55 protein-coding genes, 1 tRNA gene and 2 pseudogenes are annotated in these 55645 nt (G+C 70.5%); 30 read left to right on the top strand and 28 right to left on the bottom strand.

Annotation, left to right across the window (positions count from 1 at the left end; genetic code table 11):
* Nucleotides 1–22 precede the first annotated feature (22 nt).
* Both AC07FT_RS34555 and AC07FT_RS34550 read right to left on the bottom strand, forming a co-directional pair.
* On the bottom strand, nt 23–2542 hold the full coding sequence (locus AC07FT_RS34555; RefSeq protein WP_479180057.1) for an NACHT domain-containing protein: 2520 nt from the start codon (nt 2540–2542) through the stop codon (nt 23–25).
* Between the two features lie 218 nt (nt 2543–2760).
* On the bottom strand, nt 2761–4581 hold the full coding sequence (locus AC07FT_RS34550; protein WP_479180056.1) for a bifunctional metallophosphatase/5'-nucleotidase: 1821 nt from the start codon (nt 4579–4581) through the stop codon (nt 2761–2763).
* 232 nt (nt 4582–4813) lie between these two features.
* Between AC07FT_RS34550 and mshD the strand changes: the two genes are divergently transcribed.
* From mshD to AC07FT_RS34530, 4 genes are all read left to right on the top strand, one after another.
* Nucleotides 4814–5746 (top strand): mycothiol synthase, encoded by a 933-nt coding sequence (gene mshD / locus AC07FT_RS34545; RefSeq protein ID WP_471191091.1) that lies wholly within the window; start codon nt 4814–4816, stop codon nt 5744–5746.
* A gap of 450 nt (nt 5747–6196) precedes the next feature.
* Nucleotides 6197–8446, top strand: a complete 2250-nt coding sequence (locus AC07FT_RS34540) for an RNA degradosome polyphosphate kinase (protein WP_479180054.1) — start codon at nt 6197–6199, stop codon at nt 8444–8446.
* 16 nt (nt 8447–8462) lie between these two features.
* Nucleotides 8463–9998 (top strand): CHAD domain-containing protein, encoded by a 1536-nt coding sequence (locus AC07FT_RS34535; protein WP_479180067.1) that lies wholly within the window; start codon nt 8463–8465, stop codon nt 9996–9998.
* A 70-nt stretch (nt 9999–10068) separates the two neighbouring features.
* Nucleotides 10069–10530, top strand: coding sequence for an NUDIX hydrolase (locus AC07FT_RS34530; RefSeq protein WP_479180053.1), 462 nt, complete (start codon nt 10069–10071; stop codon nt 10528–10530).
* Nucleotides 10531–10556: 26 nt separating this feature from the next.
* Here the strand turns inward: AC07FT_RS34530 and AC07FT_RS34525 are convergent, their stop codons facing one another.
* Nucleotides 10557–11366: a class I SAM-dependent methyltransferase gene (locus tag AC07FT_RS34525; RefSeq protein ID WP_479180051.1), complete on the bottom strand. Its 810-nt coding sequence runs from the start codon at nt 11364–11366 to the stop codon at nt 10557–10559.
* A 173-nt stretch (nt 11367–11539) separates the two neighbouring features.
* Here AC07FT_RS34525 and mshA point away from each other — a divergent pair, with 173 nt between their 5' ends.
* From mshA to AC07FT_RS34500, 5 genes are all read left to right on the top strand, one after another.
* Nucleotides 11540–12901: a D-inositol-3-phosphate glycosyltransferase gene (mshA, locus tag AC07FT_RS34520; RefSeq protein WP_479180050.1), complete on the top strand. Its 1362-nt coding sequence runs from the start codon at nt 11540–11542 to the stop codon at nt 12899–12901.
* Nucleotides 12894–13415 carry a type III secretion system chaperone family protein gene (locus AC07FT_RS34515; protein ID WP_471191076.1) on the top strand — a complete coding sequence of 174 codons (522 nt, stop codon included), beginning with the start codon at nt 12894–12896 and terminating at the stop codon, nt 13413–13415. The genes mshA and AC07FT_RS34515 overlap by 8 nt, the downstream gene beginning before the upstream one ends.
* 126 nt (nt 13416–13541) lie before the next feature.
* Nucleotides 13542–13811 (top strand): hypothetical protein, encoded by a 270-nt coding sequence (locus AC07FT_RS34510; RefSeq protein ID WP_471191073.1) that lies wholly within the window; start codon nt 13542–13544, stop codon nt 13809–13811.
* The gene (locus AC07FT_RS34505; RefSeq protein WP_479180049.1) at nt 13808–14536 is read left to right on the top strand and encodes an RNA polymerase sigma factor; all 729 of its coding nucleotides are present in this window, start codon (nt 13808–13810) and stop codon (nt 14534–14536) included. Before AC07FT_RS34510 ends, AC07FT_RS34505 begins: the two co-directional genes overlap by 4 nt.
* The gene (locus AC07FT_RS34500; protein ID WP_479180047.1) at nt 14533–16515 is read left to right on the top strand and encodes a M48 family metallopeptidase; all 1983 of its coding nucleotides are present in this window, start codon (nt 14533–14535) and stop codon (nt 16513–16515) included. Before AC07FT_RS34505 ends, AC07FT_RS34500 begins: the two co-directional genes overlap by 4 nt.
* Nucleotides 16516–16548: 33 nt before the next feature.
* Here AC07FT_RS34500 and AC07FT_RS34495 read toward each other — a convergent pair whose 3' ends face one another.
* Nucleotides 16549–17898 carry an MDR family MFS transporter gene (locus tag AC07FT_RS34495; RefSeq protein WP_479180046.1) on the bottom strand — a complete coding sequence of 450 codons (1350 nt, stop codon included), beginning with the start codon at nt 17896–17898 and terminating at the stop codon, nt 16549–16551.
* 148 nt (nt 17899–18046) lie between these two features.
* On the opposite strand from AC07FT_RS34495, the gene AC07FT_RS34490 reads away from it, so the two are divergent.
* Nucleotides 18047–18808 (top strand): phosphoglyceromutase, encoded by a 762-nt coding sequence (locus tag AC07FT_RS34490; protein ID WP_479180044.1) that lies wholly within the window; start codon nt 18047–18049, stop codon nt 18806–18808.
* A 93-nt stretch (nt 18809–18901) separates the two neighbouring features.
* Here AC07FT_RS34490 and AC07FT_RS34485 read toward each other — a convergent pair whose 3' ends face one another.
* From AC07FT_RS34485 to AC07FT_RS34475, 3 genes are all read right to left on the bottom strand, one after another.
* Complete coding sequence (locus AC07FT_RS34485) at nt 18902–19339, bottom strand: hypothetical protein (protein WP_479180043.1); 438 nt, start codon at nt 19337–19339, stop codon at nt 18902–18904.
* A gap of 224 nt (nt 19340–19563) precedes the next feature.
* On the bottom strand, nt 19564–20343 hold the full coding sequence (locus AC07FT_RS34480) for a GntR family transcriptional regulator (protein ID WP_479180042.1): 780 nt from the start codon (nt 20341–20343) through the stop codon (nt 19564–19566).
* Entirely contained in the window at nt 20340–20882 is a 543-nt protein-coding gene (locus tag AC07FT_RS34475; RefSeq protein ID WP_479180040.1) for a UTRA domain-containing protein, read from the bottom strand. Before AC07FT_RS34475 ends, AC07FT_RS34480 begins: the two co-directional genes overlap by 4 nt.
* Nucleotides 20883–21044: 162 nt before the next feature.
* Between AC07FT_RS34475 and AC07FT_RS34470 the strand changes: the two genes are divergently transcribed.
* The 5 genes and pseudogenes from AC07FT_RS34470 to AC07FT_RS34450 all read left to right on the top strand — a co-directional run bounded on the left by AC07FT_RS34470 (nt 21045) and on the right by AC07FT_RS34450 (nt 23278).
* Complete coding sequence (locus tag AC07FT_RS34470; RefSeq protein WP_479180066.1) at nt 21045–21458, top strand: ATP-binding protein; 414 nt, start codon at nt 21045–21047, stop codon at nt 21456–21458.
* An 88-nt stretch (nt 21459–21546) separates the two neighbouring features.
* A pseudogene (locus tag AC07FT_RS34465) lies at nt 21547–22060 on the top strand (NUDIX domain-containing protein).
* 104 nt (nt 22061–22164) lie between these two features.
* The gene (locus AC07FT_RS34460) at nt 22165–22581 is read left to right on the top strand and encodes an SANT/Myb-like DNA-binding domain-containing protein (protein WP_479180039.1); all 417 of its coding nucleotides are present in this window, start codon (nt 22165–22167) and stop codon (nt 22579–22581) included.
* A 59-nt stretch (nt 22582–22640) separates the two neighbouring features.
* A complete protein-coding gene (locus AC07FT_RS34455) occupies nt 22641–22994 on the top strand; it encodes a VOC family protein (RefSeq protein WP_479180038.1) in 354 nt (117 codons plus the stop codon).
* Between the two features lie 95 nt (nt 22995–23089).
* A complete protein-coding gene (locus AC07FT_RS34450) occupies nt 23090–23278 on the top strand; it encodes a hypothetical protein (protein ID WP_431771807.1) in 189 nt (62 codons plus the stop codon).
* Nucleotides 23279–23295: 17 nt separating this feature from the next.
* Here AC07FT_RS34450 and AC07FT_RS34445 read toward each other — a convergent pair whose 3' ends face one another.
* Nucleotides 23296–23835 carry a hypothetical protein gene (locus tag AC07FT_RS34445; protein ID WP_479180036.1) on the bottom strand — a complete coding sequence of 180 codons (540 nt, stop codon included), beginning with the start codon at nt 23833–23835 and terminating at the stop codon, nt 23296–23298.
* A gap of 216 nt (nt 23836–24051) precedes the next feature.
* On the opposite strand from AC07FT_RS34445, the gene AC07FT_RS34440 reads away from it, so the two are divergent.
* Nucleotides 24052–26178: a restriction endonuclease gene (locus AC07FT_RS34440; protein ID WP_479180035.1), complete on the top strand. Its 2127-nt coding sequence runs from the start codon at nt 24052–24054 to the stop codon at nt 26176–26178.
* Between the two features lie 899 nt (nt 26179–27077).
* On the opposite strand, the gene phoU is transcribed toward AC07FT_RS34440, so the two are convergent.
* Nucleotides 27078–27758, bottom strand: coding sequence for a phosphate signaling complex protein PhoU (gene phoU / locus AC07FT_RS34435; RefSeq protein WP_471191047.1), 681 nt, complete (start codon nt 27756–27758; stop codon nt 27078–27080).
* A gap of 411 nt (nt 27759–28169) precedes the next feature.
* Between phoU and phoR the strand changes: the two genes are divergently transcribed.
* Together phoR and phoP are read left to right on the top strand one after the other, a co-directional pair.
* Complete coding sequence (phoR, locus tag AC07FT_RS34430) at nt 28170–29456, top strand: two-component system sensor histidine kinase PhoR (protein ID WP_479180034.1); 1287 nt, start codon at nt 28170–28172, stop codon at nt 29454–29456.
* Nucleotides 29453–30133 carry a two-component system response regulator PhoP gene (gene phoP, locus AC07FT_RS34425; protein WP_176182212.1) on the top strand — a complete coding sequence of 227 codons (681 nt, stop codon included), beginning with the start codon at nt 29453–29455 and terminating at the stop codon, nt 30131–30133. The genes phoR and phoP overlap by 4 nt, the downstream gene beginning before the upstream one ends.
* 104 nt (nt 30134–30237) lie before the next feature.
* On the opposite strand, the gene AC07FT_RS34420 is transcribed toward phoP, so the two are convergent.
* Nucleotides 30238–30957 (bottom strand): DUF461 domain-containing protein, encoded by a 720-nt coding sequence (locus AC07FT_RS34420; RefSeq protein ID WP_479180032.1) that lies wholly within the window; start codon nt 30955–30957, stop codon nt 30238–30240.
* A 534-nt stretch (nt 30958–31491) separates the two neighbouring features.
* On the opposite strand from AC07FT_RS34420, the gene AC07FT_RS34415 reads away from it, so the two are divergent.
* The 8 genes from AC07FT_RS34415 to AC07FT_RS34380 all read left to right on the top strand — a co-directional run bounded on the left by AC07FT_RS34415 (nt 31492) and on the right by AC07FT_RS34380 (nt 39851).
* On the top strand, nt 31492–31974 hold the full coding sequence (locus AC07FT_RS34415) for a CarD family transcriptional regulator (protein WP_009716930.1): 483 nt from the start codon (nt 31492–31494) through the stop codon (nt 31972–31974).
* Nucleotides 31975–32320: 346 nt separating this feature from the next.
* Nucleotides 32321–33106 (top strand): 2-C-methyl-D-erythritol 4-phosphate cytidylyltransferase, encoded by a 786-nt coding sequence (gene ispD, locus AC07FT_RS34410; protein ID WP_479180031.1) that lies wholly within the window; start codon nt 32321–32323, stop codon nt 33104–33106.
* Nucleotides 33096–33632, top strand: coding sequence for a 2-C-methyl-D-erythritol 2,4-cyclodiphosphate synthase (gene ispF, locus AC07FT_RS34405; RefSeq protein ID WP_479180030.1), 537 nt, complete (start codon nt 33096–33098; stop codon nt 33630–33632). The genes ispD and ispF overlap by 11 nt, the downstream gene beginning before the upstream one ends.
* A 113-nt stretch (nt 33633–33745) precedes the next feature.
* Nucleotides 33746–34150, top strand: a complete 405-nt coding sequence (locus AC07FT_RS34400; protein WP_254739678.1) for a PPOX class F420-dependent oxidoreductase — start codon at nt 33746–33748, stop codon at nt 34148–34150.
* 88 nt (nt 34151–34238) lie between these two features.
* On the top strand, nt 34239–35639 hold the full coding sequence (gene cysS / locus AC07FT_RS34395; RefSeq protein ID WP_479180029.1) for a cysteine--tRNA ligase: 1401 nt from the start codon (nt 34239–34241) through the stop codon (nt 35637–35639).
* Nucleotides 35640–35779: 140 nt separating this feature from the next.
* Entirely contained in the window at nt 35780–36733 is a 954-nt protein-coding gene (gene rlmB, locus AC07FT_RS34390) for a 23S rRNA (guanosine(2251)-2'-O)-methyltransferase RlmB (protein ID WP_471191029.1), read from the top strand.
* Nucleotides 36734–37443: 710 nt separating this feature from the next.
* Complete coding sequence (locus AC07FT_RS34385; RefSeq protein WP_479180065.1) at nt 37444–39018, top strand: DoxX family protein; 1575 nt, start codon at nt 37444–37446, stop codon at nt 39016–39018.
* Nucleotides 39019–39233: 215 nt separating this feature from the next.
* Complete coding sequence (locus AC07FT_RS34380) at nt 39234–39851, top strand: TetR/AcrR family transcriptional regulator (protein ID WP_471191023.1); 618 nt, start codon at nt 39234–39236, stop codon at nt 39849–39851.
* A gap of 42 nt (nt 39852–39893) precedes the next feature.
* Here AC07FT_RS34380 and AC07FT_RS34375 read toward each other — a convergent pair whose 3' ends face one another.
* The 3 genes from AC07FT_RS34375 to AC07FT_RS34365 all read right to left on the bottom strand — a co-directional run bounded on the left by AC07FT_RS34375 (nt 39894) and on the right by AC07FT_RS34365 (nt 42592).
* Nucleotides 39894–40697: a nucleotidyltransferase family protein gene (locus AC07FT_RS34375; protein WP_471191020.1), complete on the bottom strand. Its 804-nt coding sequence runs from the start codon at nt 40695–40697 to the stop codon at nt 39894–39896.
* A gap of 59 nt (nt 40698–40756) precedes the next feature.
* Entirely contained in the window at nt 40757–41176 is a 420-nt protein-coding gene (locus AC07FT_RS34370) for a hypothetical protein (RefSeq protein ID WP_254739667.1), read from the bottom strand.
* Nucleotides 41177–41455: 279 nt separating this feature from the next.
* Entirely contained in the window at nt 41456–42592 is a 1137-nt protein-coding gene (locus AC07FT_RS34365) for an ABC transporter ATP-binding protein (RefSeq protein WP_479180028.1), read from the bottom strand.
* Between the two features lie 174 nt (nt 42593–42766).
* On the opposite strand from AC07FT_RS34365, the gene AC07FT_RS34360 reads away from it, so the two are divergent.
* Nucleotides 42767–42839: transfer RNA gene (locus AC07FT_RS34360), tRNA-Thr, on the top strand.
* Between the two features lie 91 nt (nt 42840–42930).
* Here AC07FT_RS34360 and AC07FT_RS34355 read toward each other — a convergent pair.
* The 11 genes from AC07FT_RS34355 to AC07FT_RS34305 all read right to left on the bottom strand — a co-directional run bounded on the left by AC07FT_RS34355 (nt 42931) and on the right by AC07FT_RS34305 (nt 50013).
* The gene (locus AC07FT_RS34355) at nt 42931–44061 is read right to left on the bottom strand and encodes a tyrosine-type recombinase/integrase (RefSeq protein ID WP_479180027.1); all 1131 of its coding nucleotides are present in this window, start codon (nt 44059–44061) and stop codon (nt 42931–42933) included.
* Entirely contained in the window at nt 44061–44243 is a 183-nt protein-coding gene (locus AC07FT_RS34350; protein ID WP_479180026.1) for a helix-turn-helix domain-containing protein, read from the bottom strand. Before AC07FT_RS34350 ends, AC07FT_RS34355 begins: the two co-directional genes overlap by 1 nt.
* Nucleotides 44236–45528 carry a replication initiator gene (locus AC07FT_RS34345; RefSeq protein ID WP_479180064.1) on the bottom strand — a complete coding sequence of 431 codons (1293 nt, stop codon included), beginning with the start codon at nt 45526–45528 and terminating at the stop codon, nt 44236–44238. The genes AC07FT_RS34350 and AC07FT_RS34345 overlap by 8 nt, the downstream gene beginning before the upstream one ends.
* A 164-nt stretch (nt 45529–45692) precedes the next feature.
* Nucleotides 45693–45977, bottom strand: a complete 285-nt coding sequence (locus AC07FT_RS34340; protein WP_479180025.1) for a hypothetical protein — start codon at nt 45975–45977, stop codon at nt 45693–45695.
* Nucleotides 45978–46001: 24 nt separating this feature from the next.
* Nucleotides 46002–46196, bottom strand: coding sequence for a hypothetical protein (locus AC07FT_RS34335; RefSeq protein ID WP_478771926.1), 195 nt, complete (start codon nt 46194–46196; stop codon nt 46002–46004).
* Nucleotides 46197–46209: 13 nt separating this feature from the next.
* Entirely contained in the window at nt 46210–46395 is a 186-nt protein-coding gene (locus AC07FT_RS34330) for a mobile element transfer protein (protein WP_479180024.1), read from the bottom strand.
* Nucleotides 46396–46407: 12 nt separating this feature from the next.
* Complete coding sequence (locus AC07FT_RS34325; RefSeq protein WP_479180022.1) at nt 46408–47004, bottom strand: DUF2637 domain-containing protein; 597 nt, start codon at nt 47002–47004, stop codon at nt 46408–46410.
* 23 nt (nt 47005–47027) lie between these two features.
* A complete protein-coding gene (locus AC07FT_RS34320) occupies nt 47028–47237 on the bottom strand; it encodes a hypothetical protein (protein ID WP_479180021.1) in 210 nt (69 codons plus the stop codon).
* A gap of 80 nt (nt 47238–47317) precedes the next feature.
* Nucleotides 47318–48685 (bottom strand): FtsK/SpoIIIE domain-containing protein, encoded by a 1368-nt coding sequence (locus tag AC07FT_RS34315; RefSeq protein WP_479180020.1) that lies wholly within the window; start codon nt 48683–48685, stop codon nt 47318–47320.
* 5 nt (nt 48686–48690) lie between these two features.
* Nucleotides 48691–49041 (bottom strand): SCO3933 family regulatory protein, encoded by a 351-nt coding sequence (locus AC07FT_RS34310; RefSeq protein ID WP_479180063.1) that lies wholly within the window; start codon nt 49039–49041, stop codon nt 48691–48693.
* Between the two features lie 186 nt (nt 49042–49227).
* On the bottom strand, nt 49228–50013 hold the full coding sequence (locus AC07FT_RS34305; RefSeq protein WP_479180061.1) for a GntR family transcriptional regulator: 786 nt from the start codon (nt 50011–50013) through the stop codon (nt 49228–49230).
* Nucleotides 50014–50099: 86 nt separating this feature from the next.
* Between AC07FT_RS34305 and AC07FT_RS34300 the strand changes: the two genes are divergently transcribed.
* The 3 genes from AC07FT_RS34300 to AC07FT_RS34290 are packed head-to-tail and all read left to right on the top strand — an operon-like array spanning nt 50100 to nt 51283.
* The gene (locus tag AC07FT_RS34300; protein ID WP_479180018.1) at nt 50100–50531 is read left to right on the top strand and encodes an NUDIX hydrolase; all 432 of its coding nucleotides are present in this window, start codon (nt 50100–50102) and stop codon (nt 50529–50531) included.
* Between the two features lie 45 nt (nt 50532–50576).
* Complete coding sequence (locus tag AC07FT_RS34295) at nt 50577–50996, top strand: ATP-binding protein (RefSeq protein WP_479180017.1); 420 nt, start codon at nt 50577–50579, stop codon at nt 50994–50996.
* Nucleotides 50993–51283: a hypothetical protein gene (locus AC07FT_RS34290; protein ID WP_479180016.1), complete on the top strand. Its 291-nt coding sequence runs from the start codon at nt 50993–50995 to the stop codon at nt 51281–51283. The genes AC07FT_RS34295 and AC07FT_RS34290 overlap by 4 nt, the downstream gene beginning before the upstream one ends.
* Before the next feature lie 406 nt (nt 51284–51689).
* Here AC07FT_RS34290 and AC07FT_RS34285 read toward each other — a convergent pair whose 3' ends face one another.
* From AC07FT_RS34285 to AC07FT_RS34270, 4 genes and pseudogenes are all read right to left on the bottom strand, one after another.
* Nucleotides 51690–53843 carry a DNA methyltransferase gene (locus AC07FT_RS34285; RefSeq protein WP_479180014.1) on the bottom strand — a complete coding sequence of 718 codons (2154 nt, stop codon included), beginning with the start codon at nt 53841–53843 and terminating at the stop codon, nt 51690–51692.
* Nucleotides 53815–54579, bottom strand: a complete 765-nt coding sequence (locus AC07FT_RS34280) for a hypothetical protein (protein WP_479180013.1) — start codon at nt 54577–54579, stop codon at nt 53815–53817. The genes AC07FT_RS34285 and AC07FT_RS34280 overlap by 29 nt, the downstream gene beginning before the upstream one ends.
* Before the next feature lie 398 nt (nt 54580–54977).
* Nucleotides 54978–55061 (bottom strand): annotated as a pseudogene (locus AC07FT_RS34275) (GntR family transcriptional regulator); the annotation flags it as partial.
* A gap of 203 nt (nt 55062–55264) precedes the next feature.
* Nucleotides 55265–55645, bottom strand: a 381-nt coding sequence (locus AC07FT_RS34270; RefSeq protein WP_471190995.1) for a DNA-directed RNA polymerase subunit alpha C-terminal domain-containing protein, incomplete at its 5' end; no start/stop codon positions are given.

Below are 55645 nucleotides of genomic sequence, written 5' to 3'. Positions count from 1 at the left end.
GGGCCGTTTCCGGCCCGGGGTCTCAGTTGCCCGTCACGATGACCTGGACGCCCTCGGGGACCCCGGTGACCGCCGCGTTGCGGGGGCTCAGCCGCAGGGTGTGCAGCCGGGGGAAGGCGGCCAGCCAGCCCAGGTCCAGATCGTCCCCCAGGTCGTAGGAGAGCCACAGCTCGGTGAGCCGGTCGGCGACCAGGCCCCCGGTGAGCTGCTCCGGGCTGAAGGCCCCGGAGATCTGGACGCACGGGCGTCCGCCGAGTCTGTGCAGCGCGCCCAGCTCGGCCGCGTCGGACACCGGAAAGTCGAGTTCGCGTTCATCGAGATGCGCGATGATTTCCTCCGCGTAGCGGTCGGTGTCATAGCGCCGCCAGGCCCGTGCGAGCTGTGAACGCACCGCCCAGGACGTCCGGCCGCGCAGCCGGGTCAGATAGTCGATGGCGCGGTCGTCGGCTATCGAGGTGGCGGTCACGGCCAGCCGGTGGGCTTCCTCATCGGATACGCCGGTGGGATCGGGCAGCATTTCCAGTGCGATAGGGCCGATCCAGCCCAGTGCGCGCGCCGCCTCCAGAGAGGTCGGGCGGACCAGGTCCCGGGTATAGCGGTGCACCCGGGAACGCACCGTGGGGTCCAGCTCCGTCGCGTGTTCCAGACAAGCGGCCGCCAGCAGTTTGCGATGGCGGGCATGGACCGGGCGGGAGTCCTTTCGGGCGGCCAGCAGTCCTTCCAGGAGGTAAGCGCATTCATCGGGACGGGCGAGGGCGACCGACATTCTGATCACTTCTTCCCAGTCGTCCAGGTGGGCGTGGTCGATCAGGAAGTCGAAATCGTGCCGTTCCACCACCGCCCGCGCACTCAGATAGTCCTGGAAGGTGCGGTGGACGAAATCGACCGACCCCGGTGTGGGCTCGCGCAATAGTCCGGTGCGGTGGAGCAGATGCCGGTAGATCTCCTCCGGGCCGCCCTGCCGTGCGGCATGGGGAATGGCGGGGAGGTGCTGGGCGAAGGTCTCGAGTGCCACGGTCCGGTCCATTTCGGACCGTCCGTTGACCAGCATCCAGTGCGCCAGCTTCTGGAGCAGCCGGATCTTCGGTTCCTGGGGGAGGTCGATTCCGTCCGGCGGCACCATGGCGCGCTCACGGTCACGGCGTTCCAGCAGCATGGAAAGGGCCGCGTCATAGAGGGCTTTGCGGCCGCGTGGCAGATAGCCGCGGCGGTCCCGGTGCAGGGCACAGATCAGTCCGCACATCAGTGGATTGGTCGCCAGTCGCCCCAGATCACGTGTTATCCGCACCGCGTCCAGCAGCGTTTCCTCATACGAGCCCAGCCGGTCCAGATCGGTGCCGTCCTCGCGCGCCGCGGCGTGCCAGCGCTGGATGAAAGCGGTAACCCCCTCAGGGCTGAGCGGGGCCAGCTTCAGTTCCGTGAACCGTTCGGAGGCCAGCCAGTTCTCGCGGACGGCCGAGGGGCGGGAGGTCACCAGCCAGATGTTGCCCGGATAGCGCGCCGGGAGTTCGCGCAGCGCCTGCCGGAGCTGTTCGCGGTCGTCCTCGGGCGCCTCGTCGATCCCGTCCACCAGCAGCAGCCCGCGGCCCGCGGACAGCACCCGCTCGGCCCAGCCGTCGGGCTGGGCGTCGACCCGGGGGTGGCGGACGGCGGAGAGGAAGCGGTCGGGTGGCGGGAAGCCGCCCTGTCGGAACCGGCGCACCGGCAGGACGAACGGCACCCGACCGCGCAGCCGGGACAGCTGGCCGGGCAGTCGGCCGCGGGCCACGGAGACCGCGAGCCACTGCACCAGCGTGGTCTTGCCGGAGCCCGCCACGCCCCACAGCAGCACCCGGTCGCGCCCGGCGAGCGCCTGTTCCGCGGGGGCGGTGGGGCCCGCGTCGGTCTCGGTCTCCAGGCTGAGGTAGGCGGCGTCCAGCGGCCAGGTGTCGGGGGAGTGGGCCAGATCGATGCCGTAGATCGTCAGGTGGTCATGGGCGGCGATGATCGCGCGGGCGTAGACCTCCTCGAAGGCGGCGTCCGCGTCGGCCGCCCGTTCGGCCAGGCCGCGGGCGACGAACGCCGAGCGCTGGACCAGGAAGCGCAGGATCCGGTCGCAGACCGCGTACAGGACGGCGGTGTGCAGCCGGGCGGCGGCGGGCGGCAGTTCGCGTCCGGCGTCCGGGGCGGCGACCGCCAGGTGCCGGGCGAACGCCTCGGGGCCCAGCCGCACCGCCCGTACGTCGTCCATGTCGACGGTGCCGAGCGCGTGCAGACTGCGGGCGAGCGCGTCGGTGAGGGCACTTTCCCCCGCGCCGTCGCCGTCGTCCCGCGCACCGGCGGGAGCGGTGTCCCGCAGCGCCTCGGCGACCAGTGCGGCGGCGATCCGGGTGAGATCGCGCTCGGTGAGCGTCCGCCGGTCGCCCTGGAAGGAGACCAGGGCCGATATCCGGACCGGCCGGTCGGCCGGTGGCGCACCGGGCCCCCCGGCCGCGAAGAGCTGGGTGATCAGCGGTACGACGACGTCGGGCGCGAGTCGGACGCTGTTGGCTGCGGGATCCATCGGGCCCCGGTCCCCCCGTGGCGGTGTCGGCCGTTGCGAAGCCTCCAGAGTAGGCCGGGGCGGGGGTCCGGCGTGGGGGGTTCGCAGGGCGGGCGGAGGCATGGGGGGCCGGATGTGTGCGCCCACACGGGGGTTTCGGCGGGGCCGGCCACGAGGGAGCCCCGGAGACGACGAAGGCCCGGCCCCCGCCGTCCGGGGGCCGGGCCGTCGCGCCGGGACTACTTCTTGACGGTGATGCGGTCCGCGGCCGGCGGGGCCAGCGGGGAGGACGCCGAGGAGTGGGCGCCCAGGTAGGAGGTGAAGGCCTCCAGGTCGGAGGCGCCGACCAGCTTGTTCTTGCCCTCCTTGAACGCCGGGAAGCCGTCGCCGCCGCCCGCGAGGAACTCGTTCATCGCCACCCGGTAGGTCTTGGCCGGGTCGATCGGCTCACCGTTGAGCTTCACCGAGTCGGTGACGATCCGGTCCTTGCCGGACTTGGTGAGGTCCAGGGTGTAGGTGAAGCCCTTGGACACCTGGAGGATCTTCGGGTTGCTCTCGTTGGGGCCGCTGACCTGCTGCTGGAGCCCGCTGATCAGTTGGGCACCGGTCAGGTCGATCACGTTCATCATGTTGGTGAAGGGCTGCACGGTGAACGCCTCGCCGTAGGTGACGACCCCGTCCCCCTCACTGCCCGACGCCTTGTACGCCAGGTCCGAGCGGATGCCGCCGGGGTTCATCAGCGAGAGCTGCGCACCGCCCTTGTCGGCCGGGGAGAGCGCCTCCAGCTGGGCGTCGGTGATGACGTCGCCGAGCGGGGTCTCGTACGCGGTCGAACCGCGTCCGGGGATCTCCGCCGAGACGTAGCCCACCGGCTTGTCGGCGATCGGCGCGGCCAGCTTGTTCCAGCGCCCGATCAGCGAGGTCATGTCCGCGGCCTTGGGCTGCTCGCGGTTGACCACGTGGTTGGCCGAGTCGGCGCCCTTCACGGACGTCCGGACGATGTCACCGGTGCGCCGGTCGTAGGTGAGCGTGGTGTCCGTGTAGAGCCGTCCGAAGGAGGCGGCCGAGGTCACGGTGCGCGGGGTGCCGGACGGGTCCGGGACGGTGCAGGCGTACGCCTGGTGGGTGTGGCCGGTGACCAGCGCGTCCACCTTCGGGCTGAGGTGCTTGGCGATGTCCACGATCGGGCCGGAGACGCCGTTGCCCGCGCCCGGGCTGTCGCAGTCGTAGTTGTACGACGAGGAGGCGGGCATCCCGCCCTCGTGGATGAGCGCGACGATCGACTTCACGCCCTTGCGGTACAGCTCCTTGGCGTACTTGTTGACCGTCTTGACCTCGTCGTGGAACTTCAGGCCCTTGACGCCCTCGGCGGTGACGATGTCCGGGGTGCCCTCCAGGGTGACCCCGATGAAGCCGATCTTGACGCCCTTGTGCTTCCAGACCGTGTAGGGCTTCAGCAGCGGCTTGCCGGTCTTCTCGTCGGTGACGTTGGCAGCCAGGTACGGGAAGTCGGCGCCCTTGAACTTCTTGCCCTCCTCGAAGCAGCCGTCCTTGGGGTGACAGCCGCCCTTCTGCATCCGCTTGAGCTCGGCGCGGCCCTCGTCGAACTCGTGGTTGCCGACCGAGGTGACGTCCAGGTCCAGCTTGTTGAGCGCCTCGATGGTCGGCTCGTCGTGGAAGAGGCCGGACATCAGCGGGCTGGCGCCGATCATGTCGCCACCGGCCGCGGTGACCGAGTAGGGGTGGCCCGCGCGGGCCTTGCGCAGCGAGCTGGCGAGGTATTCGACCCCACCCGCGGGGACGGACCTGGTGGTGCCGTCCGCCTGGGTCTCGGTCACGGTGCCCGAGGAGCCCTGCGGCGGCTCCAGGTTGCCGTGCAGATCATTGAAGGACAGCAGCTGGACATCGACGGTGCGGTCCTGCCGGTGGCCCGGCGCCGCCGTGGTGTCGGCGCCCGCCGGGGTGTTCACGGCGGACAGGACCCCGGCCGTGGCCGCGAGGACCGCGACTCCCGTTGCCAACCGGCGGGCCGTCCCGCCCCGTTGAGGTCGTGCTGCCATGTCGTCCCCTTTTACGCGTGGTGGTCTGACCCGTGGAGCGGGCATTCGCGCAGATGTGCCCGTGGTGGTCGGTGGCCCGAAGCATACGGTCAACGCGCGTAGCGGGGCAGGGGGATGAGGTTACGAGCTGGTTGCGCAAGGGAGGACACCAGCCGGTGGTTCGCCCATTGGGAGGAAATGTCCCCTCTCGGGGAACGCCGGTGCGCGGTGGCCGAGTCGTAGGCTCGGCACCATGAATGACGTGGTGAACGAGACGGCCGGCGCCCGGCGCATCGAGGTCCTCGAGGAGCTCGCGCCCGCTGTGGTCCAGGACGTGCTGCGCCTGATCGCGGAATCCGCGCGCACCGACGGTCAGCAGGCCGTGTCCGAACAGGGGCGGCTGCAACTGCGGGGACAGCGGCCGGGGGTACGGCATCTGGTGCTGCGCGAACCGAGCGGTGAGCTGGTCGGTTACGCACAGCTGGAGGACACCGACCCGGTGGAGGCCCCGGCCGCCGAACTGGTCGTCCACCCGGGTCACCGGGGCCAGGGGCACGGCCGGGCCCTGGGGGTGACGCTGCTGAAGGAGTCCGGCAAGCGGCTGCGGGTGTGGGCGCACGGCGGCCACGCCTCCGCCCGCCACCTCGCCCAGGTGCTGGGGCTGACCCTGTTCCGCGAGCTGCGTCAGATGCGGCGGCCCCTGGGGTCGGCCGCGGAGCCGGGCATCGACGAGCCGGTGCTGCCGGACGGGATCACCGTACGGACCTTCCGGCCCGGTGAGGACGACGCCGCCTGGCTGGCGGCCAACGCGGCGGCCTTCGCCCACCACCCCGAGCAGGGCTCACTCACCCAGCGTGACCTGGACGACCGCATGGGGGAGGTGTGGTTCGACCCGCGCGGCTTCTTCCTCGCCGAACGCGAGGGCGAGATCGTCGGCTTCCACTGGACCAAGGTGCACGGCGAGGAGGGACTGGGCGAGGTCTATGTGGTGGGCGTCCGGCCGGACGCCCAGGGCGGCGGCCTCGGCCGCGCGCTGACCGCGATCGGTCTGCGGCACCTGGCGGCGGAGGGGCTGCCCACGGCGATGCTGTACGTCGACGCCGACAACGGTGCGGCCGTCTCGGTCTACGACCGGATGGGCTTCGTGACCCACGAGACGGATCTGATGTACCGCACGGAGACCTGACCCGGGCCGGACCCCGCCGCTCGGCCCGGCACGGGCCGAGCCCTCCCCGGGCGTCGGATGAGACTCGCATGCCCCGGGGCCGGGCTCCGTGAGCCCTGTGAGCCCCGGCGGGGGGAGGGCGCCCGCGCCGGGGGCGGGACGCCTGTGGGGCACCCCCGGGCCGCGGCGCGCCTCCTGCGGTCGGGAGACCCCCGTGGCGCGTGCCCCGGGAGGGACCCCGCGCGTCGGCGACGGCCGCGGGCCGGGCCCCGGGGCCGCTGCCGGGGGACGCCTGGGGGTCGGGTCGCGATTTCCTCCGCGCCATGTCTTCGTTACCGACGATTCAACCTCGGTTGCGAGCATCACGGAATGCAGTCCGCTGTACCGCATTCGTCGAACCGGAGGCTCCGTGCCGCAGTCGCACACGCGTCCGCCACGCCGTCTTCCGTCCCGGCGCGGAACAATGAGGTCATGAGCCACTCCAGCGGTCAGGCCCCGGTCCACCCGCAGCCTCAGTCCCAGCCCTCGGTCGGTTCCATCGCGGCCCACCGGCCGCACGCCGTCGCCGTTCCGCCGGTGCGGTCGCTCGACCCCGACATCGACGCCGATCCGGACACCTACGAGGAGGGCTCCGGCCCGGACGGGGAGAGCGGGGAGCTGCCCCAGGGCCGGTTCCTGGACCGCGAGCGCAGCTGGCTGGCGTTCAACGAGCGGGTGCTGGAGCTCGGCGAGGACCCTGCCACCCCGCTGCTGGAGCGGGCCAACTTCCTGGCGATCTTCGCGAGCAACCTCGACGAGTTCTTCATGGTCCGGGTCGCGGGCCTGAAGCGGCGCATCGCCACCGGGGTGGCCACCCGTTCCGCCTCCGGGCTCCAGCCCCGCGAGGTGCTGGACCAGATCTGGACCCGGTCCCGTGAGCTCATGGCCCGGCACGCCGCCTGCTACCAGCACGATGTCGCCCCGGCACTGGCCGAGGAGGGCATCCATCTGATCCGCTGGCCGGATCTCACGGAGAAGGAGCAGTCCCGGCTGTTCACGCTCTTCCGGCAGCAGATCTTCCCCGTGCTGACCCCGCTGGCCGTGGACCCCGCGCACCCCTTCCCGTACATCTCGGGGCTCTCGCTCAATCTGGCCGTCGTGGTGCGCAACCCGGTCAGCGGCCATGATCACTTCGCACGTGTGAAGGTTCCCCCGCTGCTCTCGCGGTTCCTGGAGGCGTCGCCGCAGCGCTATGTGCCGCTGGAGGACGTCATAGCGGCGCACCTGGAGGAGCTGTTCCCGGGGATGGAGGTGCTCGCGCACCATATGTTCCGGGTCACCCGCAACGAGGACCTGGAGGTCGAGGAGGACGACGCGGAGAACCTGCTCCAGGCGCTGGAGAAGGAGCTGCTGCGCCGCCGCTTCGGTCCCCCGGTGCGGCTGGAGGTCGAGGAGTCCATCGACCCGTACGTGCTGGACCTGCTGGTGCGCGAGCTGAAGATCTCCGACGCGGAGGTCTATCCGCTGCCCGGTCCGCTCGACCTCACCGCGCTCTTCGGCATAGCGGCGCTGGACCGGCTGGAGCTGAAGTACCCCAAGTTCGTGGCGGGCACCCACCGGGACCTGGCCGAGGTCGAATCGGCGTCGGCGCCCGACATCTTCGCCGCGCTGCGCGAGCGGGACGTGCTGCTGCACCACCCGTACGACTCCTTCTCCACCTCCGTCCAGGCGTTCCTGGAACAGGCCGCGGCCGATCCGGACGTCCTCGCGATCAAGCAGACGCTCTACCGCACCTCCGGCAAGTCGCCGATCGTCGACGCGCTGATCGACGCGGCCGAGTCCGGCAAGCAGGTGCTGGTGCTGGTCGAGATCAAGGCCCGGTTCGACGAGCAGGCCAACATCAAGTGGGCCCGCAAGCTGGAGGAGGCGGGCTGCCACGTCGTCTACGGCCTGGTGGGGCTGAAGACCCACTGCAAGCTGTCGCTGGTGGTCCGTCAGGAGGGCGACACCCTGCGCCGCTACTCCCACGTCGGCACCGGCAACTACCACCCCAAGACGGCGCGGCTGTACGAGGACCTGGGGCTGCTCACGGCCGACGCCAAGGTGGGCGCCGATCTGTCCGACCTGTTCAACCGGTTGAGCGGCTACTCCCGCCGGGAGACCTACCGGCGGCTGCTGGTCGCCCCCAAGTCGCTGCGCGACGGGCTGATCACCCGTATCAACAAGGAGGTCACCCACCACCGGGCGGGCCGTCCCGCCTCCGTGCGGATCAAGGTCAACTCGATGGTGGACGAGGCCGTGATCGACGCCCTGTACCGGGCCGCGCGGGCCGGGGTGCCGGTCGACGTCTGGGTACGCGGGATCTGCGCGCTGCGGCCCGGTGTGCCGGGGCTCTCGGAGAACATCCGGGTCCGCTCCGTCCTGGGGCGCTTCCTGGAGCATTCACGGGTATTCGCGTTCGGGAACGGCGGAGAGCCGGAGGTGTGGCTCGGCAGCGCCGACATGATGCACCGCAATCTGGACCGCCGGATAGAGGCGCTGGTGCGCGTCACCGACCCCGCCCACCGGGCGTCGCTCAACCGTCTGCTGGAGAGCGGGATGTCCGACTCCACCGCCTCCTGGCATCTGGGCCCGGACGGCGAGTGGACCCGGCACGCCGTGGACGCGGATGGACATCCGCTGCGGAACGTACAGGAAATGCTCATAGACGCCCGGAGGCGACGGCGTGGTTCAACGACATGACCTGCCGCTGTTCGGGATGACGGGTGCCGGACAGTCGCCCGGCGGCCCGGAAGGCTCAGCGCCCCCCGGACGGCCCGCGGCACCAGGGGGGCCAGGGGGGTACGAGACGGCGGAGCGCGTCGCGGCGCCGGGCCCGGACCCGCACCCCGTTCCGGCCGCGCCCCCGCCCACGGCCGGGGAGGTGCTCGCGTCCTATCTGAACGCGCAGGCCGGGGACTTCCTGCGGAGTCTGCGGATGCACCGGGAGAGCGGTTCCGACGTCGAGGCAGCTGCGGAGGCCGCCCGGCAGCTGCGCCGGGCCGCCCGCCGGATCAGCGGCGCGCTGTCCGTCTACCGTCCGCTCACCGACATCGTCTGGTCCGATGAGCTCCGCGCCGAGCTGGCCTGGCTGTCCGGCTCGCTGGCCCTGGAGCACGCGTACACCGAGCGGCTGTCCCGGCTCCGTGGCGCGCTCCAGCGCCTCTCGGGCGCCGGCGGTCCGCCGGACCGGCCCCCGGCGGAGGCGCGGGCGCAGGCAGCGGCGGCGACGGCGGCATCGGGGACGGTGGGCGCGGTGGGGGCGGCATCCACCGGGAGCACGGCCGCTGCCGCCCGGCCCGCACGGGCCGCCCGCCGTACGGTCTCCCTCGCCACCGGCGGCCCGGACATGGCGCCGCCCGCCCCGCGCGGCGGCCCGGCGGACGGTACGGCCCCGGCGGAGACGGCCGGAGAGACTTCCCCACACACCACCGACGCACCGGGTGCCACAGGCGCACCGGCCACCGCCCCCCAGCGGGCCGGTGGCGGCGCGGACGGGGGCCGCGGCGCCGGGCTGACCGTGGGGGCGGCCCGCGCCGGGGCCCTGCTGGAGCGCCAGCTCACGCTGGCCCGGACCCGGGCCCACACCGCCGCCCTCCAGGCGCTCGGCTCCTCCCGCTTCCACGCGGTCGCCGACACCGTGGCGCTGCTCGCCTCCGAGGTCCCACTGGAGGAGTCCGCCGCCGCGCACCCCGCCGAGCAGACGCTGACCCCGCTGGCCGAACTGGCGCACCGGCGGCTGGCCGAGGCCGTCGAGGCGCTGCCGCTGGGCCGCGCCGGACATCCGTACAACGCCGAGGCCCTGGTCCACGGGCTCGCCGCGACCCCCGCCGCGGACGCCCCGCCCGCCAGCGAACAGCAGGACGCGCCCTGGCACCAGGTGCGCCGGCTGCTGCGGATGCGCCGCTACGCGCTGGAGGTGCTGGAGATGGCGGAGCCGCCGCGGGTGGCGCCATGGGTGACCGGGGCGCCGGACGAGGAGCCCTGGACGGCCGGAGGCGCGGCCGGGCCGGTGAACGCTCCGGCGGAGCTCCCGCCGTCCGTACGGCTGCTGGCCGCCGCGCGGGCGCTGGAGCGCCACCGGGACGCGTCCGAGGCGGCCGCCGCCGCGGCGGCCGCGGCCCGCACCCCGCGGATCGCCCCGGCCACGGCGTACGCGCTCGGGGTGCTGCACGCCGATCAGCGGCATGAGGTGGAGGCGGCCCGGTTCGCCTTCGGCCGGATCTGGCGGCACATGGCGGCCGGGCCGGCCTGAGGACCACGCGCGGCCGAGGCGCGGAAGGACACCGGAGGACACGAACGGAGACCGGGGAGGCGGGATGCGGATGACGCGGCGGAATGACCGGGGCCCGGCCGGGGGCGGCGCGGGGCCGCCCACCGCACCCGTCCTCGCGGCGGGCTGTGTGCTGTGGCGGCGGGCCCCGCACGGCGGGCGGCTGGAGGTCGCCCTGGTCCATCGACCCCGCTATGACGACTGGTCGCATCCGAAAGGCAAGCTCAAGCGCGGTGAGGACGCGCTGTGCGGCGCGGTGCGGGAGGTCGCGGAGGAGACCGGGATGGGCTGTGCCCCGGGCGCCCCGCTGCCCACCCTCCGCTACGTGGCCAAGGGCCGTCCCAAGGAGGTCCGCTACTGGGCGGCGGAGGCCGTCCACGACGAGCCCTTCGTCCCCAACCGCGAGGTCGACCGGCTGGTCTGGCTGCCGCCCTCGGCGGCGCGGCTGCGGTTGACGTATGAACACGACCGCGGGCTGATCGACGCGCTGCTGGACACGGTGCCGCGGTCGTGAGGCCGGGGCCGTAGGGACAGCGGCCGTCAGGGCCGGGGCGCCAGCGCGTCCCAGCGGACCGTGAGCTCGCCCTGCCGCCAGCGCCGGGGCCCGTCCACCAGCGGCCAGCCCGCGGCGCGGAGCGTCTGGGCGCTGCGTATCCAGCGCTGACGGGCGCTGAGCGACGCGTACGGGGCCGCCGCCGCCCAGGCGCGGTCGAAGTCGCGCAGGAAGGTGTGCACGGGCTCGCCCGGCACATTGCGGTGGATGAGTGCCTTCGGCAGCCGTTCGGCCAGGTCGGAGGGGCGTTCCAGAGAGCCGAGCCGGGCGGCGAAGGTCACCGTGCGGGGGCCGTCCGGGGTGAGCGCGACCCAGACGTGCCGCCGTCCGATCTTGTCGCAGGTCCCCTCCACCAGCAGTCCGCCCGGGGCCAGCCGGGCGCACAGCCGCCGCCACACCTCGGTGACCTCGGCCTCCTCGTACTGCCGCAGCACATTGGCGGCCCGGATGAGCGAGGGCCGGGCGCCGTCCGGCAGCGGTACCTCGAAGCCGCCGTGGGCGAAGGCCAGCCCCTCGCGTTCGTACGGCCGCGCTGCGGCCACCCGGGCCGGGTCGATCTCCACCCCGACCACCCGGGCGCCGGGCCGGACCGTGCGCAGCCGGGTGAGCAGCTCGACCGCGGTCCAGGGCGCGGCCCCGTAGCCGAGGTCGACCGCGACGGGAGCCTCGGCGCGGCGCAGCACGGGGGCGTGGGCGGCGGCGATCCAGCGGTCCATGCGGCGCAGCCGGTTCGGGTTGGTGGTCCCACGGGTCGCCGAACCGATGGGGCGGGTCGGTGGCGGTACGCGGGCGGGCATGGCCAGAGCTTATGGGGTGACCCGGGAGCGGCGGCCGTCCGGCCGCACGGTCACGCGGCGCGTCCGTCCCACGCCTGGAACGTCACGCTTTGGCAAAGCGGAAATGGGAACGAGGCATTCCGGTGTTGAGGGTTCGGAGGGGCACCTCGCCCCCGGGTAGGAGGTATCGCGCGGTGAGCCAGCACGCGTCCCGCCTCGGCGGTCTGCGAGGCCGATCCCCAGTGCCGTTCGGCGGCCATCCGCACGCGCGCTTCCGGCGCGTACTGCGGCGGCCCCGGCGGATCGCGATGCTCAGCGTGCACACCTCGCCCCTGCACCAGCCCGGGACCGGCGACGCGGGCGGGATGAACGTCTACATCGTCGAGCTGGCCCGGCGGCTGGCCGCCCTCGACATCGAGGTGGAGATCTTCACCCGGGCCACCACCGGCGGGCTGGAGCCCTCCGTCGAGCTCACACCCGGGGTGCTGGTGCGGCACGTGGCCGCGGGCCCGTACGAGGGGCTGGCCAAGGAGGACCTCCCGGCGCAGCTGTGCGCGTTCACCCACGGGGTGATGCAGCAGTGGGCGGGCCACCGCCCCGGCTACTACGACCTGGTCCACTCGCACTACTGGCTCTCCGGACACGTCGGCTGGCTGGCCGCCGAGCGCTGGGGCGTCCCTCTGGTACACGCCATGCACACCATGGCCAAGGTCAAGAACGCCTCCCTCGCGGCCGGTGACACCCCCGAACCCGCGGCCCGCGTCATCGGCGAGCAGCAGATCGTCAGCGCCGCCGACCGGCTGATCGCCAACACCGCCGAGGAGGCGGACGAGCTGGTGCGCCACTACGAGGCGGCGCGCGAGCGGCTGGCGATCGTGCACCCCGGGGTCAACCTGGAGCGCTTCCGCCCGGCGGACGGCCGGGCGGCCGCCCGCGCCCGCCTCGGACTGCCGCCCGACGCGCTGATACCGCTCTTCGCCGGGCGGATACAGCCGCTGAAGGCCCCCGACATCCTGCTGCACGCGGTGGCCCGCCTCCTGGAGGAGGACCCCTCGCTGCGCGAGCGGATGGTGGTGCCGGTGGTCGGCGGGCCGAGCGGCAGCGGGCTCACCAAACCGGAGCGGCTGCACAAACTGGCGGCGCGGCTGGGGATCTGCGATGTGGTGCGGTTCCAGCCGCCGGTCGCCCAGGACGAGCTGGCCGACTGGTACCGGGCGGCCTCGGTACTGGTCATGCCGTCGTACAGCGAGTCGTTCGGACTGGTGGCGGTCGAGGCGCAGGCGTGCGGCACCCCGGTGGTGGCCGCCTCGGTGGGCGGGCTGCCGGTGGCCGTGCGCGACGGCGTCAGCGGCACCCTGGTCGACGGTCATGACCCGGCCGACTACGCCCGCGCGCTGCGGCCGTTCGCGGACGAGGCGGGACGTGCGGACCGGATGGGCGCGGCCGCGGCCCGGCACGCGCGGTCCTTCGGCTGGGACACGGCCGCCGCCGCGACCGCGGAGGTCTACATGGAGGCGATGCGCGAACGGCGTCGCCTACGATCGGCCCATGGGTGACGCCAACACCAACGCCGACGGCGCCGCGAGCGCCGGGACCGTGATCGAGCGGACGCTGCGCGACGCCGAGCTGGAGTGGGAGAGTCCGTCCGAGGGGACGTACGTCGTCACGCTCCCGGGCACCCGCAAGCTGTCGACCACCTGCTCGCTCCGGGTCGGCAAACACTCCCTCTCGATCAACGCCTTCGTCATCCGGCACCCGGACGAGAACCACGATGCCGTCCACCGCTGGCTGCTGGAGCGCAACACCCGTCTGTACGGCGTGAGTTACGCCATCGACTCGATGGGCGACATCTATCTGGTCGGACGGCTGCCGCTGGCCGCCGTCACCCCCGACGAGCTGGACCGGCTGCTCGGCACCGTCCTGGAGAACGCGGACGGCAGCTTCAACACCCTGCTGGAGATGGGCTTCGCCACCGCGATCCGCAAGGAGTACGCCTGGCGTACGGCGCGCGGTGAGTCCACCCGGAACCTTGAGGCGTTCGCCCATCTGACGCGCGACGCGGCGGGCTGACCCCCCACCGCTGCCACCCGCCGCGGGATTCCCCGGAAGTCGCGGTGAAGAAAACCGTTCTCCGAGGGCTCTTCATGGTGAACCGGCTCCAGCCGGGAACCATGAAGGGGAGACACAACGGTGCTCATGGACAATCCGTGGCTCACGGTGGCAACGGTCGTGACGGTGGGGGTGCTGCGGCTGATGGGGGACGTCATTCGCTGGCTTGCGGCGCGTTCGGGGGAACGGATCCGGGCGCGCATGGTGGTGGAGCTGGTACGCGGGTCGGGGCCGGGCACGGTGCTCACCGACCACCGGGCGGACGGTGCGGCGCTGACCGTCCGCCGCCCCGGGGAGGCCGAGTGCGGCCGGGGCGGTCCGGGCGGCGCCGACGCGCGGGACGGGGGCCGGGTATGAGCGGCCTGGCCGGGGAGCGCGGGCGGCCCGCCTCCGGCGAGCGGCCCGCCCTCGGCGGGACGCCCGCGTCCGACGGGGTATCGGAGTCCGACGAGGAGTTCGATGCCTTCTGCGCCCGCACCCATCGCGCGCTCATGGCCACCGCGCTGATGCGGTTCGGCGTCGACCGGCAGGGCGTCGAGGACGCCCTCCAGGAGGCGTATATCGAGGCCCTGAAGCGCTGGCCCGCGGTGCGGTCCTGCCCCTCCCCGGAGGGCTGGATCCTCACCACCATGCGGCGCAAGCTGGCACGGGACGGGAAGCGCTGGCGGTACCGCTGGAAGCCGGTCGAGCTGGTCGTCCCGGCCTCGCCCGCCGCCACCGTGGAGGAGACCTCCGAGGCGCTGGCCACGCTGCGCGCCATCACCACGCTGCCGCCACGGCAGCGCGAGGTGATCGTCATGGCCACCTCGGGCATGAGCTACCAGGAGATATCCATCGAACTCGGGATCAGCCGACGGGGCGTGGGCAGCAATCTGCACAAGGCCCGCAACCGGCTCACCCTGCTGCTGGACGTCCGGCCCGGGACCGACCGCGAGGGCGAGCGGCTGCTGAGCCTCAGCCCGCGCGACCCGCTGTGCGCGCTGCTGTCGGCCGCCACCGCGTGGCTGCTGGACGGACTGCGCGCGGAGGAGCGGGGACGCGGGGACGGTCCGCGCGACGGACGCCGCCGGGCGGAGCGGTGATCGCCGCCGCCCGGGCCCTGCTGGCGGTGGCCCTGCTCGCGGGGTTCTACGGGCTGGTCGTGGTGTTGGTGCTGCTGTGGGTGGGCTTCCTGGTCCTGGCGTTATGGGGCTCCACACAGCCGACCGCGACCACCCCGCCGACCAACGTCATCCTGCTCTGCGCGGCGTTCGCCCCGGCGATCGCCGGGATGGTGTGGGCGGTGATCCGTACCGCCCGCCCCGCCGGACCGCCCGCGGGCACGGTGTGGGTCAGCAGGCGCGGTGCACCGGAGTTATGGGCCGTGGTCGAGGAACTGGCCCTCGCGGTGGGCACCCGGCGGCCGGACCACATCCGGCTCACCACCGAGGTCAACGCCTCCGTCACCGAGGACGCCTCGTTCCTGGGCCTGGTGCCCGGCTCCCGCACCCTCTACCTCGGACTGCCCCTGCTGGCCGGGCTGCCGCCCGACCGGTTGCGCGCCGTCCTCGCCCATGAGCTGGGCCACTTCTCCCGTCGCCACAACCGTTTCGGCGCCCTCGCCCAGCGCGGTACGGCCGGACTCGAGGCCGCCCGGCAGGCGATCCGGGACGCCTCGTCCGCCAACGACCTGGTCCGGCTGTACGCGGGCGGACCGCTCGGACTGGTCGGGCTCTACGCCCGGGTCTTCCGCCGGCTCACCCGGCCGGTCCGGCGGCGGCAGGAGCTGGAGGCGGACCGCGAGGCCGCCCGGGTGGCCGGTGCGGACGCGGTGGCCGACGCGCTGCGCTCCACGGCCGTACTGGAGCGGCTGTGGCCGGAGTTCGTCGTGGAGTTCCTGGTCCCGATGCGCCGGGCGCGCGGCTGTGTCCCGGACGATCCGTTCCGGATCTTCTCGCGGATGGTCGAGGCCCCCGAACTGCGGGAGCTGAGGGCCGAGGTGCTGGACGAGGCGGTCCGGCGGCCCGCGGACCCCGACGATCCGCATCCGGATCTGGCCACCCGGCTGCGGCGGCTGCGCACCCTGCCCGCGGACCCGGACGTGGCCGCGGGCCGCGCCGACCGGCCGCCGGCTCCGGCCGCCCCGGCCGTACCCGCCCGTTACGCCGCCGAGCTGGGCCGGTCGCTGTGTCCCGGGGCGGCGGCGACGATTCCGTGGCGCGACTGGCTCGCGCTGCTGGCCGCCCAGCGCGCGACCCGGATCCTGACACCGCTGGCGGACGCGGTGCGTACGGTCGAGCGGGAGGAGGCGGACGGGGAACGGACCGGTCCGCTGACCATCCACCGGGTGCTGCGGCTGGTGGACAGCGGCCGCCGGATGCCGCTGGCCCGCGCCCTCAACGCCCGTCTCGAACCCGCCGAGTCGGCGGGGCGGGAGCCGCTGGAACCGCTGGCCGCCGCCCTGTCCGTGCTGATCGGGGCGCAGTTGGTGGCGGGCGGTACCGCGTACTGGGCGATGCACTGGACGGGACCGGGCACCCTCGTCCCGCCCGACGGCCTCGCACCCGAGACGATCCACTCCTGGGCCGAGACGGCCGTCCATATGCCCGGCCGGACCCAGCGGTTGGGACTGCACCTGGCCGCGCTGGGCGTGGCGGAACGGGCTCCGCTGCCGGACCGGGCCGAGGCGAAGGCGTCCCCGGGCGCGCCCCGGGACGAGGTGCGCAACGTCAGCATCACCCCCGGGGTGCCGGAGCCCGCGCGCCGGCGCATCGGCGCGGTGCGGGCGCTGGCGCTCACGGTGCTGCTGGGGGTGACGGGGCTGGCGTATCTGTTGTGGAGCGGCCGGGACGAACCCTCGTACTACCGGCCGCCGGTGAACAGCTGGACGCAGACGCCGGGCGCGGTGCCGACGTACGGGCTGCCGTCCGGACCGGGCCTGCCGACAGGACTCCCCACGGCGCTGCCGACGGGGCCGCTCCTGCCGACGGGGCTGCGGCCGCCGATCACGGGCCGTCCGCTGCCGTCGCCGCCACGGCCGAGTATCGACGTCGGATCGCTCCTGCCGCGCCGGACGCCGTAGCCCGCGGTCGTGGTCCGTCCATCCGTCCGTCCGTCAGCCGACGGTGTCGGCGTCCCGGGCGACCGGCGCGTCCTTCCCGGCGCCGTCCTTCACGACGTCCTTCACGACCCGCTCCGGGTCCGGTTCCAGGCTCATGGCGACGGTGTCCCGGTGGCCGTCCTCCACCGGCCGGGCGCGCAGCGTACGTCCCAGCGCCGCGTATCCGGCGGCGGCGATCAGGCCGACCACCGCGCTGGCCGTCCACAGCGTGTCCGCGCCGAAGCGGTCGATGACCGCGCCGCCGATCAGCGGTCCGGTGAGCGAGGCGAGGGACCAGGACAGCACGTACATCCCCTGGTAGCGCCCGCGGCCGTGAGTGGGGGAGAGCCGGGCCACCAGGCCCATCTGGGTGGGAGAGTTGATGATCTCGCCGAGCGTCCAGACGGCGACGGCCAGTGCGTAGACGCCCACCGATCCGGCGAAGGCGGTGAGCCCGAAACCGCATCCGGTGAGCAGTGCGGAGACGATGAGCAGCGGCGCCGGATCGCGGTGTTCGATGAAGCGCGTCACCGGGATCTGCACGGCCACGATCAGCACACCGTTGGTCGCGATGGCCAGACCGAAGTCGGAGCTGGACAGCCCGTCCTCGCCCATCGCCACCGGCAGGGCCACGAAGCCCTGGAGGAAGAGACTGGCCAGCAGGTACGACAGGGCGACCACGGCCATGAACCGCCGGTCGCGCAGCACCGTGCCGAGCCCGGTCGCCCGCTCGTCCCCGGCGGACCCCTCGGCGTCCCGCTCCGGCCGGGACTCCGGCAGCCTGGCGAAGACGATGACGGCGCAGAGCAGTGTCATCACGGCGTCGGTCAGGAACAGAGTGAGATAGCCGTGCTTGGCGATCAGTCCGGCGGCCATCGCCGAGAAGGCGAAGCCGAGGTTGATCGCCCAGTAGTTGAGCGCGAAGGCCCGGACCCGGTCCCCGGGCGCCACGATGTCGGCCATCATCGCCTGCACCGCGGGCCGGGACGCGTTGCTCGTCATGCCCACCAGGCAGGCCACGACGGCGATGGCGGCCGGGTGCTCGACGAAGCCGAGCACGGCGACCGTGACCGCCGTCGAGAGCTGTGACACCAGCAGCGTGGGCCGCCGCCCCAGCCGGTCGGTCAGCACCCCGGCGACCACGGCCGACACCGCCCCGCCCAGTCCGTACAGCGCCCCCACCAGACCGGCGAAGGTCGCCGAGTAGCCGCGCTCTACAGTCAGGTACATGGCAAGGAAGGTGGCGACAAAACCTCCCAGCCGGTTCACCAGCGTGGAGACCCACAGCCACCAGAACGCCCGGGGCAGCCCCGAGACGGTCTCCTTCGCTGCCTGCCGCAGCCGGACGACGGACTTCGGCGACATCGGCGACCCCCCGCATACCCGCAATGTAAGTATCGGATCCAGCAAGCGCACCTTACCGATCTCATCGGAGCACCGCTACTGAATTCACAACCGGAACGAAATGGTCCGCCCCTCGGCCGCCTCAGACGGGTCCAGTAGGCTCGAGCGCATGGCCGACGCACCGTACAAGCTGATCCTCCTCCGCCACGGCGAGAGCGAGTGGAACGCGAAGAACCTGTTCACCGGCTGGGTGGACGTCAACCTCAATGAGAAGGGCGAGAAGGAGGCAGTCCGCGGCGGTGAGCTGCTGAAGGACGCCGGCCTGCTGCCCGACGTGGTCCACACGTCCCTCCAGAAGCGCGCCATCCGCACCGCGCAGCTCGCCCTGGAAGCGGCCGACCGCCACTGGATTCCGGTCCACCGCAGCTGGCGCCTCAACGAGCGCCACTACGGCGCGCTCCAGGGCAAGGACAAGGCCCAGACCCTCGCCGAGTACGGTGAGGAGCAGTTCATGCTCTGGCGCCGCTCCTTCGACACCCCGCCGCCCCCGCTGCCGGTCGACGCCGAGTACTCCCAGTTCTCCGACCCGCGCTACGCCACGCTCCCGCCGGAGCTGCGCCCGCAGACGGAGTGCCTGAAGGACGTCGTCGTCCGCATGCTCCCGTACTGGTTCGACGGCATCGTCCCCGACCTCCTCACCGGCCGCACCGTCCTGGTCGCCGCCCACGGCAACTCCCTGCGCGCCCTGGTCAAGCACCTCGACGGCATCTCCGACGCGGACATCGCGGGCCTGAACATCCCCACCGGCATCCCGCTCTCCTACGAGCTCGACGCCGACTTCCGCCCCCTCACCCCGGGCGGCACCTACCTCGACCCGGACGCCGCGAAGGCGGCCATCGAGGCGGTCAAGAACCAGGGCAAGAAGAAGTAAGCCTCACGATCACGCCCCCGACCTGCGCTTACGGCGCGGATCGGGGGCGTTTTCACGGCGTCTGGGCCGCTGGGTCACTGACCGGGAACGAGATCAGCCCTTGATCTCGAAGGGGGACGACTGCACGGTGCCGTTCGATCCGTGGATGGTCATCCGCATCATCATGGGCATGCCCTCGGGCACGTTCACCGTCACGCACTTGGTGTAGCCCGCGGTGTGCCCCTTGGTGCTCGCCGTGTGGCCTTCACCGGTGGTGCCCACGATGTACCGCCCGTCACCCCAGTTGTCCCGGACGCACAGCGTGTCTCCCTTGGTGCCGCCCGAGCCGGGATCGGCCTGCCACGTGACGGAACCGAGCATCCTGCTGTCCTTCCACGCGTCGATCGTGGCGTCGAGGTCGCCGACGGCGGGGCGGTCGTAGTTGAAGTCCACGGCGGCCGCCGCGGCGGGAGAAGCCGACAGGCCGACCACACCGGCAACGCTGATCGTCGTTGCCGCTGCCAGGCTGGAGAGAGCCTTCTTCAGTCGCATCAGGTGGTGCACCTTCATATCGCTTGGAGCAGACCGCCCCGCCGGAGTCGGCGGGGCGGAACTGCGGAGTGAACTTCGCGCTTCGGTGATGTCGCGGATCGCCGGAGCACCCTCCCAGTGTTGTCCCGGCCGGACCCACGGGCGATAGCACAGCGTTCACACTCCAGTTGGCTGTCCGTCCACTCCCCGGACCACGACTTTCCTCGGCGAGTGGGCCATTCCCCTTACGACGGTGTGAACTCGTACTGGAGCTCGTAGAGATGGCCCGCCTTGGCCATGACCGTGGCTTCGATGGGGCGGTCGCCGTCGCTGTAGACGACGCGCAGGGTCCGCAGCACCGGCAGGTTCCCGGTGAGGCCGAGCACGGTGTACTGCTCCTGGGTGGGGACACGTGCGGACACTTTGTCGACGCTGAGACGCGGTGGATGACCCAGCTCCGCCAGGAGGGCCGGGGTGCCGCCCTTGATCTTGCGGCGGTGCATCATCGCGGTGCCGCGGGCCAGGTCAAGCGGGTAGTAGGACGTGACGAGTTCCACGGGTTCGTCGTCCATGAGCAGCACCTGTGCCCGCATCAGGGCGGTGCCGGCGGCGGGGAGCCGCAGGGCTTCGGCGACGTCCGCGGGTGGGCGGGTCTCGGTGACGTCGAGGAGGCGGCTGCTGCCGCGCGCCTGGTGACCGGCGGCCTCGGTGATCCAGCGATAGGGTTCGCCGGGCGCGGCCGGAGCCATGTAGGAGGCGGGGCGCATGGTGCGTTGGCGGTGCTCGCGTACGGTGACGGCGGCTCCGGCGCGGCCGACCGCGAGGCCCTCGTCCTTCAGCAGTTGCAGAGCTTTCTGCACGGTGGCGTTGGATGCGGTGAAGCGTTCCTTGAGCTGGGCGGTCGAGGGCAGGTTGGTGCCGGGAGGCAGGTCGCCGCACATGATCTCGTCCCGGAGGTCGGCGGCGATCCGCTCATGCAGCGACCGGCGGTCGGACGCGTCCTGTTCAGCCTTCGGCACGGTCATCCCATCCTGAGTTCGTAGCGCAGGCGTTGGCGGTCGGCGGGCATCGTGATCAGGTCGGCCTGGATCGGCCGCTCGCTCCCGTCCAGGACGACGCGTTCCAGGCACAGGATCGGGGTGTCCTCTGCGATCCGCAGCAGGTCCCGTTCCTGCTCGTCCGCCATCCGCGCGGTGACATCCTCCTGCACCCGGAGCCCCACGTGGCCCAGTTCGGCGAGCAGACGCACGGCGCCGCCGCGGATTTTGGCCGTGCCCGCGAGTGCGGTTCCCGCGGCGATGCGGGCGGGGTAGTAGGAGTCGGTCAGCTCGCAGGGCTGGTCGTCGAGGTACATGATCCGCCGCCGCACGACGACCACGTCCCCCTGGTCCACGCCGAGAAGGCGGGCCACGACGGCCGATGCCGGGACTTCGCCCGCGTGCACGATCCGCTGTGTCCCGCGTCGGCCGCCCGCAGCCGCCTCCGCGCCCCATGTGTCGCCCTGGCCTCCCGGGGCCGCTTGCAGATAGGGCATCGAGGTGCTGATCCACGCGCCGCTGACCACTGGGCCCCTCCCTTGGTGCCTGATCGGCCTCCGCCCGCCTTGCCGCTTTACACAGTAAGCGAACTGGTGGCCACCACTGGAGACTACCTTGCCGCCTTTCGCGAAAGGCAATAAGGTGAGCCGAACTTGCAGACAGCTCTGAGGTGGTGACTCACCGTGCTTCTGACGCGGCAGCAGTTGTTCCCACGGCGCAAGCCCTCCATCCGCGCAACTCGCCTGTTCGTGGCCCACACCCTCACCGAGTGGAGCCACATCGACCGATTGGACGACATCCGGTTATGCGTATCGGAGATCGCCACGAATGCTCTCCTCCACGGCGTACCGCCCGGCCGCTTCTTCGCCGTTCACATCACGGCCGACCAGGAACAGGTGCGCATCGAGGTCCGCGACTCCGGCCCCGGCCAACCCATCGTCCAAACGCCCCGCGCGGGCGACGAGCACGGCCGTGGTCTGCTGCTCGTCGGCGAACTCTCCGACGCATGGGGAAGCATCGACCATGCGGTGGGCAAGACGGTGTGGTTCACGGTCAAGTCGGCCCCCGTGGGCGGTTATGAGAAACCTGCCGACACGAACTGATCGCCGCCGATCCGACCCGCTGCGACGAAGCCAGGCGCGCCAGAATGCTGTTGCTCGCCGACATCCAGCCGCCCAGCAAGGCGCCCCCATGAGGCCCACTCCCGCAGACCCCGCCGCCTGGAACGCCTATCTCGCCGAGGGCAACGCCACCCAGGCCCGCAAACGCGTCGCCGCCGATGTCCTCCTCCGCGACCCGGACGGCCGTGTTCTGCTGGTGAAACCCACCTACAAGCCTGGGTGGGACCTCCCCGGCGGTATGTCCGAGGCCAACGAAGCCCCCGACGAAACGGCGCGGCGTGAAATCAAGGAAGAGCTGGGGCTCGACCTCATACGGCTGCGCCCACTCGTCATCGACTGGGTACCACCCCATGGCCCCTGGGACGATCAGAGCGCCTTCATCTTCGACGGCGGAACCCTCACCCACGACCAAGCCGCATCCGTACGCCCCCATGACGACGAGCTGTCGGAGCTGCGATTCGCTTCTCCCGCGCAGGTCGCCGATGTCCTGCGAGGCCGTCTGAGGAGCAGGTTCGAAGCCGCGATCCATACGACCCGCGGAAGGCGCGCCCCGGTATCTGCGTGACGGCGTGCCCCTCGTTTAGGTGCCCAGCCAGCGCGCGTGCCCCGCCCGGCGCCGCGCCGCGTACGTCGGGTAAGGGCGAGAAACGATCTTCCGTGTATGCAACGGCCGCGCCAGGATGGCCTCATGGGGGAATCCACCGTGCGCACAGCGTTCCGTCTGACGTTCACCGACTACCACCAGGACCCGAACGACAGCGACGTCCTTCGACGAGCGGTCACTGTCCAAGCCGACCGGATCACGTTCGACGACAGTCACCTGAACCTCTGGCTCGCAGGCACCCACGTCGGAGAGTTTCCGTTGGACATCATCGAGTCCGTCTGCCCCCAGGGCGAGCCCGGCAGGAGGCGAGAGTCACCGGAAGAGCTGCGTGCTCGCTATCCGCAGATGGGCCATTCTTGGTCCCCGGAGGACGACGCTCGCCTCCTTGCGCTCTACCAGCAGGGGGAGCGTGACTTCGACACTCTCGGGAAGCAGTTCGGCCGAAAGCCCGGCGCCATCCGATCGCGGCTGGCCAAGCTCGGCTTGGAAAGCCTCGCTTGACGGGCCCCAGGCACGTCACGTGCCTGTTTCGGAAGCCCCGGTGTGCCTAGACTTCGCGGATGACCTTGGAATGGGAACAGGTAATCGTTCACTCGGTGGATCCGACGGCCCTGGGGCAGTGGTGGGCCACGGCGCTCGGCTGGGTGGTCGTTCACGCCGATGATGACGAGTTCGAGATCCGCCCGGCGCCGGATCGCACACCAGGGTTGGACTTCGTCCGGATCGAGGAGGCCAAGAAGACCAAGAGCCGGCTGCATCTGGACTTCAGGCCGGATGACCAGGCCGCCGAGGTGGCCCGGCTCGAGGCTCATGGCGCGAAGCGTGTCGACATCGGTCAGGGCGAACAGTCGTGGGTTGTCATGGAGGACCCCGAGGGCAATGAGTTCTGCATCCTTGGCCAGCGACAGCAGTAAAGCGTGCCGGCCGGCTGTCGGATATTGCCTTTAACGGCCGGCCCCGCCTCCGTATCGTCTGCAACGGTATGAGCCGTACGGGGAAGCGGGGGTCTGTGGGCAGAAGGCGTTACGTTGCCAGAGGGGTGCCGGGCGGCTACCGCATCTGGGACAACCATGGCCGTCGATGGTGGGGCGATTTCTATGAGTTGTGCCCCGACGATCTCCTGACCGAGCTCAACGGCCGGGCGGACCAGGCTCGGATCATCGCGCTGATGAAGCGCTACCGGGCGCTGAAGCGATAGGCCGGGCTCCGGCTGCCTTACGCCGTGCTCGGCGGCGACAGCACGTCGCCCGCGCCGCGGATGAAATCGCCCTCCAGGGCATTGAGTTCGTCTCTGAGCTCACGCATCAGATCCCAGAATTCGCGGCCACGACCGGGGTCTTCCCCCAAGAGCCCCGCGTAATAGACGATATTGTCCGAGATCACTTCCGCGGCGTCCTGCGCTTGCCGGGCGAGGTCCGCCATCCGGTGGGGCCCCGCCACGGCCACCAGCGCCACCGCCGCGCGCATTTCGCGGGTCGCGGTCAGGCATGCCTCCACCGCGTCATCGGTCTCATCCGCCTGAGGCTGGTGGTCCACTTCCACCGTCGCGTGATCACTTGCCCGCCCCATGGCGTCGAGGCGGGTCAGGAAGGTCGCATAGGCGTCGTTCCGGGCCTGGCGCTGCCAGTGCCGGTGTTCGGTGACCGCCTGCTGGTGGACCTGCTGTCGTGCGGCCCGGGCCGCGATCAGGGCCCCGATGGCCGTTCCCCCGACACCCGCGATGGCAGCGATGATCGCCGCGGCTCCTTGATCCACGGTGAGTACTGTGCAGGCAGGGAAGCCGTCGGCGCCAGCGCGCTCCCGCCCTTCGCCTCGTGCTTCGCAACGCCCCCCTGCGGGCATCCAGGTTGTTATCTGCCCGTGCATGGGCGAACCAGTGGTTGAGCACTAAAGTTGTCTCATTCGTGAGGAACATGGGGTCAGGGGTTCGATGCGGGGGCATCGGGACTCTGGGGGGAGGGCCTGGAGAGCATGAGTCGTCGCTCGAGCGGGTTGGTCGGGGTCTGGGCCGAGGCCCAGCGGCAGCAGCAGCGCCAGATGGAGGCGCGGGCCAGGGAGCAGCGGGAGCGGGAACGTCAGGAGCGGGCCTGGCAGCGGGAATTAGCACGCAGTCAGCGCGAGCAGAAGGCCGCCTACCGGCAGCAGCGGGAGGCCGAGGCGCGGCGGCGCACGGAGGAACTGGAGTCGCGGGTCGAGGCGTTGCGGGGGCTGCTGGTCGCCGGGTGCCGGGCACCAGCGTTCCGGGCCTCGGCGCTCACCCGCCCCGAGCGGATCGAGCCGTTCGCCCCGGGTGCCCTGGCCACGCCGGTGCCGATGCCGGATCCGAACCAGTACCCGTACCAGCCGCAGGGCGGTTGGGGGTTCGGCGCGAACCGGCGCGCCCAGGCGCAGGCGGAGGCGCGTTCCCGGTTCGAGCGGGACTGGCAGGCGGCGCAGGCCGCGGAGGCCCAGCGGCAGCGGCAGTTGGAGGCGTACCGGCAGCAGTACGAGCAGTGGGCCGACGATCAGCTGAGCGCGATACGCCGCCACAACAACGGCATCACCGAGATGACCTCGGGACTGCGCGACGGCGATTCAGGCGCCGCCGTGGAGTACTTCTCCGCCGCGCTCTACGCGTCCTCCGCCTGGCCGGAGGGGCTGCCACGCCAGGTGTCCGCGGGGTACGACTCCGGGGCCCGGCAGCTGGTCCTCGACTGGGAGCTGCCCAAGTACGACGTCGTCCCGGAGACGAAGTCCGTGCGGTACATGCCCACCGCGGACCAGGACAAGGAGACGGCCCGCCCGGCGGCCCAGCGCCGCGCGCTCTACCGGGACATGCTCGCCCAGTGCGTGCTGCTGGTACTGCGCGACCTGTTCGCGGCGGACGAGTTCGGCGCGCTGGAGTCGGTCGCGCTGAACGGGTTCGTGGATGACCACGACCCCGCGACCGGCCGGCGCGAACACATCTTCCTGGCCACCGTGATGGCCTCGCGCACCGCCTTCGACGCGCTGCACCTGGAGCAGGTCAACCCCGTCGACTGCCTGGTGGACGGGCTCCGCGGCCGGCTGTCGGCCCGCCCCGACCAGCGCGCGGCGGTACGGCCCGGCCGGGTGCCCGGTGACGTCGGCAACGGCGTCGTCACGCACGGCGGGGACGAGGAGCCGGATCTGTACGAGATGGATCCGGTCGCCTTCGAGTCGCTGGTCGCGGAGCTCTTCAGGGCCATGGGCATGCAGGCCGTCACCACCCAGCGTTCGAACGACGGCGGAGTGGACGTCGACGCGCTCGACCCGGCCCCGATCCGGGGCGGCAAGATCGTCGTGCAGGTGAAGCGCTACCGCAACACCGTGCCGCCGACCGCCGTCCGGGATCTGTACGGGACGGTCCAGGACGCCGGTGCCAACAAGGGCGTCCTGGTCACCACGTCCCGCTTCGGCCCCGGCTCGCACGCCTTCGCCCACGGCAAGCCGCTGGAGCTGGTGTCGGGCGGTGAACTGGTCGATCTGCTCCAGCGCCACGGGCTGCGCGGACGGCTCGGCGCCGGTGGCACCGCGGCCACCGCGGCCACCGCCCCACCGCCGGGACCGGCCACCGTGGCCGACGCGGGCGGTGGCGACGGGGCGGACGACAACGGTGACCACAACGTGCTCGGCATGTCCTGGGCGGGCGGGGTGGCCGTGGATGTGTGCGCACTGGTCTGCCACGGCAACCGGGTGCTGAGCGATGAACACTTCGTCTTCTTCAACAACCCCCGGACACCGGACGGTACGGTGCGCACGCTGCCCGCGGCCGCACCGGACAAGGCCGCGATCCGGGTGTCCTTCGACGCGCTGCCGGAGGGTGCCGACCGGCTCGTGATCGTCGCCGCGGTCGATCCGGACGCCGATCCCGCGGCCGATCTGTCCGGCTTCACCGAGGCGCACATCCGGTTGCTGGACCCCGCGCGGACCGAGCTCGGACGACTGGAGGTCTCCGAGGGGCGCCGCGGCGAAACCGCCCTGGTGCTCGGCTCGTTCCGCCGCCGCGCCAGCGGCGACTGGGACTTCGTCATCGGCGGCAAGGGATACGAGGGCGGTCTGGAGGAACTGGTCCAGGCATACGGCATCGAGGTCGCCTAGCGGTACGGGATCGCCTGACGGCCCGCAGCCGAGGCGGCCCGTGCCCGCCGAAGCGTCACCCGGCCGCCGGGTGGCGCACCGCCGCCTGAGCGGCAGCCGGTCGTCCGGCGGTACACGCTGGTCAAGCGGCATACGGTCGCCGGGTGGCGCACGTTGTCCGAGCGGTCGCCAGCTGCCCTGGCTGCCCGTTCGCCCGGCGGCGCACCGCCGCCCAGCGGCATCCGGCAGAAGCCGCGTACATCAGCCGCGCCCCCGCGCATGAACCCACGCGGGGCCGCGCGGGAAAGGGGCCCGGGACCGCCTCGCGGTCCCGGGCCCCTTCGCGCGCGCGTCCTCCTCAACACCTCCCCCCCCCGTCCGGTACCGCCAACCCGCCCCCCCCACCCCACCCCCAACTCCCACCCCCCACCATCCCGGGCGGCTACGGAAAAACCCCACGCCCCCCCCCCCCCCCCCCCCAAACCAACCGGGGGGGGGCGGGGGGGGAGACCCCCCCCCCCCCCCCCCCCCCCCCCGGGCCCCTTCACGCGCGCGTCAGCCGCAGCACCCACCGCACTGGCAGGGCCCGCCGGACTGGCAGCCGCAGCCGCAGCCCGAGCTGCAACCGCAGGCGGCGAGCGGGGGGTGCGCCGGGCGCCGGTCGGCCGGCGGGCGGGTGGTGGCTGGGGTGGTCGTGGGGCTGGGCTTGGCGAGGTCCGCCATGTGTCGCCTCCTCGAGAAGGGTCACCTGCTGCTCATGGTGCCGATCCGCCGTCCGTGCGCAGGGGCGCACGGACGGCGCGCGGAGGCATACGGCCGAGGCGGCGTCACGCCCCGGTTTTCGCGCCCCGGTGTGACACACCGGTGTCACGCCCTCGTGTCACGCCACGGCGTCACGCCCGGGCGTCACCCCCCCCGTGTCACGCCCCTTCGACGGGGTCCTGCTGCTGGACGATCTCGTCCGCGTGCTCACCGGTGACCAGGTAGACGACACGCTTGGCGACCGAGACCGCGTGGTCCGCGAACCGCTCGTAGTAGCGGCCCAGCAGGGTCACGTCGACGGCGGTCTCGATGCCGTGCTTCCAGCGGTCGTCCATCAGGTGCTGGAAGAGGGTGCGGTGGAGCATGTCCATCGCGTCGTCGTCCTGCTCCAGCTGGAGCGCGAGGTCGACGTCCTTGGTGATGATGACCTCGCCCGCCTTCGCCATCAGCCGCTGGGCGAGCTGGCCCATCTCCAGGATGGTGGCGTGCAGGTCGCGGGGGACGGCCGTGGCCGGGAAGCGCAGCCGGGCCAGCTTGGCGACGTGCTGGGCGAGGTCGCCGGAGCGCTCCAGGTCGGCGCTCATCCGCAGACTGGTGACGACGATGCGCAGATCGGTGGCGACCGGCTGCTGCCGGGCCAGCAGGGCTATCGCGCGGTTCTCCAGTTCGCGCTGGAGATCGTCGACCTTCTCGTCGGCGGCGATGACGGTCTCCGCCAGCTTGAGATCCGCGTCCAGCATGGCGGTGGTGGCACGGCCGATGGCCGAACCGACCAGCCGGGCCATGTCGACCAGGCCCTCCCCGATCGAATCCAGCTCCTCGTGGTACGCGTCCCGCATCACTGACCTTCTCTCACTGACTTCGCTGACGGATCTCTGCTGACGGATCTCTGTTGATCTCCAGAGATCTCGGTCATCTCCGTGGATCGGTTCTCGTCGGTTCTCATCGGTTGTCACATAGATCTGATCGATCTCCGGCCGGTCCCCGACCGGTCGGCGTGGACTCGCGCCCGCGCCCCACACTCCCACGTTCCGTCCGGAACGCGTCGTGCTCCGGCATCGGGGGTGAACCACGTCCGACCCCTCGGTGAACTCTCGGCAACATGCCCCCCGCCGGGCCGTGCCCGGCCCCCTCGGCGGACGGCCGGGGGTGAACCGGCGCCGACCCCATGGTGAACTCTGGGCAACGTCTGTTCGAGGGGACCGCTGCGGGGCTGTGGAGGGGGCCGGTGCCCCGCATAACCTGGATACATGAACGTGAACGCGGCGATCGCCGCAGTGGCGGCGCTCGCCGGGCTCTGCACCGGTGTGATCGCCGTGCTGGCGTTCCGCTGGAGCGAGCGCGAGCAGGCGAAGCCCACGCGCTCCTCCCTGCACACCGATGCCGTGCTGCCGCCCGGTGTGGACACCGTGCTGTCGGTCCTGCGCTCCTCGGCCGTCGTCCTCGACGAGGCGGACGCCGTCGTGAAGGCCAGCTCGGCCGCGTACGCGCTGGGCCTGGTGCGCGGCGGCAAACTGGCCGTCGAGCCCATGCTGGCGATGGCCCGTGACACCCGGCGGGACGGTGAGATCCGCCAGATCGAGCTGGACCTCGCGCGGCGCGGCACCGGCCGCGGCGGCGACGCCCTCGCGGTGTCGGCCAGAGTGGCCCCGCTCGGCTCCCGGCTGGTGCTGCTGCTGGTGGAGGACCTCACCGAGGCCCGGCGGATCGAAGCGGTCCGGCGCGACTTCGTGGCCAATGTCAGCCATGAGCTCAAGACCCCGGTCGGCGCGCTGTCGCTGCTCTCCGAGGCCGTGATGGACGCCTCGGACGACCCCGAGGCGGTCACCCGCTTCGCCGGGCGGATGCAGGTCGAGGCGACCCGGCTGACCAGTCTGGTCCAGGAGCTGATCGATCTCTCCCGGGTGCAGAACGACGACCCGCTGGAGGACGCCGAGCCGGTCCGGGTCGACGAGCTGGTCGCCGAGGCCATCGACCGCTGCCGCCACCAGGCGGGCACCAAGCACATCACCATGGCCACCGGTGGTGCCGCCGAACTGCATGTGTGGGGCAACCGCGGCCAGCTGGCCGCCGCGCTCGGCAACCTCGTCGAGAACGCGGTGAACTACAGCCCGGCCCGCACCCGCGTCGGCATCGCCGCCCGCAGGATCCCCGCCACCGGGGGCGACCTGATCGAGATCGCCGTCACCGACCAGGGCATCGGCATCTCCGAGAAGGACCGGGAGCGGATCTTCGAGCGGTTCTACCGCGTCGACCCGGCCCGTTCGCGGCAGACCGGCGGGACCGGGCTCGGCCTGGCCATCGTCAAGCACGTGGCCGCCTCGCACGGCGGGGAGGTCACGGTGTGGAGCGCCGAGGGACAGGGCTCCACCTTCACCCTGAGACTCCCGGAAGCCGGTGCGGCGAGGGACCGGGACCGCTCGTCGAGCGAGTCGTACGAGACCGGGGCCGACCTCGATGGCGAGGAAGCGGACCAGGACCGGCCGTACGAGACCTTCTCCAACGAACCACTTTCAGCCCCGGAGGTCCTTCCGTGACCCGAGTTCTGGTCGTCGAGGACGAGGAATCGTTCAGCGACGCGCTGTCGTACATGCTCCGCAAGGAGGGATTCGAGGTCGCGATCGCGGCTACGGGCCCGGAGGGGCTCGACGAGTTCGAGCGGAACGGCGCCGATCTGGTGCTGCTCGACCTGATGCTGCCGGGGCTGCCCGGTACCGAGGTGTGCCGTCAGCTGCGCGGCCGCTCCAATGTCCCGGTGATCATGGTGACCGCCAAGGACAGTGAGATCGACAAGGTCGTCGGGCTGGAGATAGGAGCCGACGACTACGTCACCAAGCCTTTCTCCTCGCGCGAGCTGGTGGCCCGGATCAGAGCCGTGCTGCGCCGCCGCGGCGAGCCCGAGGAGGTCACCCCCGCGGCCCTGGAGGCCGGACCGGTCCGGATGGACGTGGACCGGCACGTGGTCACGGTGGACGGCGGCAAGGTGGACCTCCCGCTGAAGGAGTTCGACCTGCTGGAGATGTTGCTGCGGAACGCGGGCCGGGTGCTGACCCGGATGCAGCTGATCGACCGTGTCTGGGGGGCGGACTACGTGGGCGACACCAAGACGCTGGACGTCCATGTGAAGCGGCTGCGGGCCAAGATCGAGCCGGACCCGGGCACCCCGCGGTACCTGGTCACGGTGCGGGGTCTGGGCTACAAGTTCGAGCCGTAGGCCGGACCGCGGCCCAGGCGGCCGTTGGCGTACGGCTGAGGGCACAGCGAGAGGGCCCCGGGAGCGTTGAGGCTCCCGGGGCCCTCTCCGCGCTCACGACGTGCTCAGTGGGCGCCGTTGGGCGTCGGCTCACCGGGCGCGATGTTGTCGTGGCCCGGCTGGCTGGTCTGGTCCTCACCGCCGGGCTTGGTGGTGCCACCGGGCTTGGTGGCCGAACCGGACGGGTGCTCACCGGGCTCGGTGGTGGCCGAACCGGACGGGGTGCCCGTCGGCGTGCCGGTCGGCTTGCCCGGGGTGGCGGTCGGCACCTCGGGCGGGCCCCACTCCTCGAAGTAGCTGCGCGCCGGGACGACGAACGCGGTGATCGGGACGTCGCCGGTGCGGCTGAGGTCGAACACGACGCGCTCGGCGTTGCCGTCCTGGGCGGCCTCCCGTCCGTTGGCGATGACCGCGGAGGGGTTGCCCTTGCCGCCGAGGATCACCGAGCCACCGGCCGGGACCACGATCGGGCCGGAGCCCTTCTTCGCCGGGGCGAGCTTCACCCGGGCACTGGTGCCGGGGAGGGTGATGGCCTTGAGGGTCTCGTTGCGGGCACCTTCGTTGAAGATCTTGCCGGTGACGACGGCGGGGCCCTTGGCCTTGGCGTCGGGCTGGGTCACCACATTGACGTTCTGGATCTTGATGGTGCCGACGGAGGTCGCGGCGTTGTCCGGCTTGATCTCCTGCGTCTGCGCGTTGTTCCCGGCCGCGCAGGCGGAGAGCGGGGCGACCGAGACCACGATGGCGGCGGCGGCGAGGGCGCCGCGTCGAAGGCTGCTGCTCACGGCGGCGGCATCTCCTAGGACGAGTAAAAGTTGGATCAGCGGGCTTAGGTTACCGATGCGCCCACTTGGGGCCGCACCCGACCCGCCTCCTGAGCGCGACGCCGGTCCGCGGGCTCCTTCCGGAGCCGCGCTGAATATCGGTTCGGTGGCCCGGCCGGGAGATTATCGGTAAGGAATCCGTGGATGTCCTGGAATTGATCACGGGAGTGATCCGGTCCGCTGGTGATCAATTCGTGAATCAGGGCCGGATCTGACGCCTGCCGGCCCGAACGGAGTAGCGGAAGTCCATCGACTGGACTCCGGCAAAACGGGACGTACGGCCGCTCGGGGCACCTTCTCGGGACAGGTGACGCGCGGGTTTCAGTCCGCCCGTACAGCGGCTCCCACCTGCGAATACCCGGTTCCGTCTACCTCCCGCAGCACGTTCCGGGCGCTGTTGTCAAGCCCCGAGATATGCCCTGACCTGCGAAAACGCCATTCAGAACAAGGCGTTCCCGTGTTACCCTGGATAGCCACGGAAGGGGTACCTGTCACATGACGTTCAAGGTTGGCGACACCGTGGTCTATCCCCATCACGGGGCCGCGCTGATCGAGGCCATCGAAACTCGCCAGATCAAAGGCGTGGACAAGACCTACTTGGTGCTGAAGGTCGCTCAGGGTGACCTGACGGTTCGTGTGCCGGCGGACAATGCGGAGTTCGTCGGTGTGCGTGATGTGGTTGGCCAGGACGGGCTGGACCGGGTCTTCGAGGTGCTCCGCGCACCCTACGCCGAAGAGCCGACGAACTGGTCCCGTCGCTACAAGGCAAATCTCGAGAAGCTCGCCTCCGGCGATGTGATCAAGGTCGCCGAGGTGGTGCGCGACCTGTGGCGCCGAGAGCGTGAGCGCGGACTCTCCGCCGGTGAGAAGCGCATGCTCGCCAAGGCCCGCCAGATCCTGGTGAGCGAGCTGGCCCTCGCCGAGAGCACCAATGAGGACAAGGCCGAGGCCCTGCTTGATGAGGTTCTCGCGTCCTGACACATCAATGCCGCGGTGCCCGAGTGACTCAGACTTGATGTTCTAAGCCGTCTGTCGCCGGGCGCTGCGGCATGTGTGCATACCGGGACCCTGGGGTCCCGGTCCGCTGCACCGTGTGCCGGGCCGTTGTCTGCCGGTCGGTCTCTTCCGGTGTCGCTCTGTGCCGGTGTTGCGCTGTGCTGGTGCCGCGGTGCGGAGGAACCGCCCCGCGGCGGTTGTGAAGGTGTGCCGGGCCCTGGGCACTGGCTCGACCAGTCGTCACGGAAGGGTCTGGTCAAGGCATCGCGCCCGGCACGCTGTGGCCATACCCATTTCGGTCGAGGAAGCAAACCTGAACGCCAACTCAATGTCCGTAACCATGAGTCCCGGCGGCTCCGGCGCGCCCGAGCGCCCCGCCCGCACCGCCGCTGTGATCCCGGCCGCGGGCCGTGGCGTGCGGCTGGGCCCCGGAGCGCCCAAGGCGCTCCGGCCCCTGAGCGGTACGCCGATGCTGGTTCACGCCGTCCGCGCGATGGCCGGATCCCGCTCCGTCTCCCTGGTGGTCGTCGTGGCCCCGCCGGACGGTGCCGACGAGGTCCAGCGGCTGCTGGACGCCTATCCGCTGACCGGCCGCGGCGCCGATGTGGTCGTCGTCCCCGGCGGGGAGACCCGTCAGGAGTCGGTGCGCCTCGGCCTGGCCGCGGTACCCGAGGACGTGGCCACCGTGCTGGTCCACGACGCCGCCCGGCCGCTGGTCCCGGTGGACACGGTGGACGCGGTCATCGCCGCTGTACGGGACGGGGCGCCCGCCGTCGTCCCGGCGCTGCCGCTGGCCGACACCGTCAAGCAGGTCGAGCCGCGCACCGGTGAGCGGGCCGGTGAGCCCGAGCCGGTCGTCGGCACCCCCGAGCGCGCCCGGCTGCGCGCCGTCCAGACCCCGCAGGGCTTCGACCGCGCGACGCTGGCCGAGGCCCACGAGAAGATCGTCCTGGAGGGCGACGGGGCGACGGACGACGCGGGCATGGTCGAGCGGCTCGGCGTCGAGGTCGTGGTCGTGCCCGGCCACGAGGAGGCGTTCAAGGTGACCCGCCCGCTGGACCTGGTGCTGGCGGAGGCGGTTCTCGCGCGCAGGAGGGCCAACGATGGCTTCTGAGACCCCCCGGCCGTCCACGGCGGGACTGCCCCTGGTGGGCATCGGCACCGATGTGCACGCCTTCGAGCGGGGCCGCGAGCTGTGGTGCGCGGGTCTGCTGTGGGAGGGCGAGGAGTACGGCCTGGCCGGGCACTCCGACGGTGACGTGGCCGCCCACGCCGCCTGTGACGCGCTCTTCTCCGCCGCCGGCCTCGGCGACCTCGGCGCCCACTTCGGCACCGACCGCCCCGAGTGGTCCGGTGCCGCCGGGGTCACGCTGCTCGCCGAGGCGGCCCGGATCGTACGGGCGGCCGGGTTCGGGATCGGCAATGTGGCGATCCAGGTGATCGGTGTCCGCCCCAAGATCGGCAAGCGCCGGGACGAAGCGGTCAAGGCGCTGTCGGCCGCGGTCGGTGCCCCCGTCTCGGTGTCCGGCACCACGACCGACGGCCTCGGGCTGACCGGCCGGGCCGAGGGGCTGGCGGCGGTCGCCACCGCGCTGGTGGTCCGTACGGGCCCTGTTCCCGGAGACGGTGCTGACCTTTGACGGTGCGTTGGGTACGTACGGAAGCGGGTACCCGCGACCCGCTTCCGTCCGTGCTCCGTCAGCCCAGCCCACCGTGAACGACCCTCGTGAGGGTCGTGAGGGAAGGATCCGCCGTGGCCACCGCACTCTCCGAGAGCCTCAAGCAGCTCCTCGACAGCCCCGTCTTCATCGTCGTCGGCACCGTCCAGCCCGACGGCAGCTCCCAGCTGTCACCGGTCTGGGTGAAGCGTGACGGGGACGAGCTGCTGTTCTCGACCACCATGGGGCGGCGGAAGCAGAAGAACATCGACCGGGACCCGCGGGTCTCGGTCCTGGTCCAGCCCGCCGACGCCCCGTACACCTACGCGGAGATCCGCGGCACCGCCGCGTACACCACCGCGGGCGGCAAAGAGCTGATCGACGAACTGTCGGTGAAGTACACGGGCAAGCCCTACGCCGAGTTCAACCCGGCGTCCGGGCAGGACGCCGAGCGGATCGTGGTGCGGATCACGCCCCGCAAGATCGTCGGCAGCCTCTGAGCCGACCCGGGCGTCCCAAGTGTCACGCTTCTGTGTCCCTGGGCGGATCGGGCGCAAGGCACTCCCGCCTTCCCACTACCCTTGATGCGTGACTATTCGCCTGTACGACACCAGCGCCCGGCAGATCCGTGACTTCATCCCGCTCACGCCGGGCTGCGTCTCGATCTACCTGTGTGGCGCGACCGTGCAGGCCGCTCCGCACATCGGTCACGTCCGGTCCAATCTGAACTTCGACATCATGCGCCGCTGGTTCCTGCACCGCGGCTACGACGTCACGTTCATCCGGAACGTCACGGACATCGACGACAAGATCATCGCCAAGTCGGTCGAGCAGGGCCGTCCGTGGTGGGCGATCGGCTACGAGAACGAGCGCGCCTTCAACAGCGCCTATGACGCCCTCGGCTGCCTGCCCGCCACCTACGAGCCGCGGGCCACCGGGCACGTCCCCGAGATGGTCGAGATGATGCGGACCCTGATCGACCGGGGTCACGCCTATGTCGCCGAGGGCAACGTCTACTTCGACGTGCGCTCGTTCCCCGAGTACCTCCGGCTCTCCAACCAGGACCTGGACGGGCTGCGCCAGCCCTCCGGCGAGGGCGAGACCGGTAAGCGCGACCAGCGCGACTTCGCCATGTGGAAGTCGGCCAAGCCCGGCGAGCCCAGCTGGGAGACGCCCTGGGGCCGCGGCCGTCCGGGCTGGCACCTGGAGTGCTCGGCGATGGCCCACAAGTACCTCGGCCGGGCCTTCGACATCCACGGCGGCGGTATCGACCTGATCTTCCCGCACCATGAGAACGAGATCGCGCAGGCCAAGGCGTTCGGCGACGACTTCGCCGCGTACTGGGCGCACAACGCGTGGGTGACCATGAGCGGCGAGAAGATGAGCAAGTCGCTCGGCAACTCGGTGCTGGTCTCCGAGATGGTCAAGCGCTGGCGCCCCATCGTGCTCCGCTACTACCTGGGCACCCCGCACTACCGGTCCATGATCGAGTACAGCGAGGAGGCCCTGCGCGAGGCCGAGTCCGCGTTCGCGCGGATCGAGGGCTTCATCCAGCGGGTGACGGAGAAGGCGGGGAAGGCGGTCGCTCCCGCGTCCGAGGTGCCGCCCGCCTTCGCCGAGGCGATGGACGACGACCTCGGGGTGCCGCAGGCGCTCGCCGTCGTCCACACCACCGTCCGGCAGGGCAACTCCGCCCTGACCGCGGACGACAAGGAGTCGGCCGTCGCACGGCTGGCCGAGGTGCGGGCCATGCTGGGCGTCCTGGGTCTTGACCCGCTCGATGAGCGCTGGTCGGGCGGCTCGGACCGCGGCGAGGATCTGCACGGTGTGGTCGACTCGCTGGTCCGGCTGGTCCTGGAGCAGCGGCAGGCCGCACGGACCCGCAAGGACTACGCGACGGCGGACGCGATCCGCGATCAGCTCCAGCAGTCGGGGCTGGTGATCGAGGACACCCCGTCGGGGCCGCGGTGGGAGCTGGGCAACCGCTGAGGCGCCGCCCGCGCCCCGCATCCGCCCGTTCCTGACCTCCCACTTTGTGCCGCCCGGTGCGCCGGGCGGCACACTGATGACCGTACATACGTTTCCCGCTTGCCGCGCAGCGCTGAGCAGTGAAGAGATAGGTGACATTCATGGCCGGCAACAGCCAGCGCAGGAACCGACGCACCTCGAACAAGAAGGGCGCGACGGTCGGCAGCGGCGGCAAGCGGCGCCGGGCGCTCGAGGGCAAGGGCCCCACCCCGCCCGCCGAGATGCGCAAGGGCCATGCCAAGCAGCGCATCGCCAACGCCCGCGCCCGCAAGGCCACGGGACGCCCGACCCAGCGCCGGGGCGGCGGCAAGGGCACCAATGAACTGGTGGTGGGCCGTAACCCGGTGGTCGAGGCGCTGCGCGAGGGCGTTCCGGCGACCACGCTCTACGTCCAGCAGTTCATCGACAGCGACGACCGGGTGCGCGAGGCGCTGAAGCTGGCCGGGGACCGCGGCGGCATCCACCTGATGGAGGCCCCCCGCCCCGAGCTGGACCGGATGACCAACGGGCTGAACCACCAGGGCCTGGTGCTCCAGGTCCCGGCGTACGAGTACGCCCACCCCGAGGACCTGAGCGCCGCCGCCTTCGACGACGGCGAGGACCCGCTGATCGTCGCGCTCGACGGGGTCACCGACCCGCGGAACCTGGGTGCCGTGGTGCGTTCGGTCTCCGCCTTCGGCGGCCATGGTGTGGTGGTGCCGGAGCGGCGTGCGGCCGGGATGACCGCGGGTGCCTGGAAGACCTCCGCGGGCACCGCCGCCCGCACCCCCGTGGCCCGCGCCACCAACCTCACCCGCGCCCTGGAGTCCTACCAGAAGGCCGGGCTGACGGTGATCGGCCTGGCCGCCGACGGCGAGGTCGAGCTCCAGGACCTGGAGGTGCTGGACGGCCCGGTCGTGATCGTCGTCGGCAGCGAGGGCAAGGGCCTGTCGCGGCTGGTCGGCGAGACCTGTGACGTACGCGTCCGGATCCCGATGCCGGGCGGTGCGGAGTCCCTGAACGCCGGTGTCGCGGCGGGCGTGGTCCTCTACGAGGTGACCCGCCGCCGCGGATAGCCCGACGGCCGCGGGGACGCAGCCGGGCGCGCGCCCGTGCGACCGGCGGGCGGCTTCCCGCGAGCCCGGCCGCCGGTGCGCGCGGGCTCGGCCACGCCCCGGCCGGCCGGTCCCGTCCTGCGCCCCGGGCAGGCTGCCGGGGTGCCGCGGCGACCGGAGACATGCCGCCGGCCGCACGGGCTGCCACGGCTGCGCTCGGTGCGACCGGGTGCCTGGTGGGGGTGTGCACGGGGTGCCGATCGCTGCCGTCGGGTGTTCCGGCGGGATCGGCTGTTCTGCCTCTCGGCCCGCGGTGCGGCGATGCGCGCCAGCCATGCTGCACGTGTGTCCCCCGGGCAGGGCGACGGCGACCGGACGCGTGGCGCGATCCGTGCTCGCGGTGCGCGGTGCGCGGTGAGACGGTGCGTGGCCCCCGGGCGGTGGGGCGGCGTACTGCCCGGGGCCGGCGCCGGCGCATGGGGCGCTGTCGGGGGCGGGTAGATGGCAGGACGCGCCGGGCAGAGCGACGCAGGCGGCGCGGTGCCCCGTACCGCGCCGCCTCCGCTTCTCCCGCTCGACGATCTTGACTTGACGGGCCTCGGACAGCACAAGACGGTCACGGCCAGTGTCTTTCCCGTCCGTCACTCGGTTAGTTGAGTGTGGAGACCAGAAAAGCCCGCAGGCCGCTGGCGGGACGCGCGCCGGGATTCGACGACGAGCCGCAGCTGACCATGGCCAAGGTGCCATGCGATCCGGCGCAGGTCGCCGTCAACGCCCCCAGCTTCCGGGTGCAGCTCAGCGCCCCGGTGGTGAGCCGCGCACTGGCGGGCACGGCCCGGTTCACCCGCGTTCCCGCTCCGGCCCGGCGCCGTCCGCCGGTGGTGTGGAGCGGGCGCACCCGGCCCGGCGGTGACACCGCGGCGACCCGGCTCCTCCAGGCCGTGCGGTATTCCGAGGACGGGCTGTCCGAGGGCCGCGGCCGGGGCGGCGGGGACATGGGCGCCACCCAGGTGCTGCCGCGGATCGCACTCGACGAGGGCACGCCCACCGTCATCGGGCCGCGCAGCCCGCGGACGGAATCGGTGCCGCGGACCGGAGCCGGGGGCGGACAACGCCCGCCGCGGGCGGGGGAGTCGTCCGGGCAGGACCGCGCCCCCGGCCGTACCGGGGACCGGTACGACGAGCAGGACGCGCCCCGGCAGGCCGCCGCGCCGCGCCCGCGCCGTCACGCGGACTCGGTGCGCCACGCCTACTACCCCGGGCGGCGGATGAACCTGGGCATCGTCCTCCTCCCGCTCCGCATCTTCCTCGGCCTCATCTCCGTCTACGCGGGAATGGGCAAGCTGTCCGACCCCGTCTACTTCGACGGCGGCGAGCGCGGTTCGATGGTCACCTGGCTGCGTTCGCTGCACCCCTGGCCGATCGCCGAACCGCTGCGTGAGCTGGCGCTCGCGCACCCGGTGGGCGCCGGGCTGACGGTGGCGTTCCTCCAGATCGTGGTGGGTGTGCTCACCATCCTGGGGCTGTGGCAGCGACTGGCAGCGGCCTTCGGCGCGCTGCTCTCGGCCGCCCTGATCCTGACCGTGAGCTGGCGTACGGTGCCCGTCTACGACGCCCCGGACATCATCTACCTCGCCGCCTGGAGCCCCCTGGTCATCGCGGGCGCCCCGGTGTACTCGGCCGACGCCCGTCTCGCGGGCGAGGCGTGGCGGCGGCTCGGCCCGCGCGCCGAGCTGTGGGACCTGCGGCGCCGGGTGCTGCGCCGGGGCTCCGTGATGGCGCTGGTCGTGGCGGGGCTGACGCTGCTGGTCGGCTCGTCGCTGGGCGGCGCCGTGCGGTCCTCCGAGACGGTGCGCGCGCCGGAGCCGAGGGACATCCCGACGAACAGCGTGCCGGGCTCGCCGGTGCCGCGGAAGTCGATGGAGAGCCCGCGCGGCGGCGCGCGCGGTCCGGTGGACGCCAGCGGCTCCCCGTCCCCGAGCGAGCGACGGCGGACGAGTCCGAGCCCGTCCGGCTCGGCGTCGCCCACCGACCCGGGCGAGGCGAACGCGACCGGGACCATAGACGACACGGGCAGCCCGAGCCAGTCCCACCCCGGCGCCCGCGTCACCCCGCAGTCCCCGGGCCGGGCACCCGTCGCCCCGCGGACGACGATGAGCCCGCCGTCGCTGAGCGGCGGTGCCGGGGGCGGCACCACCGGCGGCGAACCGGAGGGCGCTCCGGAGGAGGACAGCGGCTCCGGCGGCTACGGCGAGGGTGGTGGCGAGGGCGGCGGCGGCCTGGGCGGTCTGCTCGGCGGGGGCTGAGAGCCGAGGGCATACGAGGCACCCGGTCCGGCCGTCCGGGTGCGCCACGCGGCCAGGGGCCCGCACCGTTGTCCGGTGCGGGCCCTCGGCATGGGCGCCCAGGGGTGCGCCGCATCGGCGCGGACGGCGCCGTCCAGCGGCCTCGCACGGCGTACGGGCCGTACCGTATGGCTTGAATCACACGGTACGTATGATTCAAGGTTAGGATGGCGCCCATGCAGCCGCCCCTCCACCGCCGTCAGCCGACCCCGGACAACCCGCGGGTGCAGCGCACCCGCGGCCGCGTCCTGACCGTCGCCCGCGCCCTGCTGCCCGAGGTCGGACCGACCGGGCTGACCTACGCGCTGCTGGCCGAGCGCGCCGAGGTCACCCGGCAGACCCTCTACCGCCACTGGCCCACCCGGGCCGCGCTCCTCTTCGACCTGATCCTGGAGGGCCCGGACGTGGGCGGCTACCCCGAGCGGGGCGGCGATGTGCGGACCGTGGCCACCGCCTGGCTGACGAGCCTGCGCGACGGCATCAGCGACCCGGCCACCCGTACCGCGGTGCTGGCCGTCATCGCCCAGTCCGACCACGACCCCGACAGCGCCCAGGCCCTCGTCCGCATCGGCCAGGACCGCCGCGCCGCCCTCAACGGGCTGCTGGAGCCCTCCGGCGTACAGATCACCGACGACGAGTACACGCTGCTCTACGGGCCGGTCCTCGCCCGGCTCTTCTTCGACCGCGGCGAGGTCACCGACGCGTTCATCGACACCGTGGTCACCCAGTGGCTGAGCACGCTGGAGCGCGAGGGCGCGTTGCCCCGGGGCGGAGGGGCCCCGGCGGACGGTTAGTCAGGTCCCCGGCGCGTCCTGGTCTCAGGCGTGCTGCCGGCCTCAGCCGCTCGGGATGGGGGGCGAGGAGCTCAGCGGGGCGTGGCCGTGCGGGGCCGGGCCGGCGGCCAGTTCCTTGGCCGCCTCCGTGAGGTCCTTCGCGGTGTCGATCGCCCGCCAGTACGCCCCGTGCGGCAGCGGAAAGCCCGCCAGGCGGCGTTCGCGCGCGAGCCGGGGGAAGGTGGTGCGCTCGTGGTCGCCGCGGTTCGGCAGCAGCGAGGTGAACTCGGCGGAGAAGACGTACACCCCCGCGTTGATGAGGTACGGGGACGGCGGCGCCTCGATGAAGTCGAGGACGTGGCCGAACTCGTCCGTCTCCACCACGCCCCACGGAATCCGCGGGCGCGCCAGCGCGAGGGTGGCGACCGCGCCGCGTTCGTGGTGGAAGTCCGCCATGTCGCGGAGCGAGAACCGGGTCCAGATGTCGCCGTTGGTGGCGTACCAGGGCTGGTCCGGATGCGGCAGCGAGGCGGCGGCGAACTTCAGACCGCCGCCGCGGCCCAGCGGCTCCTTCTCGACGACGGTCTTCACCCGCAGCGGCAGCTCCGCCGACTCCAGCCAGTCCTGGAGGACGGCGGCGAGGTGGCCGCAGGAGACGACGGCGTCGGTGACGCCCTCGGCGGCCAGCCAGGCGAGCTGGTGGCCGATGATCGGGGTCCCGGTGCCCGGGATCTCGACCATCGGCTTGGGACGGTCGTCGGTGTACGGGCGCAGCCGCGAGCCCTGGCCTCCGGCCAGGACGACGGCTTGGGTGGGGCGCGCGGCGTGTGGGTGGTGCCCGTGCCTGCGGTCGTCGTCAACGGTCATGAACCGCACCATATGCGGTGCCGGGACCGCCGCAGGCGGAGCTGGGGGAGGGAGCGCGGTCAGCGGTACGCCTGGGTGATGCCGGAGGCGAACGAGGTGTCGCACACAGGGCGGGCGTACGCCTGGGCGCGCGCGGTGCCGCCGTACTTGGCCACGGCGGCGCGGCCGAGCGCACGGGCGATGGACGCGCAGTGCTTGGCGAGCGACGGCCGCTCGTTGGTGGCCACCTGGAGGTGGGTGAGGGCCACCGCCGGGTCCTTCTCCTGGAGCTCGGTGAGCAGCCGGTCGCGCAGCACCTCGTGGGCGGCCCGGCGGGTCGCCTGGGTGGACGCGCGGTCGGCGGAGGCGGTGAGCACCTGTGACTCGGAGCTCGGTGAGGCCCACGGGACGCGGGTGACCGCGAGCGTCCCGGAGAGGACGAGGACGACGGGGAGGACGAGGGCGAGCGTTCGGCCGATGCGGCGGGCTGCGGTGTTCACGGAGGTGTTCCTCGCGGGTCGGTCGGGGACTGCGGTACGCGGCGATCGTAGCGAGGAGCGACGATTTGGCGACATTCCGTCACTGAAGTGGGTGACGGAATACCACGTTTGCGAGCCGGGGCATTGACGACCCTGTCCAAAATGCCGAGATTGTCGGTGATTTGTCGACAACGCGACCCGCGGCCGCGGGAGTACCCGTTCATGACGACGGCGCCGCCCGCCCGCGTGAGCGGACGGACGGCGCCGTGAACTCCCTCTGAACTCCCCTGCGGGGCGGGCTCAGTCGCTGAGCCGCTCCCCGGTGGACGTCGAGAAGACGTGGATCTCGCCCGGCCGCGGCACGACGTGCAGCTGGGCGCCCTTCGCCGGCACCTGGCGGCCGTTGACGCGCACGACCAGGTCCTTGACCTCGCTGCCGACCTCGACGGTGCCGTAGACGTAACCGTCGGCGCCGAGCTCCTCGACCACGTTGACGGTCACGGCGAGCCCGGCCGGGGCGTCCGCGGACTCCTTGACCAGGGCCTTGGCGGCAGCGCCGTTCTGCTCGACCACATCGAAGTGCTCGGGCCGGACACCCACGGTCACTGTGCGGTCACCCTTGTCCGCGGCGGCGCTGAGCGCCTCACGGCTGACCGGGACCACGCTGTTGCCGAACTTCACACCGCCGTCGGTGATCGGCACCTCGATCAGGTTCATGGCGGGGGAGCCGATGAAGCCCGCGACGAAGAGGTTGTTGGGGCGGTCGTACATGTTGCGCGGCGAGTCGACCTGCTGGAGCAGCCCGTCCTTCAGCACGGCCACCCGGTCGCCCATCGTCATGGCCTCGACCTGGTCGTGGGTGACGTAGACGGTGGTGATCCCCAGGCGCCGCTGGAGGCTCGCGATCTGCGTACGGGTCTGTACGCGCAGCTTGGCGTCCAGGTTGGACAGCGGCTCGTCCATGAGGAATACCTGCGGCTCCCGCACGATCGCGCGCCCCATCGCCACACGCTGCCGCTGACCGCCGGAGAGCGCCTTGGGCTTGCGCTCCAGGTACTCGGTGAGGTCGAGGATCTTGGCCGCGTCCTCGACCTTCTGCCGGATCTCGGTCTTGTTGACGCCGGCGATCTTGAGCGCGAAGCCCATGTTCTGCGCGACGGTCATGTGCGGGTACAGCGCGTAGTTCTGGAACACCATGGCGATGTCCCGGTCCTTCGGCGGCAGGTGGGTGACATCCCGGTCACCGATCCGGATCGCGCCCCCGTTGACGTCCTCGAGCCCCGCGAGCATCCGCAGCGAGGTGGACTTCCCACAGCCGGACGGTCCCACGAGAACGAGGAATTCACCGTCCTCGATGGCGATGTCGAGCTGGTCGACGGCGGGCTTCTCGGTCCCCGGGTACACCCGGGTGGCCTTGTCGTACGTGACCGTAGCCATGGCGATCTGATCCCTTCACCGGCAGGAACGTGCCGGACGATCCGAGTAAAGGTGGGTTGTTCCACACATGTGGATTGGCGCGACGCTATCCCGAGCGGGGGTGATCTGTCTCTAGTCGAAGCGTCTGAATTTTCGAATGGATCATCGCTTCGGGATGGGTACACTGCTGGGGATGCCGACTTAGCTCAGCTGGTAGAGCACCGCTCTTGTAAAGCGAAGGTCGTCGGTTCGAACCCGACAGTCGGCTCTGTGTCTGAGCAGGGAAGAAGCCCCGGGCGGTCTGCCGTCCGGGGCTTTTGACATCCACAAGTGACATCAACGCAGGTGAACGCCGCTGGTCAGTCTTGGTTGGGCCGTCGTTTCAGCAGCCGGTCCATGTGGCTGATCGCTTCGCGCTGGGTGTCCTGCGCGACGTGCGTGTACACGTCCATGGTCATGCTGATCTGGCTGTGCCCCAGGATCTCCATCAGCACGCGGGGAGCCACCCCGGCCGCCGTGAGCAGCGTGGCGCAGCCGTGCCGGGCGTCGTGCAGCCGGATCGGTCGGAGGCCGGCCGAGTCGGTGAGCCGAGAGAAGGAGCGGTTGAGGTTGCGCGGCTCGATCGGACGTCCGGTACGGGTAGTGAAGACGAGGGCGCTGGGCGCGGGGGCGCTGGTCAGACGGAGCCGGTGCCAGCGCAGCGCGGCCAAGCAGATCAGCGGTAGCGGCACCGGCCGGATCTTCCCGGTCTTGGTGGTGTCCTGGTACAGCTCACCGCCGATGCGCTGCACCTGGTTGCCGACGCGGATCACGCGCTTGTCCAGGTCCACGTCCGACCAGCGCAGCCCCAACACCTCCCCGCGCCGCAGTCCCATCGCGATGGCGAGCACGAAGGCCGCGTACAGAGAGTCGTGGCGCGCCTCCTCCAGGAATCTCAGGGTCTCGTCCAGCGACCACGGCGTCGTCTCTCGGCTGGTCACCTTCGGGGCCTCCACGAGTGACGCGACGTTGCGGGTGACGAGTTCTTCGCGGCAGGCGGCGGTGAGTGCCGTACGCAGCACGCGGTGAGCCTCCTTGGCCGTGGCGGGTGTGGTCGTACGCGCCAGCTCGGCGAGGAACGTCCGGACGTGCCGAGGGCTGAGGGACTCCAGCCGCTTGGACCCGAGCATGGGCACCAAGTACAGCCGTACGTGCATCGCGTACTTGCTGTACGTCGTTCGCTTCCGGTTCGGCTTGATCACGTTGTCGAGCCAGTACGGCAGCCATTCGGCGAGCTTGGCCGAACGAGTGGGCACAGGTATGCCGCCGTCGACCTTGGCCAGCAGCTCACGGCGCTTGTTGTCGCACTCGGTCCAGGTCTTGCCATAGGCGAACTTCCGGGCACGGGTGCCGTCCGGCTGGAGCACGTACACGGCGCAGTGGAACCGGCCGTCCTTGCGCTTGGTGATCGTTCCTGCCCCGTTGGGGTTGCGCTTGCGCTGTCCGGCCATCAGGCAGCTGCCTCCAGTCCGTTGGCGATGTAGTCGCGGACGGCCTGAGCCGGGATGCGGCGGCAGCGGCCGATGGTGAGCGAGGGCAGACGACGGGAACGGATCAGGTCGTAGACGGTGGAGCGGCCGAGCCGCAGCCGGGCCATCACTTCGCGCACGGTCAACAGCTCGTCGTCATGCATGGGTCGGTTCTCCTTCCGTTCCGGGAGCGGGGGTGATGGTGGCGGTGAGCCATTCCTCGGCGGGGGTGAGGCCGGTACCGGCGTAGGCCCAGTGGGCGAGGACGAGCGTGGTCTCGTCCTGCTCCAACTCGGCGGCTGTTTGGGCACGTCGCCAGGCGGCGCGGGCGTCGCGGAGCGCGCCGAGGGTGGTGGAGTAGCGGCGGGACTTGGTGGAGAAGTGGCCCCGGAAGCCGAGCATGTGAGCCCAGGCACGGAGCCGGAGGTGTTCCAGGCCTTTCCGAGCGCCGAGGGCCCAAGCGGTGCGGATGAGGCGGCGGGCGTGGTCGGTGATGTCGAGTTGGGCGAGTTCGGCGATGAGCCGTATCGGCCGGTCCAGGGCACCGGTGGCGGTCTCGGCGCCCTTGGTCGCGTACTTCGCGATGTATGCGGCAACGGCCCGATCGGTCAGCTCCTGGCCGCCGTTGAAGTCCGCGCCACGGATGGGGCGTACGTCGAGCTGGTCCCCGAAGGCGAATGTGTGGGCCCGGTCGTTGATCACCGGTCCGTCGACCTGGGCCCTGGTGCTGGCTGCGCGGATGGCGTCGGTCAGCAGCTCGACCGTGGCCCAGGCCGGAGGCGGGGTGTCACCGCCACCAGGACCATCGATGCGGATCACGGCATGGAAGTGGACGGCGCCGCGCTTCTGGTACTCGGCGACCTTGGCGAAGGACAGCCGGGCATGGTCACGGAAGGCCCGTTGAGTGAGCCCGGCACGCTTGGCGACTTCCCGGCGCAGGTAGATCGAGAACCGCCGCCACAGCAGCCCCGCGTGGGCGTTCCAGAGAACCGCGGCTTCGTAGTCGTAGGTGGTCGGGTTGAGCGGGGTGCCAAGGGCGTCGTCCTCCTGGTCGTGTCGTGTGCCGCAGCGGCACGGGCGGTGGGTACCGGCCGGGCCGGAGGGTCGATTGTGAACGGGGCCGAAGCTCGGCGCCGTGAAGGTGGCGAAGACGCGTGGATGGGTGGTGACCGTCTCCGGGGTGCCCTTGCCGCCGCGCAGTCCGGCGGTGATCAGGTGGAAGGTGTCGCGGCGGTAGGTCTCGGCACAGGCCGGGCAGCGGGTGGTGCGGCGGTTGTTGCAGCGGACCAGGAGGTGCCCGGCGGGCAGGTCGGTGGAGTTCAGGTGGTGCAGGACGCGGCCGATCTCGCCGGTTTCCTGGTTCACCTCGTGCTCGGTACGGTGACCGTCGAGGCGGATGGGGTGGGTGCAGCCGCCGAGGCCGGAGAGTTGGCGGAGCAGTGCGGGCATGGTTCCGAGTGCCGCCAGGTTGCCGAGTTGGGGCAGCGGTGGCGGGGTGGTGCGGGTGATGATGGGGGTCACCTCTTTCGGCTGTGGTCGAGAAGGGGTTGGGCTGCCGGGGCGGCGGATGCTTGGCGGTATCGAGGCCGCCCCGGCAGTCGTGTTCGTGTGGGTCAGCGGCGGCGCTGGCGGGTGAGCAGCGAGCGCATGACGACGGCGGCCACGGCGACGGAGATGGCCGTGACGGCTACGGCGGCCAGGAGCGCGGTCAGGACGATGCCGACTGTGATCACGGCGCCGACGGTTCCGGCGTTGAGTCCGAGCAGTGGAGTCCGGGGAGCGGGCGTGTGGGTGTGCTGGCACCCGCAGGCCGTCGGAGTGTGGTGGTGCTGGGCAGTCGGGCCGGGCAGGTGGACGGTGGGCAGCGTGGGAGCCTCGGGGTACTTCGGTCGGAACACGGTGGTCTCCTCTCAGCTACTCGTCTAGTCGTGTTCGCGGTTGACGGTGTCGACTCCGGAGCGCGTACCGGACTCCACGAGGGGTGCGAGCCCGGTGTGGGCGAGCCAGAAGCCGAACAGCGCGATGACGACGGCGATCCACACGCGGACGCCGAGGAACTTGATCGCGAACCAGGCGATGGCGCCCAGGACGAAGACCAGAGGCAGGCTGACAGTCACGGACGAACTCCCTTCAGCGGACGGGGCAGCGGTGGGTGCGGGCGGCCAGTTCGGCGGCGGCCCGGGTGTCGTAGTCGGCGGAGAAGTCGCAGCGGGGAGCGGTGCACACGGCGGTGTGCTTCGTACGCCCCCGTTGGTCGTTGGCGGTGCCGATGCGGACCGGGCCGATGCGGAGGATGTTGCGGAAGCGGCGGAGCATGGAGGACTCCTTTCAGAGGTGGGCGGCGATGGCGTCGGCCAGGGGCGCCGGGACGCCGAGGCGGGCGCGGAGCATCGGTGTGTCCATGGGCAAGCCGGTACGGGCGTGGTGTTCGTCGGCGAGCTTGCGGGCGTGGGTTACGAGGGCGGCCGGGACGTGCGGAGCGGGCTGTTTCGGCTCAGGCTCCGGGACGGCGGGTGGCCCCGCGGTTTCCGGTTCGACCGGGGCCGACTCGACTTCGGCCGCTGGTGCTGTGTGGGCGAGAAGCGTTCCGCCGAGGAAGGCGACGGCGGGCCATCCGGCGACGAGGATGCGCAGCCAGTCGGGGACGTCGGCCAGGTCGAGCAGTCCGGCAGTGGCGACGTTCGCGCCGAGCGACGCGGCCAAGGCGACGACGAACCAGCACCAGCCCGCCGCCTTGGACGATCCGGACCGAAGCCGCTTCCAGGCCGCTACGAGCAGCAGGTCCACGGAGATCGGATAGGCCCACGCCTTCCACCCGTCCTGTCCGGCGGCCGAAGCCAAGTCGTGCAGGTGGGCGAAGGACAGCGCGGCGGCGATGACCGCTTGTACAAGCACCGCGTCGACCCGCGCCAGATGAGCGCGCATGGGTGGGACTCCTTTCAGTCCGTTCAGTCGCCCGCCGTGAGTTCGTCGGCACGCGCGCGGGCGGCTGCTGCGACCTCAGCGGCCTCGGGGTCGCCAGGCCGGGCAGCGGCGATGCGCTCCAGCAGGTCCGCTTTGCGGCTCATCAGCTCCGCGTGATTCCCGGCGCCGGACGTGCGGAAGTCGGCCAGGTCAGCGAGAAGAGCGGAGACCTCGGAGATGGAGGGACGGGACACAGGTACTCCAATCGGTTTCAGGCATGGCGGGGGTAGGGACATGGCGCGGTGCGGTCGCGCCGATCGTGAGAAGGGGTGGGCTACTTGCTTGCTGGGAGCGTTGACGTCAGAGCGCTCACCGGAACGGCCGGCACATCGGGCCGGAACGGTTCCAGCGTGGGCAGGTCCGGAACGAGGTGCGCAGTATCGCGGCAGACTTCGGCAGCGTCACCGAGCGAGAGATACGGCGTGCGGATGCGGGACCAGCCGCCGGAGGTGTCCCCAGCGACCGCGAGGCCGGGCCGCTCGGGAGCTATGGCGCAGGCCGCCCCGACCGCTTCGGGGGCGATGTCGCCCAGTGCCATCTTGGCGGATGCTTCGTCGTTCACGCGGTGGCAGACACGGCCGGTCAGCTGGGCCCGGAGCATGGTGGCGCCCTTGCCCAGTTCGGCGCCGAAGCGCTGTCCGCAGACCTCCAGGTAGATGCCTGCCGCACGGCCGAGTTGGGCGAGCCGGATGAGCTGGGTGACCATCTCGTCCCGCCGTTCCTCGTCCTTCCGCGTGGCGACGAGGAAGAGTTCGGCCACCTCGTCCACGAGCAGCACCACCGGCACGGGCAGCTCATCCTCCGGCAGGCCCCAGACGTCAGAGGTGATCTCTTCATCCGGCGTGCTCGGGGCGATGCCCTGTCGGGCTTTGATCAAGTCGTATCGGTCCTCCATCAGTTCAACGAGGACAGGCAGCAGGTCAGCCGCCTGTACAGGGTCGGTGGCCAGCGCCGACAGCCGGGGAGCGAATGGCGCCAGCTCCACGCCGCGCTTGCAGTCGATCCCGACCAGCGCGACCCGTTGCCGAGCCAGCCCGGCTATCAGGTGGCGCAGGAACATCGACTTCCCCGACAGCGTGGCGCCCAGGGTGAGTTGGTGCGGAATGGTCCGGTAGTCCCGGATGAACGGTGTCGCATCTTCCTTCAGCGCCACGGGCACCTTGAGGAATCCGCCACCGGTCTTCCGTGGCATCCGTACCTTCCTGAGTACGTCGAAGCCGATCAGCCGCAGCTCGACGACACCGGGCTTCACCACCTCCACGTACACGCCGTGAACGCCCCAGGCGTGACGCAGCCGTTCGGCCGAAGTCCCGACATCCGCCGGTTCCTGCCCCGGGGCCAGCCGCAGGCGAACGCGGAGCCCGGTGGAGGTGGGGCGTATGAGCCCGCGCCGGGGTGGGACGGGCCGCACTTCCCGGTGGGTGAGCGCCTGTGTCGCCCAGGCCCGCAGCCGGGACGGCGGAACGGTCAGCCCGCACGCATCCATGACCGACCCATACGAGCCCAGCAGCTTCGCCGTGGAGAACGGCAGACCGACCGTGGACCAGTACGCGGCCGGATGCCGGGCCCGGAGGTAGGCGGCCCCGCCAACCATTCCGGCGACCGGGCCACCCACCTCCATCAACGTCATCACATCAGCCATCAGGCTCAGGCCCCCGCACCCACCGATATGGCGGCCGGAGCGATGGCCTCGGCCCGGAAGGCGATCCCGTGCCGCTGCTGCCCGTTGAACACCGTCTCCCACGGCCGGGCGATCAGCCCGATCAGCGTGACCGGCGAACCGAGGGCCAGGCCCTCCGTCACGCCGCTCTCCGGCACAGTGACCAGAAGCAAGGAGGACTCCCCGCCGTCGATGTAGACGACGCCGAGCCTCATCAGCGCTTCACCGGTCTGCGCGTCCTTGGCGATCTCGCCGGTCTGCCGGTCCTTGACCTTCGGCTCCGGTGCCTCGGTCAGGAGGACCGTGGCACCGGAGGTCTCAACGCGGATGGAACGCAACACTTTCTCCTTGTCTCGCACTTCATCAGACCTAGTTGTCTAGATGAGTTGGGGTATCCGAACCCGAACGAGCGGGAACGGGGACCACCTTGCCACACAGCTTGCCCACTCGTCTATACGAGTATGCATCTTCGTGTGTACGAGTCAGAAGAAGTGGCTCCGGGGCCACCACGCCCCGGCCGCACGTCAGTTGGCAGGCAGTTGGTAGGCGAGGACGTACGCGTCAGCGGCCATCACCGTGTCGCAGACCTCGACCGCGCGCCCCTCGGAGTCATAGGCGGTCCGGACAAGGTGGATCACCGGCACACCGGAGGCGAGCTGGAGCGTCCGCACTTCCTGAGGCGAGGGCATCCGGGCCCGGATCTCCTCGTCGAAGTGGTCCAGGCGGTGCCCCATCTCCTCCAACCGGGCATAGATACCGCCAGGGCCGGGGTTGGGCTGGGCGATCGGAGTGTTCCGCGCGAGGTCGAGCGGCAAGTAGGAGGTGGCGAACTCCACCGGCCGCCCGTCCAGCAGATACCGGCGCCGTCGAGCCAGGACCTTACGGGGCGAGCCCAGCCGGGCGGAGATGTCCGGCGACGGGCGTTCCTCCTTCACCTCCAGGCCGTCGACTTCCGGACGGCTTCCCGCGGCTTCGGCCTCCACGGTGAAGGCCGACTTCCCCTGTTCGCGGTGGCGCCGGGCGAAGCGGTCCGAGGCGAGCCGCCTGACCGGGGGCCGGGGCCTCACGAAGACACCCTTGCCGTGCTCGGAAACCACCAGCCCTTCCTGCTGGAGCAGGGAGAGCGAGTTGCGGACGGTCATCCGGGACACCCCGAAGTGCTCGACCAGCTCAGTTTCCGAAGGGAGCTTGTCACCTTCCCGGAAGCGCCCCTTGTCGATCGCCTCCCGCAGCGCGTCGGCGATCTGCCGGAACACTGCCCGGTCGCTCGTCGGATCCAGGACACCCAGAACCGAGGTCAGAGAAGGCATGGACATGTACTCCTTTAGGTATCTAGACGAGCGGCCGACCCGGGTTGCTACGGTGAGAGCCTAGCCAGCCGAGAGGGCCGAGGAACGTGAGCACTGAGCGCCCGCACTCCGTAAGCGTCGCCGGAGTCATCGTGGACGACGCGGGTCGTGCGCTGCTGATCAAGCGACGGGACAACGGTAAGTGGGAGCCGCCCGGCGGCGTGCTCGAACGCAGAGAAACCATCCCCGACGCGCTCCAACGCGAAGTCCTCGAAGAGACCGGGATCAAGATCGCGCTTCCCGCGACCCTCACCGGCGTCTACAAGAACATGACCGGCTTGATCGTCTCCATGGTCTTCCGCTGCCAGGCGATCGACGGCACCCCGACCACCGGAGACGAGACCCGCGCCCTGCGCTGGGCCACCCGCGAAGAGGTCACCGAGCTCGCCGACGAGGCATACGCAATCCGCGTCCTGGACGCACTCGACAACACCAGCCCGCCAGCCATCCGCGCTCACGACGGCGTGCGACTCATCTAGCACGAACCCACCATCCATCGCCCCTACCAGCATGAAGGAACTTGTATGGACGAGTATATGAGTGGCCCGCGAGTTTGGGGCCTGATGTGCCCAGGTTTCCGCGAAGAAGTGACTCGCGCCCGCCGCTGGACCCGGGAGATCCTCCGCAACCACCCCTGCGCGGACGACGCCGAGCTGATCGTCAGCGAACTCGGGAGCAACGCCGTCAGCCACACCGCGAGCGGCAGCGACTTCGGTACATTCCAGCTCACGCTGTCGTTGCTGCCGCGCACCGTCGCGATCTCCGTGACCGACGAGGGAGGCCACCCCGAGGAGCCCAGCCGTACGGAGGCCGACCCGTACGACACCCACGGCCGCGGATTAAGCATCGTCATGGCACTCGCCTGCCGCCTGGACATCACCGGCAGCAAGCACGGCCGCACGGTCACCGCCCAGCTCGTAGCACCCCAGACGGCGGACCAATGACGGCCGGCCGGGAGACCAACGACGGCTGGGACCTGGACCAGCTGCACCGGGAGGAGATCACGGTGGCGATGAACTGGGTGATCCGCGCCTGCCAGGACATCGTGCGCGAGTGCAGCCACAAGACGTTCTGGGTCCCCAGCGGAACAGCCACCGGCACCACGCCGACCACGGACCACCTCATCAAGTCGGCCCGCACCGACGTGCTCAACAAGCTCCGGCACCAGATCGACGGCGTAGAGCGCATCATCACCCTCGCCGAGCACGAACGCACCAAGCGCAAGAGGTGAGTTACAACCTTCTCTACGGGTTCAAGGCGGCTCGCTCCGCTCACCGCGCGCGGCCCGGCCCCCGGCCGGGCCTGCGCTCCTGTCTCCGCCCCGCTCCACCCCGGCCGCCGCCCGTGCCGCGCGCACAGCAATCAGCCGCCTGATGTCAGAGAAGGGGGTACGTCGTGGCTGGGGCCGGTCGGCTCCACGGCTTTAGGCAGCCACTTTGGGGCGAGCCTCTAAGATCATGGCCCCAACGTCGTGCTTTAGCGGGCAGGTCCACAGACTGCCCGACGCGCCGGAAGCTTACGGGGCCATGATCTCTCGCCCCAAAGCAGCTCCAGCCCAAAGCCGCTCCGCCGACCTCGCGCACGCTAGCTGCTGCCCTACAAAGCCTTACGACGCCAACGGCGACTCGCTCCAAGGATCAGCCTTGCTGGTTTTCACCCGAGCAGCAAACTCGGTTAACACTTTTTTGAGAAAGGGACTCAGCCAATTCCACCAAAGATGAAATATCTAGATCATCACGAAGTGTATACATGGCCAGCACATGTCCGCGAATAACCGACCTAACGTCACCCACTCCGACCTGGATTCCTGCTTCCTGCAAGTCGATCAACAGCTGCTCTCCACGAGCCGCCGCACGTTCAGGTGACGCATCTCCCGAAGCGATCTCGGTCTTCCTCCTGCACACCACGATTGAATCTAGATTAGAAGGCTCCTTACCCCCCTTCGTGACACTCGTGCTCATCTCGCCCTTGATTGGCTGGATGGCAGTTACGCCAAGCCCCGCGTCAGCAAGTGCTTTTACGAGGCTCACCCAGCCCCCGATACGAGCTTGATGAAAAGTGAAAGCCAGCAGAGCGCCGGGCTTCATCACTCTTTCACACTCAGCCCAAACTCGCGAGATTGAGTCACCAAACTGTTCGGGAAGAGAGCTCTGGACCTCGGCGGAACTTCTCGTCGTCTCCTTGGACGAAGGGTATCCCGCGAAAGGAACAATGCCCCGTAGCCAAGCATGGAAGAAATCAGCCAGCTCAGAATAGTGGACATTGTCCATGTAGGGGGGGTCAGTCACAACGAGATCTACCGACCGTGATGGCAGATCGGTTTGCGACGAGTCCCCATTTCGGATATACGCCTTACCGTTCGTCAGTCCAATTTCGTCCCAGGAATCAAGCAAATGCCTTTCGAAAGGCTGAGACAATCCCGTCAGCCTCTGGATCGTGTCACCCTGCATCACTTGGTCGACCGGAACGGTCTTATACTCATGCGCACGCACAATCCTGCTACGGAAAAGCGTAGAAAAGGAACCCGAGGAAGCTGGAGTCCCCCAGGGGTGCGCCTCGAGCGGCATGCGTTCAGGCTTCAGAATGTGATTGCTGAACATGTGCCGAACCGCCCCCGTCCCTTCCCCCTTGAAGGAACAGAACATATTGTTGAACTCCAGCGCACCCGAGAAAAGTGCCGCCAGCGCCTCCCTCTCAGCACTCCCCGCACTTACGTCACGGATTGCGGATCCGAGCATGCCTAGCGAATAGAGTTGGCGCGCATTGAAGAATTTACGCCACTCGCCAAATCCCCACCTCATGGCCTGTCGGGTGTTCTCACCCAATTCAAGGCGGCCTTCTGGGAATACGAGGTCCCCTGATTCCCTATCGAGGATTGCAGCGCATTCCTGGTACAGATCCCTATCGAAGTCGGTGATAGGCTCGTAACGCTTTCTACCGTCGTACCCCAGTACCATTTTCGCGTACATCTCGTGCTCTGGAGCTTCGCCACCCAAGGCATCGATGATCTTAGATGTATGCCCATTAGGGCACTCCATCACGCTACGCTTTACGACTCCCGCCCGCTGGAAAACGTGTCCGTTACGACACTTCTCCCATTCAAAATCGTATCGCCCAGCCTGTACTTCCAGGCACTCCGGGCAGACAATCTGGGCCTCAGGCACACGCTTAGGGTAGGCATGCTGTGAAAACACCTGCGAAGAAAAAAGACGAGTCTTCTCCTTGCACTGCGGACACGCCGCTACCGCTACCCAGAAATAGTAGAGTACCGTCTCTCCACTTTCAGTCCGGTGCACCCGGTCAATCTCTTCACGGCACCGCGACTCGACAAGCTTATATGCCCGGTTGATCTCAGCCATGTCCCAGCTTTGCAGTGCCTGCCGCTGGACGAGCGTAGCGACTGGGTTGATATCGAATCCGATTACACTGGCACCCAGCTTCGCAGCTTCAACCGCGGTTGTCCCGGAGCCAGCAAATGGATCAAACACGACCATATTTCGCATGTCCGCCGGACGGGAATACGCCTTGAAAGCATCATCCCCACTTTGCGTCACAGCTGCGAGAATGATGCCACGGAATACACTCCCCAGACGCTTAGCCCACCATTTATGCGTGCTGGTAGCCGGTCTGTGGACCTCTTTGCGCCAAGACTCGTTTTCCGCGATTTTACTCAATGGGACAGCCGGAAATTCGCCTTCCAGAGCAGTTGCTTCGGGAACTCTGCTATAAGCCTGTGCTTCATTACCGAAAAGCTGAGATGGCTCAAAGCTGAGGTTGGTCACTAGTTCCACCCAATGAAAGTTGCCGAGGAAAAGACCTTGACGGCTTCATGGCAACATCGGCACTCGGATCACTCTTAGCCCTATATACATTAAAGCTATAAGTGGACCCAGCTGTCGGGTTATCGGCAAGCTCTGTTCTTAGCGAGTTGTCATGAAAGTCGAACGTGTACTTCGTTGCGATTCTATCAGCAGCTCTCCGACTCAGACGTCCAACCACGCGAAGTCGGTCCGCCATGTCAATCTCCTCCCCCTCTGGGGCAATCAAGGTGCAGCTTGACTCAAGCCCTTCCGCAAGCGCATAAGGAGTCGGAGCCACGTACATCTTTCGATCTCGAACTAGAATATCCCCGTAGGACCCGAAGTCGCGAAAACTGTCATTCTTGTGAACGTAATCGTGGTTAGCGTTCAGAAAGTCGCCGTGGCAGATGACCAAGTCGAGCACAGGGAATTTATCGCCTTCGGGCTTTTTAGGGTACCTGCCGAAGATATAGTACACAGACCGGCCGTCATGTAGCCCCGTGGCCAACTGGCTATTGCAGTCGAAATCCGCTTGACGTCCCGGAGTCTCCAGGCCCTTAACCTCATACCCTTCAGGGTGATGTGTCATGGCATAGTCAGGATACTTATTCCTTTTCGTCTCCTCCCAGGAAAAGCCGGTTTCGTCGAGTCGATTTCCAACCCAATCCTGGAAATGGAACTCCTTGTCTCTCCTGTTCCTGCGATGAATCATCTCTCCGCGCTTCATGGCTTCATAGCAAGATAGGAAAACTGCACCAAGTGTCGCAACAGTCATAGTCTGCCCCGAATGTCCATGCGTTGATGTCAACTTTGACTCGTTCAGGCAAGACTAGTGTGGCTGGCATGACTTCGAGTGCCGGTGCTTAACAAGCGCGAGCAGCAGTGCCGTACTGAGTCCAGAGCTCGAAGCGCCGCACTGACATCCACAGTTGACATCAACGACCCCGGACGACGGCGACACGCAGCAGTCACGGGTGGCACCAGTGCACGGTGCGGGACGCGACCGGGACCGAGGGGAGATCGAACTTGTAAAGCGAAGGTCGTCGGTTCGAACCCGACAGTCGGCTCTGTGCGCGAGCAGCGAAGAAGCCCCGGACGATCTTTCGTCCGGGGCTTCTGGCGTCTGAAGGCCGACTTCCCTTGCTCGCGGTGACGGCGGGCGAAACGGTTCGAGGCGAGCCGCATGACCGGGGGCCGGGCCGGACGAAGACACGCGGCGTTCTCGGCCGCACCTGGGGGACAGAGGGCAGGACAAGGCAGAGAGGGCGGCCACCTTCGCCGTCTCGATCAGGCTAGGAGGCCCTGGGCGTCTGCCTCTCCGCCGGTGACCCCCCGGGGAGCCGGGTGCGGTCGGCCGGTGCCCATCGCTGGTTCCTCTGCCTTCCTGGCTCTCCCGCGACCCGGCTCAGCGTTCAGTACTGCTCGGTCTCCATAAAGCCCGTACTCGCGTTATCGTCCGCCCCGAAGGCGTCCGCGGCGGCGGTCGGGTCGAATCCGGGCGGGCTGTCCTTGAGCGCCAGGCCCAGGCCGCTCAGCTTCGCCTTGACCTCGTCGATCGACTTGGCACCGAAGTTGCGGATGTCCAGCAGGTCCGCCTCGGAACGGGCCAGGAGCTCGCCCACCGAGTGGACGCCTTCACGCTTGAGGCAGTTGTACGAGCGGACCGTGAGCTCGAGCTCCTCGATCGGCAGCGCCATGTCGGCGGCCAGGGCGGCGTCCGTCGGGGACGGGCCCATGTCGATGCCCTCGGCGTCCACGTTCAGCTCGCGGGCCAGGCCGAACAGCTCGACCAG

This window comes from Streptomyces sp. NPDC045899 (assembly GCF_056431485.1).
This window is presented reverse-complemented; position numbering and strand designations above follow the sequence as displayed.

Bases quoted from the DNA above. Each gene is read 5' to 3' on its own strand.
- AC07FT_RS34540 (WP_479180054.1), top strand. From the start codon at position 6,197: ATGAGCCACTCCAGCGGTCAGGCCCCGGTCCACCCGCAGCCTCAGTCC.
- AC07FT_RS34505 (WP_479180049.1), top strand. From the start codon at position 13,808: ATGAGCGGCCTGGCCGGGGAGCGCGGGCGGCCCGCCTCCGGCGAGCGG.
- AC07FT_RS34460 (WP_479180039.1), top strand. From the start codon at position 22,165: ATGGGGGAATCCACCGTGCGCACAGCGTTCCGTCTGACGTTCACCGAC.
- AC07FT_RS34510 (WP_471191073.1), top strand. From the start codon at position 13,542: ATGGACAATCCGTGGCTCACGGTGGCAACGGTCGTGACGGTGGGGGTG.
- AC07FT_RS34295 (WP_479180017.1), top strand. From the start codon at position 50,577: ATGGACGAGTATATGAGTGGCCCGCGAGTTTGGGGCCTGATGTGCCCA.
- ispD (WP_479180031.1), top strand. From the start codon at position 32,321: ATGTCCGTAACCATGAGTCCCGGCGGCTCCGGCGCGCCCGAGCGCCCC.
- AC07FT_RS34555 (WP_479180057.1), bottom strand. From the start codon at position 2,542: ATGGATCCCGCAGCCAACAGCGTCCGACTCGCGCCCGACGTCGTCGTA.
- AC07FT_RS34530 (WP_479180053.1), top strand. From the start codon at position 10,069: ATGACGCGGCGGAATGACCGGGGCCCGGCCGGGGGCGGCGCGGGGCCG.
- AC07FT_RS34290 (WP_479180016.1), top strand. From the start codon at position 50,993: ATGACGGCCGGCCGGGAGACCAACGACGGCTGGGACCTGGACCAGCTG.
- AC07FT_RS34325 (WP_479180022.1), bottom strand. From the start codon at position 47,004: ATGCGCGCTCATCTGGCGCGGGTCGACGCGGTGCTTGTACAAGCGGTC.
- rlmB (WP_471191029.1), top strand. From the start codon at position 35,780: ATGGCCGGCAACAGCCAGCGCAGGAACCGACGCACCTCGAACAAGAAG.
- AC07FT_RS34345 (WP_479180064.1), bottom strand. From the start codon at position 45,528: ATGCCCGCACTGCTCCGCCAACTCTCCGGCCTCGGCGGCTGCACCCAC.
- AC07FT_RS34415 (WP_009716930.1), top strand. From the start codon at position 31,492: ATGACGTTCAAGGTTGGCGACACCGTGGTCTATCCCCATCACGGGGCC.
- AC07FT_RS34280 (WP_479180013.1), bottom strand. From the start codon at position 54,579: ATGAAGCGCGGAGAGATGATTCATCGCAGGAACAGGAGAGACAAGGAG.
- AC07FT_RS34350 (WP_479180026.1), bottom strand. From the start codon at position 44,243: ATGCATGACGACGAGCTGTTGACCGTGCGCGAAGTGATGGCCCGGCTG.
- AC07FT_RS34380 (WP_471191023.1), top strand. From the start codon at position 39,234: ATGCAGCCGCCCCTCCACCGCCGTCAGCCGACCCCGGACAACCCGCGG.
- AC07FT_RS34440 (WP_479180035.1), top strand. From the start codon at position 24,052: ATGAGTCGTCGCTCGAGCGGGTTGGTCGGGGTCTGGGCCGAGGCCCAG.
- AC07FT_RS34495 (WP_479180046.1), bottom strand. From the start codon at position 17,898: ATGTCGCCGAAGTCCGTCGTCCGGCTGCGGCAGGCAGCGAAGGAGACC.
- AC07FT_RS34365 (WP_479180028.1), bottom strand. From the start codon at position 42,592: ATGGCTACGGTCACGTACGACAAGGCCACCCGGGTGTACCCGGGGACC.
- AC07FT_RS34315 (WP_479180020.1), bottom strand. From the start codon at position 48,685: ATGGCTGATGTGATGACGTTGATGGAGGTGGGTGGCCCGGTCGCCGGA.
- mshD (WP_471191091.1), top strand. From the start codon at position 4,814: ATGAATGACGTGGTGAACGAGACGGCCGGCGCCCGGCGCATCGAGGTC.
- AC07FT_RS34550 (WP_479180056.1), bottom strand. From the start codon at position 4,581: ATGGCAGCACGACCTCAACGGGGCGGGACGGCCCGCCGGTTGGCAACG.
- AC07FT_RS34525 (WP_479180051.1), bottom strand. From the start codon at position 11,366: ATGCCCGCCCGCGTACCGCCACCGACCCGCCCCATCGGTTCGGCGACC.
- AC07FT_RS34355 (WP_479180027.1), bottom strand. From the start codon at position 44,061: ATGGCCGGACAGCGCAAGCGCAACCCCAACGGGGCAGGAACGATCACC.
- AC07FT_RS34515 (WP_471191076.1), top strand. From the start codon at position 12,894: ATGGGTGACGCCAACACCAACGCCGACGGCGCCGCGAGCGCCGGGACC.
- phoR (WP_479180034.1), top strand. From the start codon at position 28,170: ATGAACGTGAACGCGGCGATCGCCGCAGTGGCGGCGCTCGCCGGGCTC.
- AC07FT_RS34455 (WP_479180038.1), top strand. From the start codon at position 22,641: ATGACCTTGGAATGGGAACAGGTAATCGTTCACTCGGTGGATCCGACG.
- AC07FT_RS34385 (WP_479180065.1), top strand. From the start codon at position 37,444: ATGGCCAAGGTGCCATGCGATCCGGCGCAGGTCGCCGTCAACGCCCCC.
- AC07FT_RS34330 (WP_479180024.1), bottom strand. From the start codon at position 46,395: ATGCTCCGCCGCTTCCGCAACATCCTCCGCATCGGCCCGGTCCGCATC.
- phoU (WP_471191047.1), bottom strand. From the start codon at position 27,758: ATGCGGGACGCGTACCACGAGGAGCTGGATTCGATCGGGGAGGGCCTG.
- AC07FT_RS34305 (WP_479180061.1), bottom strand. From the start codon at position 50,013: ATGCCTTCTCTGACCTCGGTTCTGGGTGTCCTGGATCCGACGAGCGAC.
- AC07FT_RS34480 (WP_479180042.1), bottom strand. From the start codon at position 20,343: ATGACCGTGCCGAAGGCTGAACAGGACGCGTCCGACCGCCGGTCGCTG.
- ispF (WP_479180030.1), top strand. From the start codon at position 33,096: ATGGCTTCTGAGACCCCCCGGCCGTCCACGGCGGGACTGCCCCTGGTG.
- AC07FT_RS34535 (WP_479180067.1), top strand. From the start codon at position 8,463: ATGACGGGTGCCGGACAGTCGCCCGGCGGCCCGGAAGGCTCAGCGCCC.
- AC07FT_RS34485 (WP_479180043.1), bottom strand. From the start codon at position 19,339: ATGCGACTGAAGAAGGCTCTCTCCAGCCTGGCAGCGGCAACGACGATC.
- AC07FT_RS34490 (WP_479180044.1), top strand. From the start codon at position 18,047: ATGGCCGACGCACCGTACAAGCTGATCCTCCTCCGCCACGGCGAGAGC.
- AC07FT_RS34375 (WP_471191020.1), bottom strand. From the start codon at position 40,697: ATGACCGTTGACGACGACCGCAGGCACGGGCACCACCCACACGCCGCG.